The 57,671-nt window shown below is 67.3% G+C and carries 51 protein-coding genes and 2 pseudogenes (2 of these 53 only partly in view); 22 read left to right on the forward strand and 31 right to left on the reverse strand.

Going from position 1 to position 57,671, the window contains the following annotated elements; genetic code table 11:
- The 4 genes from ACHQ4I_RS18505 to ACHQ4I_RS18520 all read right to left on the reverse strand — a co-directional run.
- Positions 1–669, reverse strand: partial view of a dihydroorotase gene (locus tag ACHQ4I_RS18505; protein WP_420773029.1) — the 5' portion only. The gene continues 627 nt to the left of window position 1, outside the view; the window shows 669 of its 1,296 coding nt (coding positions 1–669); the start codon lies at positions 667–669; its stop codon lies beyond the left edge, outside the window.
- Complete coding sequence (locus ACHQ4I_RS18510) at positions 666–1,622, reverse strand: aspartate carbamoyltransferase catalytic subunit (protein ID WP_420773030.1); 957 nt, start codon at positions 1,620–1,622, stop codon at positions 666–668. The genes ACHQ4I_RS18505 and ACHQ4I_RS18510 overlap by 4 nt, the downstream gene beginning before the upstream one ends.
- Before the next feature lie 37 nt (positions 1,623–1,659).
- Positions 1,660–2,295: a bifunctional pyr operon transcriptional regulator/uracil phosphoribosyltransferase PyrR gene (gene pyrR / locus ACHQ4I_RS18515; protein ID WP_040692178.1), complete on the reverse strand. Its 636-nt coding sequence runs from the start codon at positions 2,293–2,295 to the stop codon at positions 1,660–1,662.
- Positions 2,296–2,480: 185 nt separating this feature from the next.
- Complete coding sequence (locus ACHQ4I_RS18520) at positions 2,481–3,341, reverse strand: SAM-dependent methyltransferase (RefSeq protein ID WP_420773031.1); 861 nt, start codon at positions 3,339–3,341, stop codon at positions 2,481–2,483.
- Between the two features lie 102 nt (positions 3,342–3,443).
- On the opposite strand from ACHQ4I_RS18520, the gene ACHQ4I_RS18525 reads away from it, so the two are divergent.
- Entirely contained in the window at positions 3,444–3,998 is a 555-nt protein-coding gene (locus ACHQ4I_RS18525; RefSeq protein ID WP_420773032.1) for a TetR/AcrR family transcriptional regulator, read from the forward strand.
- Between the two features lie 56 nt (positions 3,999–4,054).
- Positions 4,055–4,681, forward strand: a complete 627-nt coding sequence (locus ACHQ4I_RS18530) for an alpha-ketoglutarate-dependent dioxygenase AlkB (RefSeq protein WP_420773033.1) — start codon at positions 4,055–4,057, stop codon at positions 4,679–4,681.
- Positions 4,682–4,746: 65 nt separating this feature from the next.
- Here the strand turns inward: ACHQ4I_RS18530 and ACHQ4I_RS18535 are convergent, their stop codons facing one another.
- The gene (locus tag ACHQ4I_RS18535) at positions 4,747–5,607 is read right to left on the reverse strand and encodes a hypothetical protein (protein ID WP_420773096.1); all 861 of its coding nucleotides are present in this window, start codon (positions 5,605–5,607) and stop codon (positions 4,747–4,749) included.
- A 133-nt stretch (positions 5,608–5,740) separates the two neighbouring features.
- Between ACHQ4I_RS18535 and ACHQ4I_RS18540 the strand changes: the two genes are divergently transcribed.
- Positions 5,741–6,448, forward strand: a complete 708-nt coding sequence (locus ACHQ4I_RS18540) for an HD domain-containing protein (protein WP_420773034.1) — start codon at positions 5,741–5,743, stop codon at positions 6,446–6,448.
- Positions 6,449–6,475: 27 nt separating this feature from the next.
- Here the strand turns inward: ACHQ4I_RS18540 and ACHQ4I_RS18545 are convergent, their stop codons facing one another.
- Entirely contained in the window at positions 6,476–7,048 is a 573-nt protein-coding gene (locus ACHQ4I_RS18545; RefSeq protein WP_420773035.1) for a TetR/AcrR family transcriptional regulator, read from the reverse strand.
- 84 nt (positions 7,049–7,132) lie between these two features.
- Between ACHQ4I_RS18545 and ACHQ4I_RS18550 the strand changes: the two genes are divergently transcribed.
- Positions 7,133–8,101 (forward strand): quinone oxidoreductase family protein, encoded by a 969-nt coding sequence (locus ACHQ4I_RS18550; protein WP_420773036.1) that lies wholly within the window; start codon positions 7,133–7,135, stop codon positions 8,099–8,101.
- A 117-nt stretch (positions 8,102–8,218) separates the two neighbouring features.
- Here ACHQ4I_RS18550 and ACHQ4I_RS18555 read toward each other — a convergent pair whose 3' ends face one another.
- The 3 genes from ACHQ4I_RS18555 to ACHQ4I_RS18565 all read right to left on the reverse strand — a co-directional run bounded on the left by ACHQ4I_RS18555 (position 8,219) and on the right by ACHQ4I_RS18565 (position 15,966).
- A complete protein-coding gene (locus ACHQ4I_RS18555) occupies positions 8,219–9,448 on the reverse strand; it encodes an FAD-dependent oxidoreductase (RefSeq protein WP_420773037.1) in 1,230 nt (409 codons plus the stop codon).
- 145 nt (positions 9,449–9,593) lie between these two features.
- Positions 9,594–10,151: a DUF4334 domain-containing protein gene (locus ACHQ4I_RS18560; RefSeq protein ID WP_420773038.1), complete on the reverse strand. Its 558-nt coding sequence runs from the start codon at positions 10,149–10,151 to the stop codon at positions 9,594–9,596.
- Positions 10,152–10,242: 91 nt separating this feature from the next.
- Entirely contained in the window at positions 10,243–15,966 is a 5,724-nt protein-coding gene (locus tag ACHQ4I_RS18565; RefSeq protein WP_420773039.1) for a WD40 domain-containing protein, read from the reverse strand.
- Positions 15,967–16,070: 104 nt separating this feature from the next.
- Here ACHQ4I_RS18565 and ACHQ4I_RS18570 point away from each other — a divergent pair, with 104 nt between their 5' ends.
- A complete protein-coding gene (locus tag ACHQ4I_RS18570; protein ID WP_420773040.1) occupies positions 16,071–17,327 on the forward strand; it encodes an ArsB/NhaD family transporter in 1,257 nt (418 codons plus the stop codon).
- A 5-nt stretch (positions 17,328–17,332) separates the two neighbouring features.
- Here ACHQ4I_RS18570 and ACHQ4I_RS18575 read toward each other — a convergent pair whose 3' ends face one another.
- The 3 genes from ACHQ4I_RS18575 to ACHQ4I_RS18585 are packed head-to-tail and all read right to left on the reverse strand — an operon-like array spanning position 17,333 to position 19,845.
- Entirely contained in the window at positions 17,333–18,250 is a 918-nt protein-coding gene (locus tag ACHQ4I_RS18575; RefSeq protein ID WP_420773041.1) for an inositol monophosphatase family protein, read from the reverse strand.
- Positions 18,232–18,948 (reverse strand): hypothetical protein, encoded by a 717-nt coding sequence (locus tag ACHQ4I_RS18580; protein ID WP_420773042.1) that lies wholly within the window; start codon positions 18,946–18,948, stop codon positions 18,232–18,234. Before ACHQ4I_RS18580 ends, ACHQ4I_RS18575 begins: the two co-directional genes overlap by 19 nt.
- Positions 18,949–19,845, reverse strand: a complete 897-nt coding sequence (locus tag ACHQ4I_RS18585) for a hypothetical protein (protein ID WP_420773043.1) — start codon at positions 19,843–19,845, stop codon at positions 18,949–18,951.
- Between the two features lie 200 nt (positions 19,846–20,045).
- Between ACHQ4I_RS18585 and ACHQ4I_RS18590 the strand changes: the two genes are divergently transcribed.
- Positions 20,046–20,210, forward strand: coding sequence for a hypothetical protein (locus ACHQ4I_RS18590; protein WP_420773044.1), 165 nt, complete (start codon positions 20,046–20,048; stop codon positions 20,208–20,210).
- A gap of 25 nt (positions 20,211–20,235) precedes the next feature.
- Here the strand turns inward: ACHQ4I_RS18590 and ACHQ4I_RS18595 are convergent, their stop codons facing one another.
- The 4 genes from ACHQ4I_RS18595 to ACHQ4I_RS18610 are packed head-to-tail and all read right to left on the reverse strand — an operon-like array spanning position 20,236 to position 22,784.
- Positions 20,236–20,502: a YciI family protein gene (locus ACHQ4I_RS18595; RefSeq protein WP_420773045.1), complete on the reverse strand. Its 267-nt coding sequence runs from the start codon at positions 20,500–20,502 to the stop codon at positions 20,236–20,238.
- Positions 20,499–21,008, reverse strand: coding sequence for a transcription antitermination factor NusB (nusB, locus tag ACHQ4I_RS18600; RefSeq protein WP_420773046.1), 510 nt, complete (start codon positions 21,006–21,008; stop codon positions 20,499–20,501). The genes ACHQ4I_RS18595 and nusB overlap by 4 nt, the downstream gene beginning before the upstream one ends.
- A 34-nt stretch (positions 21,009–21,042) precedes the next feature.
- Positions 21,043–21,606, reverse strand: coding sequence for an elongation factor P (gene efp, locus ACHQ4I_RS18605; RefSeq protein WP_062993495.1), 564 nt, complete (start codon positions 21,604–21,606; stop codon positions 21,043–21,045).
- 50 nt (positions 21,607–21,656) lie between these two features.
- On the reverse strand, positions 21,657–22,784 hold the full coding sequence (locus ACHQ4I_RS18610) for a M24 family metallopeptidase (RefSeq protein WP_420773047.1): 1,128 nt from the start codon (positions 22,782–22,784) through the stop codon (positions 21,657–21,659).
- Positions 22,785–22,994: 210 nt separating this feature from the next.
- Between ACHQ4I_RS18610 and ACHQ4I_RS18615 the strand changes: the two genes are divergently transcribed.
- The 4 genes and pseudogenes from ACHQ4I_RS18615 (at position 22,995) to aroB (ending at position 26,779) form a co-directional block, all read left to right on the forward strand.
- Complete coding sequence (locus ACHQ4I_RS18615) at positions 22,995–23,450, forward strand: prepilin peptidase (RefSeq protein ID WP_420773048.1); 456 nt, start codon at positions 22,995–22,997, stop codon at positions 23,448–23,450.
- A gap of 92 nt (positions 23,451–23,542) precedes the next feature.
- A complete protein-coding gene (gene aroC, locus ACHQ4I_RS18620; RefSeq protein ID WP_420773097.1) occupies positions 23,543–24,739 on the forward strand; it encodes a chorismate synthase in 1,197 nt (398 codons plus the stop codon).
- Positions 24,736–25,254: pseudogene (locus ACHQ4I_RS18625) on the forward strand (shikimate kinase); the annotation flags it as partial. The gene aroC and the pseudogene ACHQ4I_RS18625, both read left to right, overlap by 4 nt.
- Before the next feature lie 391 nt (positions 25,255–25,645).
- Entirely contained in the window at positions 25,646–26,779 is a 1,134-nt protein-coding gene (gene aroB / locus ACHQ4I_RS18630; protein WP_420773049.1) for a 3-dehydroquinate synthase, read from the forward strand.
- Between the two features lie 113 nt (positions 26,780–26,892).
- Here the strand turns inward: aroB and ACHQ4I_RS18635 are convergent, their stop codons facing one another.
- The 6 genes from ACHQ4I_RS18635 to ACHQ4I_RS18660 form a co-directional block, all read right to left on the reverse strand.
- Positions 26,893–27,375: a B-4DMT family transporter gene (locus ACHQ4I_RS18635; RefSeq protein ID WP_420773050.1), complete on the reverse strand. Its 483-nt coding sequence runs from the start codon at positions 27,373–27,375 to the stop codon at positions 26,893–26,895.
- A gap of 46 nt (positions 27,376–27,421) precedes the next feature.
- A complete protein-coding gene (locus ACHQ4I_RS18640; RefSeq protein WP_420773051.1) occupies positions 27,422–28,288 on the reverse strand; it encodes a shikimate dehydrogenase in 867 nt (288 codons plus the stop codon).
- Positions 28,278–29,864: an endolytic transglycosylase MltG gene (gene mltG / locus ACHQ4I_RS18645; RefSeq protein ID WP_420773052.1), complete on the reverse strand. Its 1,587-nt coding sequence runs from the start codon at positions 29,862–29,864 to the stop codon at positions 28,278–28,280. Before mltG ends, ACHQ4I_RS18640 begins: the two co-directional genes overlap by 11 nt.
- On the reverse strand, positions 29,861–30,424 hold the full coding sequence (ruvX, locus tag ACHQ4I_RS18650; protein ID WP_420773053.1) for a Holliday junction resolvase RuvX: 564 nt from the start codon (positions 30,422–30,424) through the stop codon (positions 29,861–29,863). The genes mltG and ruvX overlap by 4 nt, the downstream gene beginning before the upstream one ends.
- The gene (gene alaS, locus ACHQ4I_RS18655) at positions 30,424–33,090 is read right to left on the reverse strand and encodes an alanine--tRNA ligase (protein ID WP_420773054.1); all 2,667 of its coding nucleotides are present in this window, start codon (positions 33,088–33,090) and stop codon (positions 30,424–30,426) included. Before alaS ends, ruvX begins: the two co-directional genes overlap by 1 nt.
- 166 nt (positions 33,091–33,256) lie before the next feature.
- Positions 33,257–34,603 (reverse strand): replication-associated recombination protein A, encoded by a 1,347-nt coding sequence (locus ACHQ4I_RS18660; protein WP_420773055.1) that lies wholly within the window; start codon positions 34,601–34,603, stop codon positions 33,257–33,259.
- Positions 34,604–34,775: 172 nt separating this feature from the next.
- On the opposite strand from ACHQ4I_RS18660, the gene ACHQ4I_RS18665 reads away from it, so the two are divergent.
- From ACHQ4I_RS18665 to ACHQ4I_RS18675, 3 genes are all read left to right on the forward strand, one after another.
- A complete protein-coding gene (locus ACHQ4I_RS18665) occupies positions 34,776–36,422 on the forward strand; it encodes an alkaline phosphatase D family protein (RefSeq protein ID WP_420773056.1) in 1,647 nt (548 codons plus the stop codon).
- A gap of 149 nt (positions 36,423–36,571) precedes the next feature.
- A complete protein-coding gene (locus ACHQ4I_RS18670) occupies positions 36,572–36,919 on the forward strand; it encodes a YciI family protein (RefSeq protein ID WP_420773057.1) in 348 nt (115 codons plus the stop codon).
- Between the two features lie 4 nt (positions 36,920–36,923).
- Complete coding sequence (locus ACHQ4I_RS18675) at positions 36,924–38,201, forward strand: RNA polymerase sigma factor (RefSeq protein ID WP_420773058.1); 1,278 nt, start codon at positions 36,924–36,926, stop codon at positions 38,199–38,201.
- A 24-nt stretch (positions 38,202–38,225) separates the two neighbouring features.
- Here ACHQ4I_RS18675 and ACHQ4I_RS18680 read toward each other — a convergent pair whose 3' ends face one another.
- Positions 38,226–39,395: a phosphotransferase family protein gene (locus ACHQ4I_RS18680; RefSeq protein WP_420773059.1), complete on the reverse strand. Its 1,170-nt coding sequence runs from the start codon at positions 39,393–39,395 to the stop codon at positions 38,226–38,228.
- 730 nt (positions 39,396–40,125) lie between these two features.
- Here ACHQ4I_RS18680 and ACHQ4I_RS18685 point away from each other — a divergent pair.
- On the forward strand, positions 40,126–40,887 hold the full coding sequence (locus tag ACHQ4I_RS18685; RefSeq protein WP_420773060.1) for a hypothetical protein: 762 nt from the start codon (positions 40,126–40,128) through the stop codon (positions 40,885–40,887).
- A 141-nt stretch (positions 40,888–41,028) separates the two neighbouring features.
- Here ACHQ4I_RS18685 and ACHQ4I_RS18690 read toward each other — a convergent pair.
- Positions 41,029–41,253 (reverse strand): annotated as a pseudogene (locus ACHQ4I_RS18690) (DUF389 domain-containing protein); the annotation flags it as partial.
- A 12-nt stretch (positions 41,254–41,265) separates the two neighbouring features.
- Positions 41,266–43,062 (reverse strand): aspartate--tRNA ligase, encoded by a 1,797-nt coding sequence (gene aspS, locus ACHQ4I_RS18695; RefSeq protein ID WP_420773061.1) that lies wholly within the window; start codon positions 43,060–43,062, stop codon positions 41,266–41,268.
- Between the two features lie 161 nt (positions 43,063–43,223).
- Here aspS and ypfJ point away from each other — a divergent pair, with 161 nt between their 5' ends.
- Positions 43,224–44,147, forward strand: coding sequence for a KPN_02809 family neutral zinc metallopeptidase (ypfJ, locus tag ACHQ4I_RS18700; protein WP_420773062.1), 924 nt, complete (start codon positions 43,224–43,226; stop codon positions 44,145–44,147).
- Positions 44,148–44,269: 122 nt separating this feature from the next.
- Positions 44,270–44,812 (forward strand): hypothetical protein, encoded by a 543-nt coding sequence (locus tag ACHQ4I_RS18705; protein WP_420773063.1) that lies wholly within the window; start codon positions 44,270–44,272, stop codon positions 44,810–44,812.
- Between the two features lie 180 nt (positions 44,813–44,992).
- Here the strand turns inward: ACHQ4I_RS18705 and ACHQ4I_RS18710 are convergent, their stop codons facing one another.
- Together ACHQ4I_RS18710 and ACHQ4I_RS18715 are read right to left on the reverse strand one after the other, a co-directional pair.
- Entirely contained in the window at positions 44,993–46,603 is a 1,611-nt protein-coding gene (locus tag ACHQ4I_RS18710; protein ID WP_420773064.1) for a hypothetical protein, read from the reverse strand.
- Complete coding sequence (locus ACHQ4I_RS18715) at positions 46,600–46,929, reverse strand: type VII secretion target (protein WP_420773065.1); 330 nt, start codon at positions 46,927–46,929, stop codon at positions 46,600–46,602. Before ACHQ4I_RS18715 ends, ACHQ4I_RS18710 begins: the two co-directional genes overlap by 4 nt.
- Positions 46,930–47,174: 245 nt before the next feature.
- Between ACHQ4I_RS18715 and ACHQ4I_RS18720 the strand changes: the two genes are divergently transcribed.
- The 4 genes from ACHQ4I_RS18720 (at position 47,175) to ACHQ4I_RS18735 (ending at position 52,315) form a co-directional block, all read left to right on the forward strand.
- Positions 47,175–48,179, forward strand: coding sequence for an NAD-dependent epimerase/dehydratase family protein (locus ACHQ4I_RS18720; protein WP_420773066.1), 1,005 nt, complete (start codon positions 47,175–47,177; stop codon positions 48,177–48,179).
- A 31-nt stretch (positions 48,180–48,210) separates the two neighbouring features.
- On the forward strand, positions 48,211–49,227 hold the full coding sequence (locus tag ACHQ4I_RS18725; RefSeq protein WP_420773067.1) for an Rv2578c family radical SAM protein: 1,017 nt from the start codon (positions 48,211–48,213) through the stop codon (positions 49,225–49,227).
- An 83-nt stretch (positions 49,228–49,310) separates the two neighbouring features.
- Complete coding sequence (locus ACHQ4I_RS18730) at positions 49,311–51,236, forward strand: 2-oxoacid:acceptor oxidoreductase subunit alpha (RefSeq protein WP_420773068.1); 1,926 nt, start codon at positions 49,311–49,313, stop codon at positions 51,234–51,236.
- Positions 51,236–52,315, forward strand: coding sequence for a 2-oxoacid:ferredoxin oxidoreductase subunit beta (locus ACHQ4I_RS18735; RefSeq protein ID WP_420773069.1), 1,080 nt, complete (start codon positions 51,236–51,238; stop codon positions 52,313–52,315). Before ACHQ4I_RS18730 ends, ACHQ4I_RS18735 begins: the two co-directional genes overlap by 1 nt.
- Before the next feature lie 6 nt (positions 52,316–52,321).
- Here ACHQ4I_RS18735 and ACHQ4I_RS18740 read toward each other — a convergent pair whose 3' ends face one another.
- Positions 52,322–52,768, reverse strand: a complete 447-nt coding sequence (locus tag ACHQ4I_RS18740) for a MarR family winged helix-turn-helix transcriptional regulator (RefSeq protein WP_420773070.1) — start codon at positions 52,766–52,768, stop codon at positions 52,322–52,324.
- Positions 52,769–52,826: 58 nt separating this feature from the next.
- Here ACHQ4I_RS18740 and ACHQ4I_RS18745 point away from each other — a divergent pair, with 58 nt between their 5' ends.
- A complete protein-coding gene (locus ACHQ4I_RS18745) occupies positions 52,827–53,222 on the forward strand; it encodes a hypothetical protein (RefSeq protein WP_420773071.1) in 396 nt (131 codons plus the stop codon).
- Positions 53,223–53,450: 228 nt separating this feature from the next.
- Here ACHQ4I_RS18745 and ACHQ4I_RS18750 read toward each other — a convergent pair whose 3' ends face one another.
- The 3 genes from ACHQ4I_RS18750 to hisS all read right to left on the reverse strand — a co-directional run bounded on the left by ACHQ4I_RS18750 (position 53,451) and on the right by hisS (position 56,842).
- Positions 53,451–54,458, reverse strand: coding sequence for a malate dehydrogenase (locus ACHQ4I_RS18750; protein ID WP_420773072.1), 1,008 nt, complete (start codon positions 54,456–54,458; stop codon positions 53,451–53,453).
- Positions 54,459–54,865: 407 nt separating this feature from the next.
- On the reverse strand, positions 54,866–55,507 hold the full coding sequence (locus tag ACHQ4I_RS18755; protein ID WP_420773073.1) for a hypothetical protein: 642 nt from the start codon (positions 55,505–55,507) through the stop codon (positions 54,866–54,868).
- 57 nt (positions 55,508–55,564) lie between these two features.
- On the reverse strand, positions 55,565–56,842 hold the full coding sequence (hisS, locus tag ACHQ4I_RS18760; RefSeq protein WP_420773098.1) for a histidine--tRNA ligase: 1,278 nt from the start codon (positions 56,840–56,842) through the stop codon (positions 55,565–55,567).
- A gap of 135 nt (positions 56,843–56,977) precedes the next feature.
- Between hisS and ACHQ4I_RS18765 the strand changes: the two genes are divergently transcribed.
- Positions 56,978–57,671: the 5' portion of a peptidylprolyl isomerase gene (locus tag ACHQ4I_RS18765; RefSeq protein WP_420773074.1), read on the forward strand. Its footprint extends 122 nt past the window's final position; the window shows 694 of its 816 coding nt (coding positions 1–694); it begins with the start codon at positions 56,978–56,980; its stop codon lies beyond the right edge, outside the window.

Raw genomic sequence — 57,671 nt, forward strand, 5'->3', positions numbered from 1 at the left:
ACCGGCATCGCGGGCCAGCAGTGCGTCACGGGCGACGATCGACTCCTCCGCGGCGCGCGGCCAACCGGCCAGGCCGAGGCGCGCGGCGGTCGGACCCTCGTGTGCGACAGCGCCTTTGGTCAGGCGCGGCTCCTCGGCATGCTGGGCGATCAAGACGCCGAGCGAGTTGGAGTACTCGAGTGCGCGGCGCATGAGCAGCGGGTCGTAGACGCAGTGGCCGTCGTCGGAGAACATCCGCACCGCGCCGATTCCGGCGGCCATGGTGCCCATTTCGGCGAGTTGCTTGCCCTCGAGACCGACGGTGACCGCGCCCACCGGGAACACGTCGACCAGACCGACCTCTTGGCCGCGCCGCCACACGTGGTCGGTGACGACCACCGAATCGGCGACCGGATTGGTATTGGCCATGGCGAAGACTGCCGTGTAGCCGCCGAGTGCCGCTGCGGCGGAACCGGTTTCGATGGTCTCGGTGTCCTCGCGGCCGGGTTCGCGCAGGTGCGTGTGCAGGTCGACGAATCCCGGCAGCAGGATCTGGCCCTGCGCGTCGATGATCTCGGCGTCGATAATGCCCAGATCCGTTCCGATGGCGGCGATTACGCCGTCGCGCACGAGTACGTCGACCGGCTCGCCCTCGCCGTACGGCCGAACACCCTTGAGCAGCAGACTCATGCCACTGCCTCCTGGGTACCGACCAGCAGCCGGAACAGCACGGCCATCCGCATATGCACTCCGTTCGTCACCTGTTGCAGGATCGCCGCCTGCGAGGAATCCGCGACGGGCGAGGCGATTTCCATGCCGCGCAGCATCGGGCCCGGATGCAGGACGACCGCGTTCTCGTCCAGCAGGGCGAGCCTGCGCTCGGAAAGCCCATAGCTGACCGAATATTCGCGGGCCGACGGGAAGAAGCCGCCGTTCATCCGCTCCTGCTGCACCCGCAGCATGAGAACCGCGTCGGCGCCGGGCAATTCGGCGTCGAGCGAATGCGAGATCCGGGCGGGCCACAGGTCCGCGCCGACCGGTAGCAGCGTGCGCGGCGCGACCAGCACCACCTCGGCGCCGAGGGTGTCGAGCAGGAAGACATTCGAGCGCGCGACCCGGCTGTGCAGGATATCGCCGACGATGACGATCCGCTTGCCCTCGATATCGCCGAGGCGCTGACGCAGAGTCAGTGCGTCCAGCAGCGCCTGCGTGGGGTGCTGGTGGGTGCCGTCACCGGCGTTGATGATGGCCGGGCCCGGACGCCCCTCCGAAGCCGCCCAGGCGTCCATCCAACGCGCGATCTGGTGCGCCGCACCCGAGGCCGGGTGCCGGACGATGAGCGCGTCGGCTCCCGCCGCGTGCAGCGTCAGCGCGGTGTCGCGCAGTGATTCGCCCTTGGCGACCGAGGAGCTGCTCGCGCTGACATTGATCACATCGGCGCTCATCCATTTGCCCGCGACCTCGAACGAGACCCGGGTGCGGGTCGAATTCTCGTAGAAGACCGTCATCACGGTGCGGCCGCGCAGCGTCGGCAGCTTCTTCACCTCGCGGCCGAGCAGCGCCTGTTCGAAGCGTTCGGCCTCGTCGAGCAATTCGGTCGCGGTGCCACGATCCAGGTCGGTCACCGTCAAGAGGTGCCTCACGACGCCACCTCCATGACACTCGCTCCGGCGAGCCGGTTCACTGCGCTTCCTCCTGATGCAAGTAGACGCCGTCGCGGCCGTCGTGTTCGGTGAGCAGTACGGAGATGTCCTCGCTGCGGGAGGTCGGCACGTTCTTGCCGACGAAATCCGCGCGGATCGGGAGTTCGCGGTGGCCGCGGTCGATGAGCACCGCGAGTTGGACGGCGCGTGGCCGGCCGAGGTCGCGTAGGCCGTCGAGGGCCGAACGGACGGTGCGGCCGGAGAAGAGCACGTCATCGACGAGCACGACGAGTGCGTCCTCGATACCGCCTTCGGGTACCGAGGTGCGCTCCAGCGGGCGGTGCGGGCGGCTGCGCAGATCGTCGCGGTAGAGGGTGATGTCGAGGGAGCCGAGTGCCGGGCGGACGCCGGAGAATTCCTCGATCTTGTCGGTCAGTCGCGCGGCCAGGGTGGTGCCGCGGGTGGGAATGCCGATCAGCACCACGCGCGGTGCGTCCGGCTCGCCCGCATCCAGGGCGGTTTTCTCGATGATCTGATGCGCGATGCGCGCGATGGTCCGGCCGACGTCGGAAGGAGACAATAGCTCGCGTCCCGCGCTCACCCACTCTGGAGTGTGTCGCTGCGACGTTTCGGCAGCGCCGGACTTGGCGGCCCGTTCCTCGGGCACGGCCATGCCGACCTCCTTCCCCGCCTCACCGGACGGTCCGTTAAAGGATGTCTTACGGCAAGCAGCCTAGCAGCGCCGTTTGCACCGCTTTAACCAGGCATATCCCGCTGTGAGCGGGACCACCCGAACCCTGTGAGCGGGGCCACCCACGCGGATTCGGATGTTGCGGGCATACCGGGAGGTTTGTGTAGTTACGGTTCGCGCACCGCGACAACGACCCCGATATCCGGATCGTTCAATGCGGCGGGCCGGTCGAAGGCGGCGACCAGATCGTCCCAGCTGCGGAATTCGGTGCGCCAGCCGTGTTCGTCCAGCCAGGTTCTGGCATCGACACCGAGGCCGGTGCGCGGACGGTCCGCACCAGCGTCGCCACGGACCAGGCGTGCGAGTTCGCTGTACGGTCGGGCATTTTCGTCCACGGCGAACCGGCTGACACCGAAACGGCTTCCGGGAGCGGATAATTCGGTCAGCGTGGTGACCACGTGCAACGCGTATTCGTGGGTCAGGTAGCCGAGGACGCCCTCATCCACCCAGTGCGTCGGCAGGTCCGACCGAAACCCGCTCTCGCCGAGCAGCTTTGCCCAGTCCTCGCGCAAATCGATGGGCAACACCGCGCGTTCGCAGCGCGGTATTGCCTGCGCGGCGGCCAAGACCGGCTCCTTGAATGCGAAGAGTTCCGGCAGATCGATCTCGAACACTCGAACGTCGGCGGGCAGCGACATGCGAAATGCCCTGGTGTCCAAGCCCGCACCGATCAGCACGATCTGCCGTATCCCCTGTTCGACCGCCGCTGCGACCCGGTCATCGACAAGCCGGACGCCGACCGTTCGTCCTTCGAAGAACATGTCCGCGACCTCTTCGAGCCGCGCCCAGCGTTCGGCTCCCCCGTCGACATCGCGATAAGCGCGGCGCGCGGCGTCCACGAACAGCTGTGCGAACGGATCGTCGTACAGGCGGTCGGTGCGCGCGGATTCCCTGGCTCGGATCACCGCCACCCCGATCGCGGTCAATGCGACGCCTGCCATCGGCGCCTTCGGATGCGTTTCGGTCATTGCCGTCTCCCACTAATTAGCTTGTCGCCCGGCTAGTAATCCGAGCTCAGCGAAGACGCTAGGCTTCCACTAGCCGGTCGTCAAGCAAAATGGAAGGACGCCATGGACGGACGTCGCAGCGATACGCGTGAGCGGATTCGTTCGGTCGCAATGGAGTTGTTCTCAGAACGCGGCTACGAAAAGACCTCCCTGCGCGAGATAGCCGACCGCCTCGGCGTCACCAAGGCCGCGCTCTACTACCACTTCCGCACAAAGGAAGACATCGTCGTCAGCCTCTCCGATGACCTGCGTCGCGGCATCGACGACATCGTGACCTGGGCCGAGAGCACAGCACCCGGCCCGGAGCGAGCCGATGAAATCCTCACCCGCTATGGCGCGCTGCTACACGGCATCGGCCGCGGCATGGTGCGCTTCTGGCACGAAAATCAACCCGCCTTCCGACAGTTGGATTTCGGTTCCAGCATGCGCTATCAATTCCGCGTTCTCGCCGACCTCATGGCCGGTCCCGACCACCCGCCCCTCGCCGTCTTCCGCGCCCGCGAAGCCCTGCTCGCCATCAGCTGGAGCACCGCCATGATGGGCGATCTCCCGCTGACCGACGACGAGTGCTACGCCGCCGCGGTCGACATCGCCAAGGACATACTCACCAAGAACTGAAGTTCATGACCGTTTCTCGCTAGCACATACGTTCGATTGAGCGTAGATTCGGCGGCATGTCGACACCGCTGCAGGGATCGCTGCTCGACGGATTCGGAGAGATCGAGGTCGGAGGACTTCGGGGCATTCGACGGACGACATTGACTGCTGGGGCTTGGGTGGATGTGTTGCCCGGGTGGGTTTCGGGCGCGGACGCGCTGTTCGAGCGCCTGGTCGATGAGGTGCCGTGGCAGGCGGAGCGGCGGCCGATGTACGACCGGGTGGTGGATGTGCCGCGGCTGCTGTGTTTCTACGAGGAGGGTGCGGAGCTACCGGAGCCCTCCCTGGAGCAGGCGCGAGAGGCATTGACCGCACACTATCGCGAGGAACTCGGCGAGCCGTTCCGCACGGCCGGGTTGTGCTACTACCGCGACGGGCGCGACAGCGTGGCATGGCATGGCGACACCTTCGGCCGCGGCGCGACCGACGACACCATGGTGGCCATCGTTTCGATCGGTGCGCCGCGGGCGCTACTCCTGCGACCGCGCGGGGGCGGGGCGAGCATTCGGTATCAGGTCGGCCACGGGGATCTGCTGGTGATGGGCGGGTCGTGCCAGCGCACCTGGGAACATGCGGTACCGAAGACGCGCAAACCCACCGGGCCTCGGATCAGCATTCAATTCCGGCCGCGCGGCGTCCGCTGAGTGACGTCGCCGATCCACCGTCTGGATAGGGCAGCGCGGCGATGGTTGTGCTGCCCTGCACATGATCAGTTCGGCGCGATCGGCTCCGAGATGGCCCGGCGTTCCTCGGGCGTCGGGAAACGACGCCGACGAACGGTCGCGGCGTGCGACCAGATCGCCCGCTGAACATCCTCGGTCGGCGCGTGATCACCCAGCCGAGCCAGCACTTCGGCACGGGCCTGACGTGCGACGTTCACCTTCCGGCGATACTGCCGGAAGATCTGCACCTCACCGTTTCTGGCTTCGTCCAGATACTCGTAGTCCATGCCGTAGTAGGCATAGGCGCCCAATGTCGCGAGCAAGGTCCCCCAGGAACGCAACTGGTCCGCCGCGCCGAAGATCGTTACCAGGCCGCCGATGCGATCGACACGTTCCCATCCGGTCGGGAGATCGACGAAATGCCAGTCCCGCTCCCCCGGCCCCTTCGCCCGCCATTCCCGCAGCTCGGCCACCGCGGCGTCGAGGCCGAAGGTCTGCCAGCGCACGGTCCCTTGCGAACCATCGCGCAACGGCAGCCGCCTGCGCAGGCCGACGGCGGCGGCGCGGGTGAACACGGTCAGATCCGAGGGCACCAGCACGATGGGATCCGACGGCGCGGCGTCGAACGGATTCGGATCCAGATGCGCTGGATCGATCACCACCAGCGTGCCCGGTCGCCGCTGATAGGCCAGACCCCACAGCAGCCGAGCCAGCACCCGCGCGCCGCGCCAATCGGAGAGCACATGCCAGGTGTCGTGAAAACGGTTGGTGGCGAAGCGGAAATCGCTACCGGGGCGCAGGCTCAGCACCGTATACACCCGACCGTCGAGCACCATGGTGCGTCGATGCAGCTTCAGCATCGAATCGGTGGCCGAACCGGGACGCGGCCGTTTGTTGTGCGCGGCCACGTTCACCTCCAGTTCCGCCTCGCGTGCGTTCCAGGAGACCACGGCCGCCACCGCGCGGCAACGGATTATTTCGGGCAGCCGAACAGTGGTCCAGAGCACAGCGGTGCGCCGCCGCCCCCGATAGATTGGCCATATGAGCAAGCCTGGGGCGGGGGTTTTGGCCGTGATGCCGCTACATACGATCAGCGAGGTCTACGGCGAAAGCGGACTGCGCGAACGACTCCTTCTCGAAATAGCCGAATTATCCGATGCCGACCGTCTCACCGAGGCCCTGGATCTGGCCACCGAACTGCATCGCGACGATCGTTACGGCCGCGAACCTTATCTGAGTCACGTACTGCGCGTCGCGATTCGGATCATCAGCCATTACGAGGTGCGTGATCCGGATGTCGTCGCGGCCGGGCTGCTGCATGATTCCGTCGAGGATCACCCGGCCGAACTGGCCGGCGCCCGCCCGGGCTCGCCGACCGATGCCGCACTAGCCGAACTCTCCGCCCGATTCGGGACCCGAGTCGCCGAACTCGTCGCCGCCGTCACCAATCCCGAACCGGATCCGTCCGCCGATCGGCAAACGCAATACCGCGAACACGTGGCGGCCAACCTCGATCGCACGCCGTGGGCTCGCATCGTGAAACTGTCCGACTTCACCGACAACGGTGTCGGCATTCTCTACGCCGACGGTACGGCGATGCGCAAACTCGCCATCAAATACCGTCCGCTCACCGATATCTATCGCGAACTCGTCACCCGCCCCGACACTCCGCTGGCCGAGCACGTCAAACGCCATATCCTGCACCAACTCGACAGCGCCGACGAACGTTTCGACGCCATCCTCGGCTGACCAATTCCAGCGCCCGACAAGCGGTCGCTACCCTCGCAGCACCGATTCGACCAGGTCACGAACGGCCGCGAGCAGGCGTTCGGTCTCACCCGCGCGCGCCAGCCGCGGCACCTGTTCGCCGCCCAACGCGCCGAGCAGCAGCCTGCCCACCACCTCGGCATCCAGATCGGGGCGGGCCTCGCGCAGCAGCGCGGTGATGTGCGCGTCCCAGAATTCGTGGATCTCGGCGGCCCGGGGATGCGGCGGGCCCTGCAAATAGGCGACCGTCACCTCGATGTTGTCGGTCATCAATCGCACGAATGCGTCGAAAAAGGCCACCAGCCGCTCCCCCGCCGGCGCTCCCGGACCCAGTGGCGGCGGTCCGCTGCGGACGGCATCCATCAACGCGAACGTGCCCTCGGCGATCATCGCGTGCAGCAATCCGGCGCGATTGCCGAAGCGGTGGAAGATCGTGCCCTTGCCGACTCCGGCGGCGGCAGCGACCCGATCCATGGTGAGCGCGTCGGCGCCGTGTTCGGCGAGCAGTGCGGCGGTCGCGGCCAGGATCGCCTGCCGGTTCCGCGCGGCATCCGCCCGTTCCCTCGGGCGTTCGTCGGTCATTCCACCACCTTCATTGACAACTTGACCGCCGGTCCATATTGTTCGAGAGGCATCTGGACCGGCAGTCAAGTTATGGAGTTATCGATGAAGGCAATCGTAGTGACGGGCGTCGGCGGACCCGAGGTCCTGGTCTCTCGGGACGTCCCGGCACCGCACCCCGGCCCCGGCGAACTGGTGATCCGCACCGAGGCGATCCCGGTGCTGTTTCCGGAGACCAAACTGCGCTCGGGCGAGTTCCCGATGCCCGTCGAGCCACCGGTGGTCTTCGGCTTCCAGGCGGCCGGCGTGGTCACCGAGGTCGGGGCGGAGGTCGATGCGACATTCATCGGCCAGCGAGTCGCCGTGGACACCGTAGGGTTCGGCTCTTACGCCGAATTCGTCTCCGCACCAGCATCTTCCGCGGCCCTGATTCCGAATGGTCTATCTTCGGACGACGCGGTCGCCATCCTGATGAACGGCTCGGTGGCACTGCCCCTACTCGAGACGGCGGTGCTCACCGGTACCGAAACAGTGCTGATCGAAGCCGCCGCAACGGGAGTCGGCAGCGCACTCACCCAACTCGCCAAGGAATTCGGCGCGGCACGCGTCATCGCGACCGCGGGCGGCCCCGAAAAATCCGCGCGGGCACTGGAATTGGGCGCGGACGAGGTCATCGATCACAATGCCCCGGACTGGCCGACCCGGCTGCGCGAAATTCTCGGCACCACAACGCTGGACGTCGTCTTCGATTCGATCGGTGGCACCAGCGCCCGCGCCCTACTCGACACCATGACCCCACTGAGCGGCCGAATGCTCAGCTACGGCTGGCTTTCCGGCGCTCCCGCCCAGATCTCGGCAATGGATCTGATCACCCGAGGCCTCACCCTCACCGGCTGCGCAGGACCGACGTGGCTCGCCAAGGTAGCGAAAGCCCGCCCCACAACCCTGACCCGCGCCGCCACCGGAACCCTCACTCCCCTTATCGATTCCGTACTACCACTCGACGAGGCCGCCAAGGCACACCAGCTCATCGAGGACCGCTCCCCGATCGGCAAAATCGTCCTCCGCCCCTGAGTCCAGGCAGTCGAGTTCAGGCCCGAGTGCGTGAAATCGCTTGTGGCCATTGGTGTTTCCCGCGAATCGCTGGAATTCACAGCATGCTTTGACTGTGCGCATCGGTTCGGTACGTGGTCAGGGGCGGCGGGCGAAGGCGGGGGCGTGTTCGGGGAGGACACCTCGGGCGAACAGGAATGGGACGACAGCGCGCAGTACGGGGATTCGGCGCAGGATACGCACTGGCAATGGGGTTCTGGTCGCGCTGCCGATATCGATTCGGCCGGATAGGGCGGGGCGGAATACGGCGGCGTGCAGGATCCGTTGCAGGCCCTGGGTGACGGCGGTGGGGATGCTGCGGCGACGCTGGACCTTGGCGAGGTCGCGGGTTGTCACTGTGCCCGAAGTCAGGGGTGTGGCAAGGATTCTCGCGGTGGCGACGGCGTCCTGGACAGCGAGGTTGATGCCCACGCCCCCGGCCGGGGACATCGCGTGGGCGGCGTCGCCGATGCAGAGCAGTCCGTCGGTGTACCACTTGGTCAGGCGATCCAGCTTGACGTGGAGCAGTTTCACCTCGTCCCAGTCCTGGAGCGCATCCGTGCGATCGCGCAGCCACGGCGCGGCATCGGCCATGCTGCCCACGATCTCGGTGACCGGACCGCCGCGGGCCGCCGCGTCACTGCCCTTCGCGATGAGGGTGGCGACCTGCCAGTAGTCGCCGCGGTCGACCATGACCGCGGCGCGGTTGGCAGTGAGCAGCCCGATCAGTCCGGCCGGGTCGATATCGGTGCGCGGCAGGCGGAACCACCACACATCCATCGGGGTCTGCCAACTGCGCGAGCCGAGCCCGACCTCCGCGCGCAACAGCGAGTCGCGGCCATCGCAGGCCACCGTCAGGTCGGCACGGATCTCACCGGTGTCGCCGTCACTGGTCCGGTAGATAACACCGGCGACCCGGCTGCCCTCCCGAATCACCCCTATCGCTTCGGTATTCATGCGCAACCGGAAGGTCGGCTCGCGATCGGCCGCCCCCGCCAGCAGATCCAGCAGATCCCACTGCGGCACCATCGCGATGTATTTGTGGGTGCCGGGTAGATGTTCCATGGTGAACAGCGTCTGCACCGAGCCGCGGATCGGGAATTGGATCGTATCCACTTTGCGCGCGGGAAGTTTCGCGAACTCCTCGCCCAGCCCCAGCTCGTCCAGGAGGTCGAGGGTAGTGGGATGCACTGTGTCGCCACGGAAGTCGCGGAGGAAGTCCTTGTGCTTCTCCAGTACGGTCACATCGATACCGGCGCGGGCGAGCAGGAGTCCGAGCACCATTCCGGCCGGTCCGCCACCGACCACCAGACACGTCGTGCGCTCCATCGCCCGGCCTCCTCCGTGCTTTCGCGCCGGACGGACATTCCGCGGGCGCGGATGTAGCGGTTTCCCTGGCTCAGCTCAATGGTATGCCCGCGCAGACGAGCGCAGCCCGGAATCGCCACCGCGCCAACCAAACGCCGCCAGCCCGTCAGCGGCGCAGAATGAAGAAATACGGCTCGTGCATCCCCCGCATATCCATCACCCCGAGCAGCGTGTCCGCGTCCACACGGCGGAAGTGGTCGATGATCGGCAGGTGGTCGTAGGCCATCGCGACACTCACCACACCCCGGTATTCGATATCGCGCAAACGAGCAGCGGGCTTGCGAGTTCGGATCGCCGGACAGACCACCGGCAGCAGCGTCCGGGCGGCCTGGACGCCCGCGAGCGGCACCTTACCGGCGAGACCGAGCGGTACCCGGCGCGGATCGACGGCGAAGACATTTCCCGACGCGTCGGCGAACAGCAGCGGATGCACCGATTCCGGATCGTCGAACTGTTTGCCGTACCAGCCCGAGGCGACGAGCACTCCGGCGAACGGATGTCCGGTATCGAGTTCCGCACCCCGCCAACGCCCGACCGTGACCTCTGCGACCCTGGCCGCGGGCAACCGATCGAATAGGTCCCACGCCTGCTCCGCCGTACACCCGCCGCCGAGCAATTCCGCCAGCTCGGCCGCTCCTGACTCCGCATGCCCTGCCACGGTCATCGCAGACCTCCGCACCGACGGCAACATTGCAAGAAGAACCATATCAGTCTCTCAAATTGGACGTCGGTCCTACCTGTACCGCAATTCCGGATCAGAAGGGTGCATCGGCCGCGAGCTTCCCGACCCCCGGCAGGTAGGGGTCGAGTTCCCCGGATTCGAACCGCGCCATGCCGATGACATGCCAGAACTGCCCAGCGGTATTGCCCTCGAACTTATAGCGGCCGTCCGGCGCGAGCGCCGCCCATCCTTCGGACAGACCGAGCAGAATCGCCCGAATCGACGGCGCGGTAGCCGGATCATCCTCCGGGCGCGACCACAGGATGATGTTGCCGTCGTCGCCGCCACTGGCCAAGACCTGGCCCGACGGGTCGAAGCTCAGCGACCAGACCCGGCGCTTATGCCCTTCGAGCGTATGCAGATGACGTCCGGAGGCCATATCCCACAGTCGAACAACCAGATCGTCGCCCCCCGTGGCCAGTGTGCCGGTATGAGGGTCGACGGCGGCAGTCCAGAGCCGGCCCGTGTGCCTGGTCAGCGTGTGCAGAGCGTCGCCGGATTCGACATCCCAGATGCGGACGGTGGTGTCCCAGGAGACGCTGGCGACCCGGCCGTCGTGGAAGGCGACCGCGTACACCCGGTCCCGATGCCCGCGCAGTGCCCGCAGGAATCGGCCGGAGCGCACATCCCACAGCCGCACGACCGAATCGTCACAGCCGGTGGCCATCAGCGTGCCGTCGGCACTGAAGGCGATGGAACGCACCCGCCCGCGATGTTCGGCGCAGACGGCGTGCAGCGCACCGGTGGTGCGCACCCAGATGATCACGGTGTCGTCGTCGTTTGCGGTGGCCACGAAGTCGCCGGTGGGGTCGAAGGCGATGGCCCAGATCGGCGCGGATTCGACATTGATGTGCCGCTCGTACAGGTCGGTATCGAGGTTGAACAGGCTGAGCCGCCCATCGTTGCCGACCATGCCGACCTGTTGCGGTCGCACCGCGCTGAATACCGCCGATTCGAAGGTGAGCAGACGATCCTCGCTGCCGATCAGCCTGCGGACCAGCCGCCCGGTCACCGGATCCCAGAGCCGCACCATTCCGTCGTTGCCGACTCCGGCGAGCAGTGTGCCGTCGGCATTGAAGGTGACGGTGCGGACCTGGCGACCGTGGCCGGTGAGAGTGTGTTTGCAGGTGCCGGTGACCGGATCCCAGAGCCGGGTGGTGAATTGGTCGTCGGTAACGGCCAATTGGGCCCCGTCCGGGCGGAAGGCGAAGGGCCAGATGGAGCCGGTGTGCGCGGTGAGCCGGTGTCGCAGTTCCCCGGTCGCGCTGGCGCGTAGGCAGACCAGTCCCGCGCTGTCGCCCGAGGCGAGCACTTCGCCGGATGGATCGAAGGCCAGCCAGTAGATGGCCGCGCTGTGTTCGGCGAGCGCCTGTCGTTCCGCGCCGGTGTCGGCATCCCACAGCCGCAATCCGCCATCGGTATCCCCGCTGGCAACGATCGGCAGGCTCGGATGGAAGGCCACGGTGTACACCCGCCCGGTGTGGCCGGGCAGCTCGCGAATCTTGGTGCAGCTCACCGGATCCCACAAGGTGAGCGTGCCGTCGACGCCGCCGACCGCGAGCAGCTCACCGGTCGGGTTGAACGCGACCCGGAACACCGAGCCGGACGCGCCGGTGAAGGCACCGCTCTCCCTACCGGTTTCGATATCCCACAGCCGAACCGTGCCGCTCCGATAGGAGGCCGCGACCAGTGGTCCGTGAATCGCCAAGCTGTAGATCAGTTCTCGGCCGCCGTCGGCGGGGCTGCATTCGTGGCGTAGTTCGCCGCTGGGCAGCGTCCAGAGGCGCAGCACCCCGTCGGCGTCGCCGGTGGCCAGCAGGTCACCGGCCGGGCTCAGCACCACGGGCCACGGCCAGTTCTTGTGCCCCTGCAGGATTCGGCGCAGTTCGCCGCTGGCGGCGTCCCAGATGGCGACGGTGCCGTCGCCGGATCCGGTGATCAGCACCGAATCGGTGTAGGCCACCGCGAAGGCTCTGGCCCGATGTGTCTGCAGTGTGCGCAGCGGTCTTCCGGTCTCGCTATCGCAGATGAGCACGCCACCGTCATCGCTGCCGATGGCGAGGGTGCCACCGTCGGGGTTGTAGGCGACCGGCTGTGGCAGCCTGCCGTGCCTGGCGTGGAAGCCGTGCCGGACGCCGATGGCCGCCGGGGCGAATTCGGTCTGCGCCGCGACCCCGGGCACCCAGGCCGCGCCGCGCAGATCGGTGCCGGCCGGGGTGCCGGTGACATCGATCAGTGCCGCGCGGGTCCAGCGACTGCCACTCGCCCGCGATCCGGTCAGGTCGGAGTGCACCAGTCGCGCGCGGGTCAGATCGGCCGCGCTCAGGTCCGTGCCGACCAGGCTGGCCTCGTCGAGCCGGGCGCCGACCAGCCGCGCGCCGTGCAACACGGCGCGGTCCAGGTTGGTGCCGACCAGCCGGGCGCCGGTGAGATCGGCTCCGGTGAGATCGACTTCGCGCAGATCCCGATACGACAGATCCTCCCCCGCCAGGCTCGCGCCGCGCAGGTCAGCGGTCGGCGCGGTGCGCAGCCGGGTCGTCACCCGAATGGCGTTGGTGCGCGAGACATCGTCGGCGGTCTGGTCCGCGAGCACACCTTCGGCCCAGGTGCGCAGCGCCCGGTTGTCGGCGAGATCGCAGAGGAAGTCGATCGAGAGCTGCGACAGTGGCGCCTGGGCGAGTTGCGCGGGCGCGAGGGTCCCGACCTCGAACTGTTCGGCAATGTGGTTGGCCACCAACCATTCCATTACCGAGGAATGGATGAAGCCGAACAGGTTGTCCTCGGTGCGCACCAGCAGGCTGCCCGAGCCGATGGCGTGTGCCGACTGCTGCACCGACATCCGGCTCGACCCGGTCAGCTCGGCCAAACCCGCTGCCACCTCGGTCAATTCGGACAGCCGCAGGTATGGTTCGCCGGTCTCCCAGATGCGCAGTGCGAATGCTGTTACGCCCAGCCACAATTCGTGCAGGCGCAGCCCTGGCAGTGCGCCGGCGACGCCCGCGGTACGGTCCGCCTCATAGGTCAACCAGGACTCGAGGATCTCCCGGTACAGCCCGGCCGGACCGACCGCCTGTTTGGCGCCCGCCGCGGCCCGCAGCCGCCGTTCGTCCAGATCGGCGATGAAGCCGAGCATTCTGGGGTTCTGCGCGAGCCCGAGCAGGTCTTCGATGCCGGTGATCAATCCCATCCTGGCGTCCGCGCGACGGATATCGCCGCCGTAGCGGTTGGTCAGGAAGGCGTGGATCTGCGCGGGCGCGAAGTCCTCGATGCTGACGATCCGCCGATCCTGCAGCAGCCCAACTCTTTCGCCGAGCGCGGTGAGCACCTGGGCGCGGGATTCGAAATGCTGGGTCCGGCTCGCCACGATGATCTTGGCCTTGCCGACGGCGGCTTGCAGCAGGGTCTCGAGATGGTCGGCGGCGAAGTCGTAGCTGATCCGGGTGACCAGCTCGTCGAAACCGTCGAAAAGCAGCACCACGCGGCCCTCGCGCAGCATGTAGTGCAGCGCCTTGAGATCGATTCGGTCCTCACCGTGGTTGGCCAGATGTGCGGCGACGAGCCCGTCCACCGAATGGGTTTTGTCCAGTGCGCGCAGGTCGATGAGGATCGGGATCAGCGCGGGCATGGTTTCGGTGATGCGGCGGGCCAATTCGCGCAGCGCGAAGGTTTTGCCGCGGCCGAAATCGCCGAGTATGAGGATGAATCGGCCGTGGTCGGCGGCGATCACCTTCATCAGTTCGCCGACCAGATCGTCACGGATCAGCTGGTCGCCGTGTTCGAGGATCCGGAAGCGTTGCGGCACATACAAATCCGGCGGATAGGTGCGATCCGAACGCAACCGCCCGGCCTGCTGGGTGAGATAGTCGTCCAGATCGAGCAGACCCTGGAATTCGGTGAAGCTGCGCACCCGCAGGCCGTTGCTGGCCGCCTCCTCGCGCAGTGAACGCGGCGGCGCCGCACCGCGATACACGAGTTCGGAGCCGTAGTCCGGGTCGTGGCCGAGGAAGTCCTCCACCACCTGCCGCGTCATATCGCCGACGTGCACCCCGATCCGCCACTGGGCGATGACCTCGTCGTATTCCCTGGTGATCAGCAGATGCGGCGGCTCGACTTCGACGCGGCGGATTTTCGCACCGGGATAACGGGTTTCGCACACCTCGGCGACACGCTCCAGCAACCGCCCGTGCGGGTCGACGGCCGGGGTATCGGCGGGCGGTTCGGGGAGTTCGGGCTCGTCCGGACCGGGGAGTTCGGGTTGTTTGGCCGTCGGCAGCGCGGCCGCGGTTTTCAGCCAGTCGAGCTCGAGTTGCGCGGTCGTTTCGCCCCGTCCGGAGAATCGCGCCAGGCCGGCGGCGGTGAGCTGGATGATCTCGTCCCGGCCGGGCGCGGCCGCGGGCAGCACGGGTAGCGTGCCGTCGAGCCGATCCAGATGCGGCCCACCGGGTCCCGGACCGTGCACCAGCAGATTCAACCGGCTGCCGAGCAGCCGCGACAAGGTGTCAGCGTCGCGCAGCAGGTCCGCATCGTGCGCGGGCGTGCCCGCACCCGGCAGCGGATCGTGCCGGACCACGCCCAGGCGCAGCCATCCGTTCTCCTCGAACGGGCGCAGCCGCTCGGCGAACCACGCCGCCTGGGGTTCCCCGATCCGGCCGTAATCGTCCTCGGGCAGATGGGTCGCGGCCATGGTCGAGTTCAATCCGGCCACCACGACCCGCAATTCGGGAATGGGGAACAGTGTCCACGGCTGTCCGACATCGAAGACGAGGTGGTCCAGGCCCTGATACAGCGCGGCGAACATGCGCGCGTACTGCTCGAGCTTCGGGAAGTACGGCGGCTGTGGCTTGCGGTCGCGGGCCTCACAGCCCAGGAAATACGCGTGGCAGGCGGGTTTGGACACATCGTGGTTGCCGGGCACCAGGATCAGCCGATCCGGACCGAGACCCAGCAGGGTGCGCAGTCCGCTCAGGAAGGTCAGCGCCTCGTCGACCTCACGCGGACGGCCGGATTCGGTCATATCACCGGACACCACGATCAAATCCGGTTTGGCCACGCCCTGATTCACCAGATGGGTGACATTGGCGTGAATGCGCGCCTGCAATTCGGCCGCAGTGCTCGGCTCGTCGGCGCCGAGCAGTCCGCGGCCGAACCGCGGCCCCGCCACATGCAGCACCGAAACCCCCGTGCGCTGCTCGTCGCGCTGCGCGGCGCCCGGAAACGCCGGAGCCGCCACCGGCGTGCGGCGCCGCAGCACGGATTCGGCACTGTCCGACATGGTTTCGGCGGCGAACCGGTCCGGCGCCGGACCCGGCCCATCGTGCGGAAAGCCGGGTTCCGATGGCGGCTTCGCCCGCCCCGCGAGCAGATGCCCGACCCGCTCCAGCAGGATTCGGCGCGCCTCCTCGGCGGTCGGCACCCGCACCAGGTCGAGATAGGTGATGGTGGCGAGCAGGCCCTCCAGCGCGCATTCGGCGATGCGCACCGGCATCAGCTTGCCCGGATCAGTTCGGTAGGCCGCCTGCCACTCCATGGTTCCGTAGTAGGAACCGAGATAGTTCTCCGACAGCACGACCAGCACCACCGCCGACTCGCGCACGCCGCGATCCATGAAATCGATGAAGTTCGTGCCCGGTACGAAATCCCAGGCCTGGATGAGGGTGCTGTAGCCAGCGGTCTCCAACTGCCAGGCCAGCCAGGTGGCCCATCGCTCATCGGCCGGTGAATAACTGATGAAGAAGTCCCGCCGCCCGCCCGAAGTCACAGCATCAGTATGCCCCGAGGGTCGGCTGTGCCAAACGAAAGAAGATCATCGCGACGCGAGGCGAATGAACAAGGGCCCCAGCCGATATGCTGCATGATGGGCTTGTGTCCGAACAGGTCGATTCCGCTGCGGGAACCCCGCCGTCGAGTGCCCTGATCTCCGCTCCGCCACCGAAATGGGGGCTGAGCACGCTGGATTGGGTCCGGCTCGGACTGTTCGCGGCCGGGCTGCTGTGTGTGGCGACCGGATTGCTGCCGCGCGCCGAGGCCGCCGACAATATGCGCCGGATCGGGCCGCTGCTGCTTTTCCTGTGCAGTGTGATCATTCTCGCGGAGCTGACGCGACAGGCGAAGGTCTTCGACGTGATCGCGCACCGACTGGCCATTCTGGGCCGGGGCTACTATCCGGCGCTGTTCCTGCTCTGCGTGCTTTTCGCGTCGACGACAACCATTCTGCTCAATCTCGATACCACCGCCGTCTTGCTCACCCCGGTCATGCTCGCGCTGGCGATACCGGCCCGCATTCCACCGCTGCCATTGGCCATGACCACGCTCTGGCTGGCCAATACGGCGAGTCTGCTGTTGCCGGTCTCCAACCTCACCAACCTGCTTGCCGCCGACCGGGTTGCATTGGGTGCCACCGATTTCGCGGCGCGCATGTGGGCGCCACAGCTGGTATCGATCACGGCGACGATGGTGTGCCTCTGGGTCTGGTACTGGCGGCGCGGCCGTCGCGAAACCGACCGGTACGTACCACCTGAGCCGATCCGCCCCGAGAACGTCAGGGAGCGCACGCTGCTGTATACGACGGCGGGCGCATGTCTGCTGTTCATCCTCGCGATCCCATTCGTGGGTGATCGGATCGGCATTGCCGCCACCCTCGCCGCCGCCATCGCGGTGGCCGCCTTCGCGATCTTGGACCGTGCCTCGCTGCGCTGGTCGCTGATCCCGTGGCAACTCCTGGTTTTCGTGGTCGGACTCTTCCTGCTGGTACCGACGCTGAGCCGATTCGGTCTCGCCGATGTGATGCACGCGCTGATCGGCGACGACTCCGGCGCGGTCGGCGCCTTCCGCGCGGCCGGGGCGGGGGCGGGACTGTCCAATGTCGCCAATAATCTTCCGGCCTATACCGCGGGCGAGGCGGTCATTCCCGAGCACCGGAATCAGTTGCTGGCCCTGCTGATCGGCACCAATATCGGGCCGATCGTAACGCCGTGGGCCTCGCTGGCCACGCTGCTGTGCCTCGAGTTCTGCCGCACGCACGGGGTGCGGGTGCCGATGCTGCGGTTCGTCCTGACTGGGCTGGGGCTGGCGGTGGTCGCAACGACCGGAGCGGTCGCGGCGCTACTCGCCACCGCGTAGTCCGGTCAGTCCGGCAGCCCCGTGACAGTGACTTCCGCAGCCGATTTCACGAGCAGGGTCAGGTCCGGGAGCACTTCGGCGCTCGCGGCGATGAAGTTCACCTCACCGGTGGGCAGATCGAGGCGCTCGTCGAGCGGTGCGCCGTCGAAATCCGTTAGGTGCAGTCCGGATTCGCGAGCGAGCAGGGTTCCGGCGGGGAGATCGACGAGACCGGCTCGATAGCCGACGAAGCCGTCGATATCGCCACGCGCGAGCATGACCCAGCACAGCAGCGGGGACCAGAGTTGGATCAAACGGCGCGAACCGGATTCGAGGGACAAACGCAGGGCCCGTGCGGCCGGATCACCGCGGCCCACCGGATAGCCCTGTAACCACGCCAGGGTCGGGGCGGATTCGCTGGGCCGGTGCGGCGGGCGGCGCAAGGGGCCGTCGGGCCCGGTCGCGCCGTCGCCGCGCACGGCCGACCAGGTGCGATCGGTCACCGGCTCGTGGACGACGCCGAGCACCGGGATTCCGTTGTGGCACAGTGCGATACCGACGGTGCAGACCGGCAGTCCGATGGCGATATTGTTGGTGCCGTCGAGCGGGTCGACGACCCAGCACCAGGAATCGTCCACCCCGTCGAGACCGGATTCCTCGGCGAGGATCCAGTGGCCGGGGAACGCCCGACGAATATGGCTGACGATGAGATGTTCGGCGCGCAGATCCAGATCGGTGACCAGGTCACCGGCCGCGTCCTTGATCCGCACGGTCAGCGAACCGGCCAGACCGGCACGGATCGCGCGCCCCGCCTCGATCGCCGCGTCGATCGCAACCGATCGCGCGAGCGCGAGTATCGCGTCCGGCGGCTCAGCCCGCAACACCTCAATTCCGGCCCGATTCGCTTGGGGAACAGTCGGATTCATCACGTCGCTGGCTCGCATCGGTCCTCCAACTGTTTCGGCAGGGTACTCAGGTGATCCAGCACGGTCTCGGCGGCCTGCCGGGTTTCGGTTGTGGTGCACGCGATTCGGTGCACCCAGTGGTCGACGGTGGCGAGGCCGCCCAGCGATCGGTCCGGTCGGCCGTGTCGCGCCTCGCCCAGCACCACGGTGGCCGCCTCGCCCTGCACCTCGGATACGTGAAATACCCCGTGCGGCAAGGTGTAGGCCTCGCCCGAGTGGAAGTTCTCGGTCGATCGGGTTCGGCAGGTGACCAGTTGCGCGGTCGCGCGCACCACGTCACCGTCGGCGGCACTGTGGATTTCGAAGATCCGGTGCGTCGGCCGCTCCGAAGCGCCTGCCACGTCGAGGATTTGATTGCCGACGCGCCCGTACAGCACCGAGCTCAGCAGATCCCAGCTGTGTGCGTGCATCGGCGAGGTCGTCGGGTCGGCGCGCATACCCGCGGTCCAGACGTGCAGGCAAATGCCGCGACCGCCGCCGCGCCATGCGGGAAAACACAGGAACCCCAATGGATGCCGGACCGGGGTGACCTCGACCCGACCGGCCAGCACACCGGTCATGAGGTCGTGGGCCCAGCGACGCACGGTACCGCTCGCGACCGCGCGCCGCTCGCTCGAGGTGACCCGACCCGCCGCGTCGGAGCCGATGAGCGTTAGGAGACGGTCGTAATCGTTCATTCAGTACGGATTCCTCGGCTGTAGCGCGCGCCGCACGATATCGGCGACGTCGCGATCGGTGTAGGAGGCCGGTAGCGCGAGACCGAGCGCATCGAACAGCCCACGGGTCTGATCGACGGAGGGCTCGTCGGCCAGCGGCGACTCCTCGCTGCGGCTGAGCGGCACCTGCCTGGCCTGCTTGAAACTGGCCACCAGTTCCCGGTTGAAATCACGGTAGTAGGGCTTGTCCCGTTCGAACATCAGGGCCGGGGTGTTCGGATTGTCCTGGGTGACAATCACGCAACTCGACGACAGATCCCAGCGGAATGTCGTCATCACCGTCGAAAGGCCCACGTCGATGGTCAGGAAGGTGAAGCGCTGCCGGTACCAGCAGGCGGCGAGCACGGTCGCGAAGGACTCCTTGCGGGTGCGTTCGGTGGTCCACAGCTCGCCGGTGCGATCGGCCTCCGGCACCAGTGACGAGCGGAATTGCGCGTAGGTCTTGCACAGCTGCTCGTTGGTCGGGTCGAGAACCTCCACCTGGATCCGCAGCGGACGCTGTTCGCGGCGGGCGTTTTCCACGCATTCGCGCAGTGTGACGGCCCGCAGATAGGTTCCGGTGCCGCCTTTGAACAGCCATTGTTCGGTGCCGCGCCGCGCGAGCGTATGCGCGTGCCCGATCTCCGGACCGTAGAGCAGCTGTACCGAATTCGAATCCCGAATGGCCTTGGCCGACAGGTGCCGATCACGCAGCAGCGTGGTGGCCAGCAAGCCGAGCACCAGCAGGATGACCGCGTTGATCAGATCCGAATCGAAGAACCCGATGTCGATCAGCGAGATCACACCGAAGATGACCGCGAGAACCAAGGCGACGAGTCCGTCGATATTGTTCCGCAGCCAGATCAGCACCCGTGCCATACGTTTTCGGCCTCCCCTGGGGTTTCCACCCAGGATAGGTGCACCGGTGTCGACGCAGCGAGCGAACCGTCAAGTCCCACTGGCGAACCGGTGCGTCGCCACGGCGGACACGCGCGCGGAGATCGTGTTCACCATGAGTGATCCAAGCCATATCCCGGATCCTTGACCTCGAGTGCGGTTGAGGAACCAGGATCGGACTCGTGCCCGGGATTCGGGATGCGGGCGCACCACCGTCGGTGCGCACCGCAGGACTCGGCACCCCGAATCCGCGAGCCGGTCAGAGCCGACGGGCTGGCGGTTCGCTCCCGCTGGGCCAGTACACCTACCAGCGGGAGCGCGGGAGCCGCGCCTCGCCCACCGCGTAGCGATGCGGCTGTGCGAGGGTGCGATTCAGGCGGAGACCGCGATCTCCCATTCGTACACGGTGAGTTCCGACGAATCGGTGGTGTGCACCGGGTCGGTGAACGCGATCTCGCGCGCGGCCTCGAGACTTTCGGCCTGTATCACGTAGGCACCGCCGGTGCCGTCGGTGAAACGTCCGCTCTCCACCAATTGCCCACGCTCGAGCAGCTCGTTCAGGAATTGCCGGTGCGGTTCGATGGCGGCCGGGTCGAACGACGGCTTGCGCATCGCCATGACCAGGTACTTATTGGTCACGCTTCCGGCTCCGGGCGCGGCGCCCTGGTGGCCGCGGCGGCGGCGCGCACCTGCGGGGCAACCAGCACGACCTGGCCGAGCACACCGTTGACGAATCCGGGCGAATCGTCGGTGGACAGCTCCTTGGCCAACTCCACCGCCTCATCGACCGCGACGACCGGCGGAACATCGTTGGCGTGGAACAACTCCCACACCGCGATCCGCAGGATGGCCCGGTCCACGGCGGGCAGCCGGGACAGCTCCCAGTCCTTGAGGTAGGACTCGATGGTGCCGTCCACCCGATCCAGATCGTCGGCGACGCCCTCGACCAGGGTGCGGGTGTAGGCGTGCACCGGGGCGACCGCCTGATCCTGGGTGGCCAGCTCGGCCCGCTCGATGATCAGGTCGGCAGCGTCCACATCGCGGGCCTCCGCCTCGAACAGCAGATCGACCGCCCGGCGACGGGCCTTGTGGCGCGCGCCGAGCTTCTTGAACGTGGACTTCTTATCTAGGGGCTGTTCCGCCACAGCAGTCATTATTCCTGTTCGCCTGGGCCGGCGATCAGGCGTTCACGCGGCCGAGGTAGCTGCCGTCGCGCGAGTCGATGCGCAGCTTGTCGCCGGTGTTGATGAACAGCGGCACCTGCACCTCGGCGCCGGTCTCCAGGGTGGCGGGCTTGGTGCCGCCGGTGGAGCGGTCGCCCTGCAGGCCGATATCGGTGTGCTGCACCTCGAGCTCGACGGTGACCGGAAGCTCGACGTAGAGCGGCGCGCCCTCATGGGTGGCGACCTGCACGACCATGTTCTCCAGCAGGAACCGGGCGCCCGGACCGATGGTGTCCTCGGAGATGGAGATCTGGTCGAAGGTCTCGCCGTCCATGAAGACGTAATCCGAGCCGTCGTGGTACAGGTAGGTCATATCGCGACGGTCGACGGTGGCGGTCTCCACCTTCACGCCCGCGTTGAAGGTCTTGTCGACAACCTTGCCGGACAGCACGTTCTTCAGCTTGGTCCGCACGAAGGCAGGGCCCTTACCCGGCTTGACGTGCTGGAATTCGACGATCTGCTGGAGCTGACCGTCGATCTTCAGCACGAGGCCGTTCTTGAAGTCGCTGGTGTCCGCCACTGTTCTCGGATCTCCTAGTTCTGGCTGAATACGATCTCGGGTAACCGGCGTCAGTCGACGACGGTCAGGTCTTTGCTGGTGTTGGTGAGCAGATCCGGGCCCCCCTCGCGCACCACGAGCGTGTCCTCGATCCGGACGCCGCCGCGGCCGGGGAAGTACACACCTGGTTCGACGGTCACCGCCACGCCAGAAAGAAGTGTACCGGTTCCGGTTTTGGCGATTCCCGGCGCTTCATGGATCTGCAGTCCCACGCCGTGCCCGAGGCCGTGCACGAACAGCTTCCCGTGCCCGGCCGCCTCGATCACCGCACGCGCCGCCGCATCGACGTCGGTGACCTGCACACCTGGCCGCAGTGCCTCGCGCCCGGCCCGCTGCGCCGCCTCGACCAGCGCGTACACCTCGCGATGCCAGTCCGAGGCAGTGCCGAGTACGAAAGTGCGGGTCATATCGGAGTGGTATCCGCCGATCACGGCCCCGAAGTCGATCTTGACGAAATCACCGGTGGCGAGGACCGACCCCGTAGGCCGGTGATGCGGTATGGCGGAATTCGCCCCCGTCGCCACGATGGTTTCGAAGGCGATCGCGTCGGCGCCGTGTTCGAACATCGCCCACTCGAGATCCCTGGCGACCTGACGTTCGGTGCGGCCGGGGCGTAGGCCCCCGCGTTCCAGCAGGGTCGCCAACCCGGCGTCACCCGCGGCGCAAGCGGCGCGCAACTGCTCGATCTCGTAAGCGTCCTTGACCATGCGCAGCTGTTCGACCAGACCGGGCGTGGCGACGAACTCCAAACCGGTCTTCTGCTCGATGAACCCGCGATGCTGGTCGACCGTGACCACGTGACTCTCATAGCCGACCCGCCCGAGCTGCCACTCTCCCGCGAGCTCCACGATGCGCCGGGCCGTGGCCCTGGCTATTTCGGCCCGCAGGTCCGGCACCTGCTCGGCGACCTGGCTCAGATAACGGCCGTCGGTCCCGATTACCGTGCGCTCCTCGGCATTACGCGTATCCCAGGAGGTCACCAGCAGGCTGGCATTGGACCCGGTGAAACCGGTCAAGTACCTGATGTTCACCAGATCGGTGACCAACAGCGCGTCGACCTCGTTTTCCACCAGCAGACTCCGCAGCGCGCCACGGCGCGCCGCGTAGTCGGGCGCACGGCCCGCGTGATCAGCAGACATGTGTCAAAACTACCGCCGACACGCCGTCGAACCCGCAAAACTCCGGCATTAACCGGGCCACACCCGTCGTATTGGGCACAATGTCCAGTTGCCGAGGCATTCCCGCGGGAAAAACGCGAGCGAGTCGATCGATGTTCACATATCGATCGGCTATCCCCAATCCGAAAATCGAGGCTGCTTGCGCCACCGTGGCGGACGAGGCTGGAAGCCATGTCCCCCATCGCCTTTGCCCCGCTGGTGGCCTGGTGCGCGGCCCTCACCGCAGTCGATCTTCGGCATCGCCGACTACCCAATGCGCTCACCATGTCCGGTGCGGTGATCATCTTCGGATATGCGCTGTTCACAACACAATTCACAGCCGCGGCAGCCGGTGCGGTCCTACTCGCGACGCCCTACCTACTGATGCACTTGATCACACCCGCCGCGCTCGGGGCAGGTGATGTGAAGCTCGCGATCGGACTCGGCGCGGTCGCCGCACTCGGCGGTGCGCAGGTGTGGGTTCGGGCGGCACTGGCGGCCCCGGTCCTGACCGCGGCATTCGGACTCGCCGTGCTGGCCCGGTGGCGGATTCGGTCCGGCGATGATCGAGCCGGACCGAGGGCACTGCCCCACGGGCCTGCCATGTGCCTCGCGACAGTGCTGAGCCTGGCGGCGGCGCACGGCTAGCCGATGCCCATGCCGCGAGCGACGCGACCGTGCCCGTCATCACGCCGGGCCGCGTGCCGGAGCACCCGCGCCGACATGGGAAGATGGACGACGTGCTGCGCTGGATAACTGCCGGAGAATCCCATGGTCCCGCTCTCGTCACCATCCTCGAGGGGATGGTGGCCGGTGTCGAGGTGACATCCGACGAGATCTCCGCACAGTTGGCGCGCCGTCGTCTCGGGTACGGGCGCGGCGCCCGGATGAAGTTCGAGGCCGACAAGGTCACCGTGGTCGGCGGGGTGCGCCACGGGCGCACCATGGGCGGACCGGTGGCCATCGAGATCGCGAACTCCGAATGGCCGAAGTGGACGACGGTCATGTCCGCGGATCCGGTCGACGAGAGCGAACTCGCCGATATGGCCCGCAACGCGCCGCTGACCCGGCCCCGGCCCGGCCACGCCGACTACTCCGGCATGCTCAAGTACAACTTCGACGACGCCCGCAATGTGTTGGAGCGGGCCAGCGCTCGCGAGACCGCCGCGCGCGTCGCGGCAGGCACCGTCGCCAGGAACTTCCTGCGGCAGGCATTCGGTGTGGAGGTCGTCTCGCACGTCGTCTCGATCGGCACCGCCGCCAACACCACCGGCATCGTGCCGACCCCCGCCGACCTGGCCGCGATCGATGAAAGTCCGGTGCGCGCGTTAGACAAGGACGCCGAGGCCGCGATGATCGCCGAGATCGAGGCCGCCAAGAAGGACGGTGACACCCTCGGCGGCGTGGTCGAGGTGGTCGTGGATGGGCTGCCCGTCGGACTGGGTTCCTTCATCAGCGGTCCGGACCGGCTCGACTCGCGACTCGCGGGCGCGCTCATGGGCATTCAGGCGATCAAGGGCGTCGAGGTCGGCGACGGCTTCGAAACCGCGCGGCGCCGGGGCAGCCAGGCGCACGACGAGATGAAGCCGGGACCGGACGGCGTGCTGCGCTCGACCAACCGCGCGGGCGGTCTCGAAGGCGGCATGACCAATGGCGAACCGCTGCGCGTACGTGCCGCGATGAAGCCCATCTCGACGGTGCCGCGCGCGCTGTCCACGGTCGATATGGCCACCGGCGAGGAGGCCGTCGCCATCCACCAGCGTTCCGACGTCTGTGCCGTGCCGGCCGCGGGTGTGGTCGCCGAGTCCATGGTCGCGCTGGTCGTCGCGCAGGCCGCACTGGAGAAGTTCGGCGGCGATTCGCTGGTCGAGACCCTCGACAACATCACCAGCTACGTCAAGCGCGTCAGCACCCGACCACACGTGCCGCCGCAATGATCGTGCAGTCCGATCCGCGCGCACCGCGCGTGGTGCTGGTCGGACCGCCCGGAGCGGGGAAATCGACGATCGGCCGCAAGCTCGCCAGGGAACTCGGTGTCGAGCTTTACGACACCGATGCCGGGATCGAGCGCGAGACCGGGCGCACCATCCCGGAGATCTTCAGCGAGGACGGCGAGCCCGAATTCCGCCGGATCGAGGAGCGGGTGGTGCGCCGCGCCATCCTCGCCGAACGCGGTGTGGTGTCGCTCGGGGGCGGTGCCGTGCTGTCCAAGGACACCAGGGCACTGCTGCGCAATCGCACCGTCGTGTATCTGGAAATCAGTGTGGCCGAAGGACTTCGGCGCACCGGCGCGAGCACGCAGCGGCCGCTGCTCAACGGTGCGGATCCGGGTGCGAAGTATCGCGAGCTGATGCGCAAGCGCCGGCCGCTGTACCGGGAGGTCGCTACGGTCCGGGTGCGCACCGACGGGCGCAGTCCGGGCCGGGTGGTGCGGATGATCATGGCGAAGCTGGGCATGGAATCGGTACTGCCGCAAGACGCGGAGCCCGATTCGACCGGAATCGCGCCGGATACTGCCGCAGCCTCGCCGACCCAAACACCGAAGACCCCGGGCAGCAACAGGTCACGAGCCCGGCGCGCCGCCAGGGCTCGCGCCGCCGCCCGCCGCCGGGCCGCCGCTCAGGCCGATAACGCCGAACCCGCGACCACGGAACGAACCAAGGTCACCACCGCGACGGCCGATCGAACCAAGCCCACCGGCAAAATCTCCAACGGCCCCGCCGGCTCCGAAGGATCCGGTGACACGCCGACCGCTGGCAGCCGGTCCCGGCGCACCAGGGCCCGCCGCGCCCGCGCGCGAGCGCTCAACCAAACAGCACGCACAGAATCGGAGCCGAGTACCCGTGAGTGAAAGCCCAGCTGAGCCGAGTCGCATCGAAGTCCGCACCGCCGACCCGTATCCGGTCATCATCGGCCGCGGCCTGCTCACCGAACTCGTCGACTCGGTCGCCGGCGCGACCACCGGCGTGCGCACCGTCGCGATCTTCCATCAGCCGCCGCTGGCCGAGACCGCCGAGGTGGTGCGGAAGGCGCTGGCCGACAAGGGTATCGATGCGCATCGCGTCGAGATCCCGGACGCCGAGGCGGGTAAGGATCTGGCCGTCGCGGGCTTCTGCTGGGAGGTGCTCGGGCGGATCGGCCTGACCCGCAACGATGTCGTGGTGAGTCTCGGTGGCGGTGCGGCGACCGATCTGGCCGGATTCGTCGCCGCCACCTGGATGCGCGGGGTGCGGATCGTGCATGTGCCGACCACACTGCTGGCCATGGTCGACGCGGCCGTCGGCGGTAAGACCGGTATCAACACCGAGGCGGGCAAGAATCTCGTCGGCAGCTTCCACGAACCGGCCGCGGTGCTGGTGGACCTGGCGACGCTGGAAACCGTGCCGCGCAACGAGATCGTCGCGGGCATGGCCGAGATCATCAAGGCCGGTTTCATCGCCGACCCGGTGATCCTGGAGTTGGTGGAGCGCGATCCGGAGGCCGCGCTCGATCCGACCGGCGATGTGCTGCCCGAGCTGGTCCGCCGCGCGATCCAAGTGAAGGCCGATGTCGTCGCCGCCGACCTCAAGGAAGCCAGCCTGCGCGAGATCCTCAACTACGGCCACACCCTCGGCCACGCCATCGAACGCCGCGAGCGCTACCGCTGGCGCCACGGCGCCGCCGTCTCGGTCGGCCTGGTCTTCGCCGCCGAACTCGGCCGCCTCGCTGGTCGCCTCGACGACGCGACCGCCGACCGCCACCGCACCATCCTCGCCAGCATCGGCCTGCCGACCAGCTACGACGCCGGCGCCCTCCCCCAACTCCTCGACGTCATGCAGACCGATAAGAAGACCCGATCCGGCGTCCTACGCTTCGTCGTGCTCGACGGCCTCGCCAAGCCCGGCCGCCTCGAGGGCCCCGACCCCACCCTCCTCGCCGCCGCCTACTCCGCCATCGCCCGCGAAGACAGCCCGAGCAGCGGCGCCATCCTCCTCTAGCCCGAGCCGCGACCACATCCAGACGGCAAACTGCGGCTGCCCTGGAAAGAGCGAAGGCGACCTTCCGGCCATATCAGCCGATGAAGGTCGCCTCCAGTCGAATTCGCGATGGGTTACGCGGGCGTCGCGGCCGACTGCGGGGCCTGCGGTGCGGACGGATTCGCGGACTTGTTGATTCGGCGGTCGGCGATGATGCGGCCGATGCCGACGCCGATGAGGCCGGGGATGAAGACCAGCAGGACGATGAAGGAGGCGCCCGCGGTCAGCTCGAAGAGCAGGCCGTTATCGCCGAGATCGAATTTGGGCAGCCAGTCGAGCAGCCAGGAGACCGCGCCGCTGCCGAGGCCAGCGGCGGCCGCGGTCTTCAGCCACTGGATGGTCAGGTCGGAACCGTGCTCCGGATCCGGATGGACTTCGCGGTCCTTGCGTCCATCCAGCACGCCCCAGAACACGATCGCCACGAGCAGGACGACCAGGCACAGCGGCCGCATCCAGCTGCCCTGGGTCGGCCAGTACACCATCGCGAATCCCAGCACGGCACGCAGGAAAACGACCAGCGCACCGAGCGCTATGGCCCGCAACACCCAACCATTCATGGTCAACACCATAGCCTCGAGTCGGCCGGATCCAAATGAGAACCGGTTACAGATTTATCGCCGTGGCCATTTCCACGCGCGGCGCCGGGCGTCCGGTGAACTGCTCGACCTGCCCGTAGGCCTGGTTCAGCAGCATCTCCAGCCCGCTCACCACGGTGTGCCCCGCCCGCGCGACCGCGACGGCCAACGGGGTCGGCCACGGATTGTAGATCGCGTCGAGCACCACCGGAGCCGCGGCCACCGCCTCGGCGACAACCGCGGCGGCTTCCGCCGGAATCGTGCTCACCACCGCGCCCGCGTTCGCGCACACCGCGCGCAAAGCGTGGGGATCGAAGGGGATAACGACGGCGGTCATGCCGAGGCGTTCCGCGAGTTCTACTGCGCCGCGGGCTCGTTCGGCATCCCTGGCGACAATGGTCACCGTCTTCGCGCCGAGTTCGGATAACGCGAGCAGCGCCGGACGCGCGGTACCACCCGCGCCGAGCACCACAGCCTCCGCGAGTTCGCCGACGCCAACACCGCGCAACGCGCCGAACACCCCGTCCACATCGGTGCAATCAGCACGCCAGCCGTGGGCTCGTTCCTCGGTCGAAACCGCAGACGAATCGCCCGAACCAGCTTCGATCCGAACCAGCGTATTCGCCGACCCGACCAGCACCGCCCGCTCGGTCCGCTCGCTCGCGTACGCCAGCGCGGCCTCTTTACCCGGCATCGTCACCGACAGCCCGACCCATTCGGGACCGAGCCCGTCGACCACGCCGGGCAGTTCCTCGGCCGAACATTCGATGCGCTCGTAGGTCCAGTCGAGCCCGAGCGCACGGTATGCGGCCAGGTGCAACTGCGGCGAGCGCGAATGCGCGATCGGCTTCCCGAGCACCGCCGCCTTACGCGGCCCGGTCCCTTTACCGGCCACTGTCGAGAATCCCGCTCTGCCTGGCCTTTTCGATATTGCGCAGATGTTCGTTGTAGCTCTCGGTAAACAATGTGGTCCCCTGCTTGTCGATGGTCACGAAGTACAACCAGGTCCCCGCCTCCGGATTCTCCACCGCGCGCAACGCATTCAGTGACGGCGCGGAGATCGGCGTGGCGGGCAGCCCGGGCATGGCGTAGGTGTTCCACGGGGTTCGCGTGGCCCGGTCGGTATCGGTGGTGGCGACCTCGGTGCGGTCCAGCGCGTAGTTCACCGTCGAGTCGAACTGCAGCGGCTGGTTGGCGGCGAGCCGGTTCACGATAACCCGCGCCACCTTGCCCATATCCTGTGGCAGCGCTTCGCGTTCCACCAGCGATGCGGCGATCAGGGTCTGGTACGGATTCAGTCTGGTTTCGGCGCCCGACTGCAGCAGTCCCGTCGACTCATAGCTGCGCGCACTCGCGCTCACCAGTTGCCGCAGGATCTGCTCGGGCGTCCCACTCGGATCGAAGTCCCAAGTACCCGCTGCGATCAGGCCCTCGAGCTGCCTGCTGCGGTCGGGCACGTCGCGCACCCGCTGCTCGGCCCAGCTCGGCACGCCGAGGACGGTCAGATCCGCGCCCGATCCGGCGGCGTCGAGCTGGTCATAGGTGACACACTTCTGGGTCGTGCCGGTGCCGACGCAACTGGCGGCGGCGATCTTGCGATAGATGCCGTCCTTGCGCGAGCCGGTATTCACGTCCTGCTGGTCGTGCAGTTGCCGTCCCTCGGAGACGACCAGATTGCCGACCCGCGAATCCTTGCCGAGCAGCGCCGTCACCGCCTGTGCGGCCGGGCTGTGACTCGGGATCGAGTAGTACCCGGGCTGCACCGAATTCATATTCGAATTGCGCACGGCCGCTTGGAAGAAGGCCTCGCTGCTCGCGACGACGCCTTTCTTCTGCATTTCGTCCGCGATCTGGTTCGAGGTGTCACCCGGATGCACCTGCACCACCACCAGCGGTCCGACCGGACCCGCGAAATCCTCGGGCCCGCCGAACATCTTCACCAGCTTCATCCCCGCGAAGACCGCCGCGCCGACGAACAGCGCCACGAACATCGCACCGATGAGCCATAGATTCCGGCGGCGCTTCTTCCGCTCGGCGGCCTTGCGTGAGGCCGCCCGGGAGCGTCGGCCACGCGACGGCGCGCTGCGTTGCCGCTCCGAGCGAGACTCCGAGCGCCGCTCCTCGTCGCGACTCCCGCCGCGTTCGGATCGGGTCCGCCCGGACCGGGAAGGGCCGGCACCGCCCCGGCCGCCACCCACCCCGTCGCCGCGCGAGCGCCGGGGTTGTGCCCCCTCGGAACGCTGGGCGCTCGCACCGCGCCCCCGCCGCTGTTCCCCGTGCTCGACCCGCTGCGGTGCGGCGCGACGCGGAGGCGCGGCCGCCATCGGCTCGTCCGGATCCTCGTCGGTATAGCGCGGGATGACGTTGGTGTCGTCGTCGTAGTCTTCCCAAGCCTGGTCGTTTCGCCGGTAACGCCGATCAGCCTCGCGCTGTCGGTAGCGTTCCTCGGCTCGCGCCCATCGATCCGTCATGCATCGTCTCCGGACTCAGACTCCGCTTCGGCCGACCTCAAAACCGCACTCCGTTCGTCCAACCATCCTTGCAGGATCGACACGGCCGCCGCCTGATCGATTACCTGCCGCTGGCCACGCGCGCGAACTCCACTGTCCCGCAATGCACGTGCAGCTGACACCGTAGTCAAACGTTCGTCGGAAAGTCGGATAGGCACGGGTGCTATGACTGCACGCAAACGCTCCGCGAATGCGATTGCCAGACCGGCCGCGGTGCCCTTTTCCCCGCGCAAGGTCCGGGGCAGGCCGACGATGACCTCGACGGCCTCGTACTCCCGCACAATTTCGGCAATTCTGGAAATATCGCTTGTCGGACCGGATGCGCGCTTATTCGGCTTCGTGCGCGGCACCGTCTCCACGGGCGTGGCGAGCACGCCGTCCGGATCGCTGGAGGCGACCCCGATCCGGACGCTGCCGACATCGACGCCGATCCGCCTGCCGCGACCGGGATCGGTCACAGGTGAGGGACGGTCGGCGCCGCGCGGCAAATCCGACGAATTATGACTCTCGGAGTCCCCCATCACCCGGCCAGTTCGGCCACCCGGGCACGGACGGCGGACAGGCCGACTTCGATACCCGCGGGATCCGAACCGGCGCCCTGCGCCATCTCCGGCTTGCCGCCACCGCGACCGGAAATGCTCGGGCCGAAGCTGGCGACCAGATCACCGGCCTTGAAGCCGAGGTCTTGTGCGCTCTTGTTGACCGTCACGACAAACGGCACCTTGCCATCGGCGTTGCCGAGCAGCACCACCACCGCGGGGTTACTGCCGAAGCGGCCGCGGATATCGGTGGCCAGCGTGCGCAGGTCACCCGCGGTGACGCCCTCGGGCGCGGCGGCGGCCACCAGCAGCACGCTGCCGACCCGCTCGGCCTCGTCCACGAATTTGCTGGCCGAGGCGAGCACCGCGGCGATCTTGGTGCGCTCCAGCTCCTTCTCGGCCGCCTTCAGCCGCTCCACGAGCTGCTCGACGCGCGCGGGCACCTCTTCCGAGGGCACCTTCAGCGAGGATGCGACACCGGCCAGCAGCGCACGCTCCTTGGCCAGGTACTGGTAGGAATCCAGGCCGACGAAGGCCTCGACCCGGCGTTTGCCGGAGCCGATGGCCGACTCGCCGAGCACGGTGATCGGGCCGATCTGCGAGGAATGCTGTACGTGCGTACCACCGCACAGCTCCATCGAGAACGGTCCGCCGATCTCCACGACGCGCACCTCGTCGCCGTAGTTCTCGCCGAACAGCGCCAGCGCGCCCATCTGCTTGGCCTTGGGCAGATCGGTGACAAAGGTGTTCACCGGGAAGTCCGCACCGACCGCGTCATTGGAGACAGCCTCGATATCGGCCTTCTGCTGTTCGGAGAGCTGGCCCTGCCAGTTGAAGTCGAAACGCAGATAGCCGGGCTTGTTCAGTGAACCGGCCTGCACGGCGTTCGGGCCGAGCACCTGCCGCAGCGCGGCATGCACCATATGCGTCCCCGAGTGGCCTTGGGTGGCGCCGCGCCGCCAAGCCGGATCGGCCTGCGCGAGTACGACATCGCCCTCGGTGATCTGCCCCTGTTCGACCGTGGTCTTGTGCACCCACAGCTTCTTGGCGATCTTCTGCACATCGTTGACGCGCAGCTTGAGACCCTGCGCGGTGATGGTGCCGCGATCGGCGATCTGACCGCCGGACTCCGCGTACAGCGGGCTGCGGTCCAGGATCACCTCGACATCCTGACCGGCCGTCGCGGTGGGAACGCGCACACCGTCGGCGATCAGAGCCAGCACGTGGGCCTCGGAGGTCAGCTCGTCGAAGCCGGTGAATTCCGTTGCGCCGCGGTCGACCAGTTCCTTGTAGATGGTCAGGTCGGCATGGCCGTGCTTGCGCGCCTGCGCATCCTCCTTGGCCATCTTCCGCTGCTCGGCCATGAGCGAGCGGAAGCCCTCCTCGTCGACCGACAGCCCCGCCTCGGAGGCCATCTCCAGGGTCAGCTCGATCGGGAAGCCGTAGGTGTCGTGCAGTTTGAAGGCGTCCGAACCCGGAATCGTCTTGCCGCCCTTGGCCGCGACCTCGTCGACCGCGTCGGCGAACAACCGGGAGCCGGTGTTCAGGGTCTTGAGGAACGCCGTCTCCTCACCGACCGCGACGTTCTCGATCCGGGCGAAGTCGGTGGCCAGTTCCGGATACGACGGCGACATCAACTCGCTGACGACCTTCATGAACTCGCCGATCACCGGCTTCTCCGCCCCGAGCAGCCGGGCCGAGCGCACGATCCGGCGCAGCAGACGGCGCAGCACGTAGCCGCGGCCCTCATTGCCCGGGTTGACGCCGTCGGCGATCAGCATGGCCGAGGTGCGGGCATGGTCGGCGATGACGCGGAAGCGGCGGTCGTCCTCGTGTTCGACGCCGTAGGACCGGCCGGTCAGCTCCTCGGCCTTATCGATGATCGGGCGCAGCAGGTCGGTCTCGTAGACGTTGTCGACACCCTGCAGCAGCAGCGCGATGCGCTCGACGCCCATGCCGGTGTCGATGTTCTTCTTGGGCAGCGATCCGATCGGCGGGTGGCCCAGCTTGGGGCTCTGCTCACCGCGGATGTCCTGCATGAAGACGAGGTTCCAGATCTCCAGGTAGCGGTCCTCGTCGGCGACCGGACCACCGTCCTTGCCGTATTCGGGGCCGCGGTCATAGTAGATCTCCGAACACGGTCCACCCGGGCCGGGCACGCCCATATCCCAGTAGTTGTCCTTGCCGTCGCGGAACTGGATCCGCTCCTTCGGGATGCCCGCGACCCGGTGCCAGATCTCGGCGGCCTCCGGATCGGATTCGTAGGCGGTGACCCAGATCCGCTCGGGATCGAAGCCGTAGCCGCCGTCCTCCTGCGAGTTGGTGATCAACTCCCAGGCCAGGGTGATGGCACCCTCCTTGAAGTAGTCACCGAAGGAGAAATTGCCCGCCATCTGGAAGAAGGTGTTGTGCCGCGTGGTGACGCCGACCTCTTCGATATCGCCGGTGCGGACGCATTTCTGCACACTGGTCGCGCGCGGGAAGGGGGGCGCCTCCTGGCCCAAGAAGTACGGCTTGAACTGAACCATGCCCGCGTTGACGAACAGCAGGGTCGGGTCGGCCAGGATCAGCGAGGCACTGGGCACCTCGGTGTGTCCGGCACGGACAAAATGGTCCAGGAATCGCCGTCGGATCTCGTGGGTCTGCACAGATATCCAGCCTACCGGTGTCCCGCATCCGTTTTTCCAGCGACCGGGGTGGTACCGAGCAATGCCGATGTCCTCAGCGGACCCGGGACTTCAGGGTCCCGGGGTCCACCGTGATACCGAGCGGCTCATCGCCAGGGCGAAGTGACCAGGTCCGGCCTCTGCGCGGTTACCGTCCGCGGACGATGCGGCGCAACTTCTCGACGCGGCGTTGGATATCGCGTTCGACGCCGTGGTCGGTCGGGGTGTAGTAGTCGCGGCCGACGATTTCGTCGGGTGGATACTGTTGGGCCAGGACGCCGTCCGGGTCGTCGTGCGGGTATTTGTAGCCCTGGGCGTTGCCCAGGGCGGCGGCGCCCGCGTAGTGGCCGTCGCGCAGATGCGCGGGTACCACGCCTGCCTTGCCCGCCGAGATGTCGGCGAGGGCGGCGCCGAGGGCGGCGGGGACCGCACCGGATTTCGGGGCGGTGGCCAGATGAATTGTCGCGTGGGTCAGGGTGAGTTGGGCCTCGGGCATGCCGATGAGCTGGACGACATGCGCGGCCGCCACCGCGGTTTGCAGCGCCATCGGATCGGCCATGCCGATATCCTCGCTCGCCGATATCACCAGGCGGCGGGCGATGAAGCGGGGATCCTCCCCCGCGCTGAGCATTCGCGCCAAATAGTGCAGGGCCGCATCGACATCCGAGCCGCGAATGGATTTGATGAACGCGCTCACCACGTCGTAATGCTGATCGCCCGCGCGGTCGTAGCGGACCGCGGCCTTGTCCACACTGGCCTCGACGAGATCCACATCGACGGTGCCGTCCAAGGAGGATTCCGCGGAGGCCTCCAAGGCGGTCAACGCCCGGCGCGCGTCACCGCCCGCGATCCGCACGATGTGATCCAGCGCGGCATCGGTCACCGTGTACGCCCCGCCGTAGCCACGCGGATCCGCCAGTGCGCGGTCGAGCACGGTCCGGATATCGGCCTCGGTGAGCGACTGCAGTTGCAAAACCAGTGAGCGTGACAGCAGCGGCGATACCACCGAGAACGACGGATTCTCGGTCGTCGCGCCGACCAGCAGCACGATCCGGTTCTCCACCGCGGCGAGCAGCGCGTCCTGCTGGGTCTTGGAGAAGCGGTGCACCTCATCGATGAACAGCACGGTCTGTTCACCGACGCTCAGGCGGCGGCGGGCCACATCGATGACCGCGCGCACCTCCTTCACACCCGCGGACAAGGCCGACAGTGCCTCGAAGCGGCGGCCGGTGGCCTGCGAGATCAGCGAGGCCAGCGTCGTCTTGCCGGTTCCCGGCGGTCCGTACAACAACACCGACGCCGCGCCCGAACCCTCGATCAACCGCCGCAGCGGCGATCCGGGCCCGAGCAGATGCTGTTGCCCGACCACTTCGTCCAACGTCGCGGGCCGCATACGCACCGCCAGCGGCGCACCGGCATCGCGGCGCACGACACTGTCGATGGAGTGCCCCGTCGGCGGCTCGTCACCGGGCACGTCGAATAAGCCTTCGCTCACGCCGAGCACGTTACCGAGAGGGACCGACACCTCCCGCGCTGCGTGCGTGGGAGGCGGTGCGCCACCATCGCCGCGAGCGAACCCGCAGAGACCGACCGGTACGGGAACGGTCACGATTTGCCTGCCGCCCGCCGATCAGCTGTGATCGTCACTCGTGGCCCAAAACGTCGTCGTGCCAGATTCTGCGCCCCTCGGGCCATTCGCTCGACGCACCCTGCTCAAAGGTGGGGCCGCGGCGACCGCCACCGCACTCCTGACCACCGCGCCGACGCGGGCGGACGGACCGGTGTTCCGCCACGGCGTCGCTTCCGGTGATCCGCTGCCCACTGACGTGATCATCTGGACGCGCGTCACCGTCTCCGACGATGCGACGCCCGGTTCCGGCGTCGGTGAATCGGCGGCGGTGCACTGGGAGGTCGCCGCCGACGAGCGGTTCAGCTCCGTTGCCGCATCCGGAATCGCCACGGCCACAGCGGAATCCGATCACACGGTCAAAATCGACGTCACCGGTCTGCAGCCCGGCAGCGGATACTTCTACCGCTTCACCGCATTCGGCGTGCACTCCCCCGTCGGCCGCACCCGCACCGCACCGGCCACCTCGGCGCAGGTCGACCGCCTGCGCCTCGGCGTGGTGTCGTGCGCGAACTGGGAGGCGGGTTACTTCGGCGCCTACCGGCACCTCGCCAACCGCACCGACCTCGACGCGATCGTGCACCTCGGCGACTACATCTACGAATACGGCCGCGGCAAATACGGCGGGCGGGGCGGCGCGGTTCGTCCGCACGAACCGGCCAACGAGATCGTCACGCTCGCCGACTATCGAATTCGGCACGCGCAGTACAAAACCGATCCGGACCTGCTCACGTTGCACGCGCGCGTGCCGTTCATCTGCACCTGGGACGACCACGAATTCGCCGATAACGCCTGGTCCGGCGGCGCCAACAACCACGATCCGGCCACCCAGGGCGACTGGCAGCCCCGCCGCGCCGCCTCCGCCCGCGCATATCTCGAATGGATGCCGGTCCGCGCGACCAACTCGGGCGCCGACGTCCAGATCTACCGGCGACTGCGTTTCGGCACCCTGGCCGAACTGTCCATGCTCGACCTGCGCAGCTACCGCGATCAGGAAGTCAAGCCGGTCGCGGGCTGGCGCGAGGTCGACAACCCGGCGCGCACCATCACCGGCAAGGCCCAAATGGATTGGCTCACCGCCGGTTTGGCCTCCGCTCCGGTGCAGTGGAAGCTCGTCGGCAATTCGGTGATGATCGCGCCGCTGGTGTTCCCGCCGCTGGAACCGGCCACCACCCAGGCCATCACCACGATGATGGGCGTGCCCCAATCCGGCATTCCGGCCAACGGCGACCAGTGGGACGGCTACACCGCCGACCGCCGCACGCTGTTCCAGTCGATCATCGACCAGCAAGTCGGCGATATCGTCTTCCTCACCGGCGATATCCACTCGTCCTGGGCCGCCGACCTGCCCGTCGATCCGGCGAACTATCCGGCCGGACCGTCCGTCGGCGCGGAATTCGTCGTCCCGTCTGTCACCTCGTCCAGCCTCGGCGAACTGCTGAAGGCGCCCCCGCGCACGGCCGCGGTCCCGGTCGAGGAAGCCGTCAAGGGCGTCAACCGCCACCTGCGGTACATCGAGATGGAATCGCACGGCTACGGCGTTCTGGAGGTCACTGCGGACCAGACCCAAATGGACTGGTTCTACGTCAGCGATGTCTCCGACCCGAATTCCGGTGTCCGCCATGGGGCTTCGTTCGCCGTGCGGTCCGGTGGCCGGGTCGAGCCACGCCCGGGGCCGGTGGCCTGACAAGGACGGGTCCGGGCGTGCACTTTCGCTCCGAATCCGGCAGTAGCAGAATTTTCTCGCGACAGGTTGTCGATTTCCGTCGAGCTCGCTCGTCGGAACGAATACGACGGCCCGATGGGCGGGTCGCCGGAACCCGAAGGAGCGAGATCATGAGCCAGTACTTGGTGCTGATTTACGAGGACGAAAGCGCGTACGCCTCCGCATCGGAGCAGGTCATGGGCGAGGTCTACCAGGCGCACGTGGCATTCGGGGAGATCGCGGGCGACGCGGTCAAGGGCGGCAACGCCCTGCAGCCCACCTCCACCGCCACCTCGATCCGCCAGAACGACAATGGCGATTTCACCGTGACCGACGCGCCATTCGCCGAGGCCAAGGAGGCCCTCGGCGGCTACTACCTGATCGAGGCCGCGGATCTGGACGCCGCGATCGCACTGGCCAAGCAGGTGCCCGCCCGGTTCGGCGGCGTCGAGGTGCGGCCGATCATGACCTTCGACTGATCCGATGTCGATCGACACCGATGCGGCCGACCATGCCGCCGCGGCCGTCGAGCAGGCGCACCGTCGCGAATGGGCCTTCGTGCTCGCCGCGACGGTGCGGCTCGTCCGCGACTTCGACCTCGCCGAGGAATGCGTGCAGGACGCCTACGCGCGAGCGCTCACCGAGTGGGCGCAGCACGGCGTGCCCGCCAAGCCCGGCGCCTGGCTCACCACCGTGGCCCGACGGCGCGGCCTCGATCTACTGCGCCGCGACTCGACCATGCGGCGCACCCTGCCCGAGCTGGTCACCGACCAGACCGACGACGACACCGCCGATCTCGCACTCGCCGAACTGGATTCGGCATCGGTCATCCCCGATGACCGGCTGCGGCTGATCAGCACCTGCTGCCACCCCGCACTCGCCCGCGAAGCGCAAGTGGCACTGACCCTGCGCCTCGTCTGTGGCGTAACCACCGCCGAGGTCGCCCGCGCCTTCCTGACCAGCGAATCGACCATAGCGGCCCGAATCACCCGCGCCAAGAAGAAGATCGCGGTGGCGCGCATCCCCTACCGGGTGCCGTCGGTGCGCGAACTCCCCGAACGGCTCGACACCATATGCGCGGTCATCCACCTGCTGTTCACCACCGGCCACACTGCCCCATCGGGCGATACGCTGGTCCGTCACGATCTCGTCGAACGAGCACTCCAGGTTGGGCGAATGATGCACGCACTGGTCCCCGACGACCCGTCCGTCACCGGCCTACTCGCCCTGATCCTGCTCACCGACGCTCGCCGCGCCGCCCGGCTGGACGACGACGGCCGACTGTGCACTCTTGAACACCAAGACCGCTCCCGCTGGGACCGGGAAGCCATCGCCGAGGGCATCGCGTTGGTGAAAAGCGCTCTCCCACATACCGATCGATACACCCTGCAAGCCGCCATCGCCGCCGTCCACGATGAAGCCCCCTCCTGGGAACAGACCGACTGGCGCGAAATCACCGGCCTCTACACCCTGCTGCTGCGCACCTGGCCGGCACCGGTAGCGCGCCTGAATTACGCAGTGGCCGTAGGCCTTTCCGGCAACCCGGCCCGCGGACTCGCCCTACTCGACGCCCTCGCGAGCGAACCAGCACTGGCCACCTATGGCTACCTGGAAGCCTCGCGCGCCGCCTTCCTCACCGAACTCGGCCGCACCACCGAAGCCATCCAGGCCTACGAATCAGCCCTCCTGCTGACCGAAAACACCATAGAACGAGCCCACCTGGAATCCCGCCTCTTCGAACTCATTCGACACCCGGGGTAGGCAGGTCCACCCCAATGCGAAACCCTATTCCGCCCAACGCTCTTCGAGCATCGCCGACACATCCTCGGCGAAATCACCGACCGCGTCATCACCGGTGCAGCGTGCATCCTCCGCCAGTGCTGCCCAACGGTTGATGAGGGCTTCCGAGCGGGGGACGGAGAGGCCGTGTTCGCGGGCGGAGGCTATGCGGGTGTGGTCGGCGGGCAGGAACCAGTAGGTGGTCAGCCAGACCCAGATGAGGCGGGCCTCCAGAATGCGTTCGGCGAGGACGCCGTCGTCGGCCAGGGCGGGCCAGACACCGACGACCTCCGAGCGCCACGCCTCGACCATTTGCTTGGCGCGTTCGCGGGACAGTTCGAAGTCACAGAGGCAGCCGGGGAAGGACACCAGCGCGTAGGCGATGTCCAGGGTGGCGTCGCGGAAACCACCCCATTCGTAGTCGAGGAAGCGCGCGCCCTCCTCGTTGAGGATCACGTTATCGGGGCACAGGTCGGAGGGGCTGAACGCGCGGAAGCGTCCGGCGGAGAAGAGCCGATTGCCTCGGACGATGCGCTCGGCGATCTCGCCGGGTACCTCGATGCCCAGTTCACGCTGCAGCATGCCGGGCACCTCGGAGATGGCGGCCTCGGCCTGCTGGGCGATGCCGTCGACCCGATGCACCACTTCCACCCGGCGCAGCAGCGCGACGAAATCCGCTTCCCGCCCGACGGTCGCCGCATGCATCCGGCCCAGCGCCTGCGCGAACGCCATCAACCCGTTGCGCGTCGCGGTTTCCGCACCGGATTGCAGCACCTGCGTCATCCGGGAGTTATCACCGAGATCGCTCAGGACGAGCAGCCGATCCGGCAGGCTGTGCGCGATCAGGTACGCACCGGGCCGCTGTTCGCGGCTGAGCGCGGTGGTGAACTGATACGACACGGCCTCGCGCAGAAACGCGGAATCGATGCTGGCGACGCCGGGCGCTAGACCACCCGTCCTGCGGTCCTCCGCGGACCCGCGAACCTGCTTGACGATGAGCGTCCGGGGCAGGGAGAAGGCGTTCTCTGAAACACGCACGCGTAGGACCGTCGTCCTACCACTACCGCTGAGTTCCATCGGATCGCTCAGCTTTACCGGAGCACCCATGCGCTTTGTGAGCAACTGTTGTGCTGCGGACACGACTTCGGCGGCGCGTTCGGCCAATAGTGCGGTCATCGCTAATCAAGCTACTCGCACCGGGTCACTTCTAGCGAGCGGTTACACAACCTTTCCGCGTCGTTCGGCGTGTCTGCGTCAAGGTTGCGGAACAGGCGCTGCTTGCTTGACACCATTGCGGCTGTCCGGTTTTCTCATCGTCAACTGCCGTGCGCCACACCGCAAACCAGTTGCGTCGAAAGGTCTTCAGATAATGACCGACACACCGTCGCCCAAGCCGAACGAACCAACTGGTTCGCCCGAGCGGAGTGGTGACGCGCCCGAGGACACTGCTGGCGAGCAGTTCGCCGCGCAGCCGGGACAGCACGAGAGTCCAGCCCCGCAACCGACGGAACCGAGCACCGGACACGGCAGGCACGAGATGGCCGGGCCCGCCGGATACCCACAGTTCGAGGGTCCCGGCGCGGCGCAATACGGCAGTGAACCGCTGGAGCCACCACCGCCCGTCAGCGCGCCCGCAGAATCGGGACAGCCGAGTTACGGTCCGCCGGGAACCGGTCCGGCGCCGATGCCCGGGTCGACGCAGCCTGGTGTGGGAACGACTGGCGCAGCAGCTCCTGACCTGGTAAAGCCCGGTACCGTGCCACCCGGCGCTGCTCAGCCTGGCGCCGTACCGCCCGGCGCAATGCCTCCAGGCGCGACGCCTCCCGGCGCAATGCCTCCCGGCGCGACGCCTCCCGGGGCGATGCCTCCTGGGGCGACGCCTCCCGGGGCAATGCCTCCCGGGGCGATGCAGCCCGGCACCGTACCGCCGGGCGCGACGCAACCCATGCCGCCCGGCACCATGCCCCCGCAGGGCACCATGCCTCCCCCCGGCACAATGCCCCCCGGCACCCCGACCTACGGCTACCAATCTGCCCCGGGCGCCCCGACCACCCTCGACGTCGGCAACGCGCTGAGCTACGGCTGGGAGAAGTTCCGCGCGAATATCGGCCCCTGGCTGGCGGTCACCGCGGTCGGCTTGATCATCTATCTCGCCTTCGTGCTCATCGTCCAGGTCGTACAACCGAATTCGCTGTTGAGCCTGTTGCTGATCTTCTTGCTTGTGATGGTCGCGATCTGGCTGCTGCAGGCGGCCATGATCCGCGGTGCCCTTTACGAAACAGACGGCAACAAGCCGACTTTCGCGTCCTACTTCCAATTCGTGAACGCGGGCAATGTCCTATTGACAGCTCTGCTCGCGTTCGCACTGACTTGGATCGGCGCGGCGCTGTGCTTCGTGCCCGGCCTGATCGCCGGGTTCCTGTGCATGTTCGCACTGCATTTCGTCGTCGATCAGGAACAGGGCCCGTTCGCCGCGATCAAGTCCAGCGCGACGCTGGTCATCACCAATCTCGGGCAGGCGCTGCTACTGGCGCTCGCGGTGCTGGTGATCACCTTCGTCGCCACGCTGCTGTGCGGCTTCGGTCTGCTGATCGCCGGGCCGGTGTGCACGATCGCGGTGACCTACGCCTACCGGGCACTCACCGGCGGTACCGTGTCCGTCACCTAGTTGCGGCAGCGCTGGGCGCACCCTGCTCCCAGCGCTCCGAAACCTCGGCCCCGCAACAGAATTCGCGGTCACCCTCGATGACAGCGACCGCATCCACCACCACTTCTGGAGCCGTGTGATGGGCCCGCCCTCGCTGCTAGCGCGCGGTCGCAGCGCCAGCATGAGCACACCGGCCGTGACGATGCCGGCCAGGTTCACCGCGAGCTGACCCGCCGACATGAATGCGATATGCCACTGCCCCAAGGTCGCCGCGACCACCGCGAATCCGGCCGCGGGCACGGTCGTCACCGAGATGAACACCCCGACCAGCGCGGCCGATTTCGCGGTCACCACCGCCAGCATGCTCGCCGCACCGGCCAGCAGCGCCCGCTATACCGCCTACTCTGCGGAGCCCTTCACTTCGCCGTCCTTCTTCTTTTCCGGCTTGACGTCCAGCCCCGCTTCCTTGCGCTGCTGCGCGGTGATCGGCGCGGGTGCGTCGGTCAGCGGATCGACACCGCCGCCCGTCTTCGGGAAGGCGATGACCTCGCGGATCGAATCCATCCCGGCCAGCAGCGCGGTGATCCGGTCCCAGCCGAATGCGATACCGCCGTGCGGCGGCGCGCCGTAGGAGAACGCGTCGAGCAGGAAGCCGAACTTCTCCTGCGCCTCCTCGTGTCCGATGCCCATCACCTTGAAGACGCGCTCCTGCACATCGCGGCGATGGATACGGATGCTGCCGCCGCCGATCTCGTTGCCGTTGCAGACGATGTCGTAGGCGTAGGCCAGGGCCGAACCCGGATCGGTGTCGAAGGTGTCCAGCGATTCCGGCTTGGGCGAGGTGAACGCGTGGTGCACCGCCGTCCACGCCGAATAACCAAGTGCCACATCACCACTCGCGGTCGCCTCGGCGGCGGGCTCGAACAACGGCGCGTCCACGATCCACACGAACGCCCAGGCGTTCTCATCGATCAGACCGCATTTGCGCGCGATCTCGCCGCGCGCCGCACCGAGCAGCGCGCGTTGCGCCTTGGCCGGACCCGCGGCGAAGAACACACAGTCACCGGGCTCCGCGCCGACATGTTTGGCCAGGCCCTCGCGCTCGGATTCGCTGAGGTTCTTGGCGACCGGACCGCCGAGCGTGCCGTCCTCCTGCACCAGCACATACGCCAAACCCTTGGCGCCGCGCTGCTTGGCCCAGTCCTGCCAGGCGTCGAGCTGACGCCGCGGCTGGCTCGCACCGCCCGGCATCACGACCGCACCCACGTACTCCGCCTGGAACACCCGGAACGGAGTGTCCTTGAAGTACTCGGCGCATTCGGTGATCTCGACGCCGAAACGCAGGTCCGGCTTATCGCTGCCGAAGCGACGCATCGCCTCGGCGTAGGTCATATGCGGAATCGGGAAGGGGATCTCGTAGCCGACCAGCTTCCACAGCTCCTCGAGGATCTCCTCGGCGACCAGGATCACGTCCTCCTGGCGCACGAAGCTCATCTCGAGGTCGAGCTGGGTGAATTCGGGCTGGCGGTCGGCGCGGAAGTCCTCGTCGCGGTAGCAGCGCGCGATCTGGTAGTACCGCTCGACTCCGGCGACCATCAGCAGCTGCTTGAACAGCTGCGGGCTCTGCGGCAGCGCGTAGAAGTTACCCGGCTGCAGGCGTGCCGGCACCAGGAAGTCGCGGGCGCCCTCGGGTGTCGATCGGGTCATGGTCGGGGTCTCGACCTCGACGAATTCGTGGTGCGCCAGCACCTTGCGGGCGGCGGCGTTGACCTTCGACCGCAGCCGGATGGCCTTACCCGGGGCTTCGCGGCGCAGGTCGAGGTAGCGGTACTTGAGGCGGGCCTCGTCACCGGGCTGCTCGTCGAGCTGGAACGGCAGCGGCGCGGCCTCGTTGAGGACCTCGAGCTTGGTGACGTTGACCTCGATCGAGCCGGTCGGCAGCTCCGGGTTCTCATTGCCGTCGGGACGCTGCTCGACCACACCGGTGACCAGCACGCAATATTCCGCGCGCAGCCTATGCGCCTGTTCGGCGGGTTCACCCTCGCGGAACACCGCCTGCGCCACACCCGACGCATCGCGCAGATCGATGAAGATCACGCCACCGTGGTCACGACGCCGGGCCACCCAGCCGGTGAGGGTGACGGTCTGACCGGCATGCTCGCTTCGCAGCGAACCAGCCAAGTGGGTGCGCAGCACAGGATTCCTTTCGACGAATGTGACACCGGAAGGGCGACCCGGTGCGGTTGCCATCGTAGTGAGACACATATCCCGAGTGGAAACCGATATCGCCGCCAGGCGTGCGAAGCTGTATCGGCGGGGTATGACCGAGGCGTTTGGACCACGAGAAAGCGAAGCAGATGACCTTCAACGAAGGCCTCCAGATCGACCCGGATCGGGCTTCTTCCGGCGGTGGCCCGGGGATGGGCGGCAAGATCGCGCTCGGCGGTGGCGCGGGTGGTCTGATCCTGCTGGTGCTGGGCCTATTGCTCGGCGGAGATCCCGGGTCGCTGCTCGGACAGTTGAACGGCACCGATAAAAGCAATGTGCAGCCCGGCACCGCGGGCACCCCCGCACACTGCAAGACCGGCGCGGATGCCAATAAGTACGTCGATTGCCGGGTGGTGCTCACCGCGCAGAGCCTCGACGCGGTCTGGTCGACGGAACTGCCGCAGCAGACCGGCAAGAAGTATTCGAAGCCGAAACTGGTGCTGTTCTCCGGCGCCGTCTCGACCGGCTGCGGCAATGCGACCAGCGCGGTCGGCCCGTTCTATTGTCCCGCCGACCGCACCGCCTACTTCGACACCAGCTTCTTCCAGGAACTGGTCGACCGATTCGGGTCCAGCGGCGGTCCGCTCGCCCAGGAGTATGTGGTGGCGCACGAGATCGGACACCACATCCAGAACCTGCTCGGCGATATCGGCCGGGCACAAAAGGATCCGCGCGGAGCCGAATCCGGCGCGGTGCGCACCGAACTCCAGGCCGACTGCTACGCGGGCATCTGGGCCCACTTCGCGGATAAGCAGCCCGCCCCCGGCACCAACCAGCCCTTCCTGAAACCCCTGTCCGACAACGACATCCGCGATGCCCTATCCGCCGCCTCCGCGGTCGGCGACGACCGAATCCAGCGTGCCGCCCAGGGCCGCGTCAATCCGGAGGCCTGGACCCACGGTTCCTCGGACCAGCGGCAGAAATGGTTCCTGACCGGCTATAAGACCGGCCAGGTCCAGGCGTGCGACACCTACTCGGCCTCGGATCTGAGCAATCCGCCGGGCCTGCGCTGATAAGAATTGAGCGACACCACAGCGCGCGGGCGCCGATCGGCCCCGCGCGCTGCGATGATCGAGGGCGCTCGGTTCGATCAGCGAGAGCAGTTCGCCTGTGGCACACCGTAGATGGGGATTTCATGCGAAGGACGAAGTCGGCACTGCTGATTCTGGTCGTGGCATTCGCCGGTAGCTGGGGCACCGCCTCGGCCCAACCGGCCGCCGACGCACCACCGCCCGCCCCGGTCCAGGCACCCTTGCCCGCCACCGCACTACTGACGCTGACGACCATCCCGGGCGGCTGGTCCGAGCGGGTCGACCTGCGCCCACTTCTGCAGATCTACGCCGACGGCCACGCGGTGAAACAACCCGACGCCGCCGCGACCACCCGCGCCGCCGATGCCCTACCGCAACGGCTCACCGGCACCGTCCCCACCGACGTCCTGAATGCCGCACTGGCGGAAACCAGATCGCTTGCCGCACTCGACCTCGGCATGCCCACCGATAACGACCAGGGCTCTCAGATCATCGACCTCATGCCCGCACCGCCCGATCAGGACGTCCACGCGCTCATGTACGCCCCCGAGGGGTCCGATGGCCTGAGCACCGAGCAACAAGCCAACCGCAAACGCTTCACCGACCTCTACCGCAAACTCCTCGACGCGTTCGTCCAGGACCGCTGAATCCCCTGCGCCCCTCGCCCCCGGGCGAGGGGCGCACTCCCTCTAGGGATCCATACTCTCTGCCGGGCACCAGGACGGGTGTGGATCCCCAGATCCGGCCTCCGAAGCACCGATGGAACGACAGCGCCCCCGGCCGGAAACCGGACGGAGGCACTATCAGAACTGTTGTGGCAGTGGGGGTTAGAACTGGTCCTGTTCGTAATCCGAGCTGACCAGTTCGTCGGGGTGGGTCGCGCCGATGACGTCGGGGGTGGACTCACCGAGGGGGCCGGTGAGGTCGTCGTTGCCGGTGCGGCTCTGGTACGGCTCGACGTTGCGCGAGTGTTCGTCGTCGTTGGCGCCGCGTTGGCCGGCGGCGCCGGGGCTGCCGCCCATGAAGGAGCTGCCAGTGCTCGACGCGCCGGTCGACGTACCCGTGCCCAAGGAGGTGCCGGACAGGCCCGAGACCCGACTGATAGGCGAGACCGTGCTGCCCGGCGTGCCGGTCACCTTCTGCGTCGACGGCGAACCCGTGCTGGTACCCCCCGAGCCGGAGCGGCCCGATATGCCGGTGATGCCGGGGGATCCCGAGGTGGTGTGTCCGGTGTTCGTCGATGCCGTCGTGGTCGACGTGCTCGGTGAACCGGAGGTGGTCGAACCGTCCAACAGGCTGGAGGCGTTGGTCGTGGCGTTCTCCGCGACCGACTGCGCCTGTTCCAGGATCGGCTCCCCGATGTTCTGCATGACCGCCTGCGCGACCTCCTGTGGGGCGGGCAGACCGCTGGTCCCGAGCAGCTGGTTCACCAGACCGGTCAGCTCGGCCGTCTTCCCGGCCAGGTCACCGCGGGTGGCATTGGCGACGGCGACGGCCGACCCCAGATGTTCGGTCGCCGTCGCGATCAGCGCGGCCTGGCCGGGCGGGGTCAGCGCCACCGGCACGAGTGCGGTTGCCTGCGTGGCGAATTCGCTCGCGATCCCGAGCAACTGCGCATTGCCCTGCTGCACCACCGCGGCGGCCCGCTGGGTGAGTTCGGAGATGTCGATACCGCGCTGACTGGTGTCCTGCCCCTGGGTCTGCGCCGTCTTGCTCGCGGCCTGCGCCTCGTGCGACGACTGCCCCTGCCACAGCTGCTCGACGGTTTGCAGACCACCCTTGCCGATGCTCACGGCGGCCTCGATGACCTTCGAGGACTGGCTGAGAATCGCGGTCGGGTCGAAGGCGCCGATGACACCGGTGCCGAAGCTGCTCAGCAGCTCGAGAATCGGCTGGAACAAGGTGTCGATGCCCGGAATACCGGGAATCGACAGGCCCTGCATCAGCGCCGCGACCGGATCGGTCGGAATGTCGGTCGCCGCCGCGCTCGCCGCCGCACCCTGGGTGCTCGCCCCGCCGAGCGCGCTGCTCACCGCACTCTGCGCCTGCTGCGCCGCGCTCTGCGCCGCTTGGACCACCGGCGCCGCCGCATTGCTGATCGCGGTATGCGCATCGGTGAGTGCCTGCGACACATCGGCCGGCACCGCGCCGGAGAGAATGGCGCTGGCATCCGGCGTCGAATTGCCGTTCAGCCCAGGCATTCCCGCGGGCACGGTGCCCAGCTGCGGCGATTCCTCGGTGATCTTGCGCGCGAGCACGAATTCGGGCGCCTCGATCGGCGGCATATCCGCGGGCAGCTGCGGCAGCGACAGATCGCTCAACCCTTGCGTCGCATTCTGTAGCGCGTCGACGGCGGTGTTCTGCGTCGCGATCACCGCCTCTTCGATTGCCACGCTCTGGAGATCGGGTGCGATCACTCCGGAATCCATCGGCTTCATACCGCGCCTCCGACCTGGTTCGCGATCGTGTTCAACACGCCTGCGTTGCTAGAGTCGGTGGTGTCGAACGCAGCGGCCGCGGTGAACGCGGACTTCGACAGCTTGTCGTACTTGGCCGAGAGATCGTTGATGTCCTTGGCCTGTAGGACCTGCGCCGCGGCGAACGCCAGCAGATAGTCGGCGCCGATCAAACCGAATACCGGCGTGAGTGCGGCGACGTTCTGCACGGCGTCGAAATTGCCCGCTCCCGCGATCTCGCTGGCGACCCCGGCGTTCGTGGTAGCGAAGGCTCGGACCGCATCGGTCTCCACCGATAGATCAGCCATCGAGTTGCACCCCCCATATCCTCTTGAACTGCAGTTCAGTACTCATAGCGTCGATCAATGTCCACTCCCTGCCCGCACCGGCAGCTCAGCTGCGATCAGGCCCCTGCGCAACCGCGAGTTGTCAAGCGCCGCTGCGGTTGCGCTCAATATAGCGGACCCCACAGGCAACTTTCGAGCCCAACGCGGTCACCGGAAAGGAACTAGAACATGTTGCAAATTAGAACAAGTTCTATATTCTCGATCCCATGAAGGTCGCAGTGACCGGCGCAGCCGGGTACCTTGGCACGAATCTGCTCAGCCTGCTGGTCGAAAGAGGACACGAGGTCACAGCAATCGATCGCATCGTTCCGGAGCAGCGGACGGACCCGAACGTCACCTGGGTCACCGGCAACGTGCTCGACCCCGAATCGATGCGTACCGTGCTCGCGGGCGCGGAGATCGTCTACCACCTCGTAGCCGTGATCACGCTGGCAGAGCAGCACGACCTCGCCTGGAAGGTCAACACCGAGGGCGTGCGCGTCGTCGCCGAGGCCGCACTCGACCTGGGCGTGCGCCGGATGGTGCACGCGAGCTCCATCCACGCCTTCAACCAGTACACCTGTGGCGGCCGCATCGATGAGACCTCGGTGCGCTCGACCGATCCGAGCCTGCCCGTCTACGACCGCTCCAAGTGGGCGGGTGAGGTCGAGTTGCGCAAGGTGATCGAGAAGGGGCTGGACGCGGTCATCTGCAATCCCACCGGCGTCTTCGGTCCGCTCGACTACAGCACCCCGCTGTCCAGGATCAACCGCACGCTCAAGGACGCGGCCCGCGGCCGGGTGCCCGCGATGATCGGCGGCGGCTTCGATCTGGTCGACGTGCGCGATGTCGCCAAGGGCCTGATCCTCGCCGGTGAGCGGGGCCGGACCGGCGAGAACTACCTGCTCGGCGGTTCGATGATCTCCATGCTCGACCTCTGTCGCACGGCGGCGGCCTGCGGCGGCAAGAAGGGGCCGAAATTCTCGATCTCCCCGAAGGTCGTCAACGGCCTCATCCCGGTACTCGAGCCGATCGGCAAACTCTTCAAGACCGATATCGTCTCCAAGGCCGCGCTCGGCGCGCTGGTATCCGCTCCGGTCGTCGACCACGGCAAGGCCGAACGCGAGATCGGCTATCAGCCACGGCCCATCGATGAGACCGTGCGCGATCTGGTGACCTTCTTCACCGATGCGAAGCAACTCACCGCCTCCGACACCCGACAGATCGCTTGACACTGTTTAGAACACATGTTCGACTGATGGGGTGCGGTGGCAAAGCCAAACCCTGGATGCCGACGACGGCGCCCTGCCCGGCCTCGGCCGGGCGGGTTTCGTGCGCACCGTGCAGACCCCCGAATTCGAGGGCATCACGTTCCACGAGGTGCTGTGCAAGAGCGCGCTGAACAAGATGCCGGAGGCGTCGAACCTCCCGTTCCATTGGACGATCAATCCGATGCGCGGCTGTTCGCACGCCTGCCGCTACTGTTTCGCGCGTCCCACCCACGAGTATCTGGATCTGGACGCGGGCCGGGATTTCGATTCGCAGATCGTGGTGAAGACCAATATCGCCGCGGTACTGCGCAAGGAACTCGGCCGCCGTTCCTGGCATCGGGAACCCGTCGCACTCGGCACCAATACCGATCCGTATCAACGGGCCGAGGGCCGATATCGGTTGATGCCCGGCATCATTCGCGCGCTGACCGATTCCGGCACGCCGTTCTCCATTCTCACCAAGGGCACTCTGCTGCGCCGCGACCTGCCGTTGCTCACCGCGGCGGCCCGCCAGGTCCGGGTGAGCATCGCGGTCTCCATCGCGATCCTGGACACCGATCTGCACCGCAGCCTGGAGTCGGGTACTCCGTCGCCGAAGGCGCGGCTGGAGATGGTGCGGGCGCTCGCCGATGCCGGGTTCGAGGTGAATGTCATGGTCGCACCGGTGATTCCGTATCTCACCGACAGCCGCGCTCATCTCGACGCACTGTTCGGCGCGATCGCCGAGGCCGGGGCGGTTTCGGTGGTCGCGTTCCCCATGCATCTACGCGGCGCCACCCGCGGCTGGTTCCTGAGCTGGCTGGCCGAGACGCATCCCGCGCTGGTACGCCGCTACCGGCAGTTATATGGCCGGGGCGCCTATGTGACGCCGGAGTACGGGGCCTGGCTACGCGAGCGGGTGCAGCCACTGCTCCAGCAGCACGGCCTCACCCGCGAGCACACCCCAGAACCCGAGACCCAGCCCGCGACACCGCTTCCGAACGACACGCAGCTGGCTCTCTTCGCGTAAAGCATTTCACAAGCAATTCCCGCACACGGCGGAGTAGGTTGGCCAATGGCACCTCCCATCGGACGAGGAAGTGAAGCAGGCATATGGTTTCGGACCAAAATGATGTCGGCACAGCTAAATTGGAAAAGGTCGTAATTCGGTTCGCCGGTGACTCCGGGGACGGAATGCAGCTCACCGGTGACCGCTTCACGCACGAGGCGGCCGCATTCGGTAACGACCTCGCCACCCAGCCCAACTTTCCGGCCGAAATCCGGGCGCCCCAGGGCACGCTACCCGGCGTCTCGTCCTTCCAGATCCAGATCGCCGATTACGACATCCTGACCGCCGGTGACCAGCCCGATGTGCTGGTGGCGATGAACCCGGCAGCGCTGAAGTCGAATCTGGAGGATCTGCCGCGTGGCGCCACCCTCATCGTGAACACCGACGAATTCACCAAACGCAATCTCGGCAAGGTCGGCTACGCCACGGATCCGCTCGACGACGACACGCTGAGCGATTTCGTGGTCCATCGCGTCCCGATGACCTCACTGACCCTCGGTGCGACCGAACCGACCGGCGTCGGTAAGAAGGACGGCCAGCGCGCCAAGAATATGTTCGCGCTCGGCCTGCTGTCCTGGATGTACGGGCGCCCGATCGGCGGCACCGAGCGCTTCCTGCGCGAGAAGTTCGCCGCGAAGCCCGATATCGCCGAGGCGAATCTGCTCGCCTTCCGCGCGGGCTGGAATTACGGCGAGACCACCGAAAGCTTCGCCACCACCTTCGAGGTGTCCCCCGCCAAGCTGCCGCCGGGCACCTACCGCCAGATCACCGGCAATACCGCACTCGCCTACGGCCTCGTCACCGCGGGGCAATTGTCCGGTTTGCCGGTCTTTCTCGGCACCTACCCGATCACACCCGCGTCGGACATCCTGCACGAGCTGAGCAAACACAAGAACTTCGGCGTCACCACCTTCCAGGCCGAGGACGAGATCGCGGGCATCGGCGCGGCGCTGGGCGCCTCGCTCGGCGGCGCGTTGGGGGTCACCAGCACCTCCGGTCCCGGGCTCGCGCTCAAGAGCGAGACCATCGGGCTCGCGGTGATGACGGAACTGCCGCTGCTGATCGTCGACGTGCAACGCGGCGGTCCGTCCACCGGACTGCCGACCAAGACCGAACAGGCCGATCTGCTGCAGGCGCTCTACGGGCGCAATGGCGAATCGCCGGTCGCCGTGCTCGCGCCACGCTCACCCGCCGATTGCTTCGCCACCGCGGTGGAGGCGGCCCGCATCGCACTCACCTATCGCACCCCCGTGCTGTTGCTCTCCGACGGCTCCATCGCCAATGGCTCTGAGCCGTGGTCGATTCCGCAGGTCACCGATCTGGAGCCGATCGATCCGCGTTTCGAGCCCGACGCCGAGGAGGGCACGCCCTTCCAGCCCTACGCCCGCGATGCGGAAACCCTCGCCAGGCCGCTCGCGGTCCCCGGCACCGCGGGCCGCGCGCATCGGATCGGCGGACTCGAGAAGGCCGACGGCAGCGGCAATATCTCCTACGAACCCGCCAACCACGAGCTGATGGTTCGTCTGCGGCAGGCCAAGATCGATGGCATCGCCGTGCCCGAACTCGAGATCGACGATCCGGATGGGCGTGCCGAGTTGCTGCTGATCGGCTGGGGCAGTTCCTTCGGACCGATCGGCGAGGCCTGCCGCCGCGCGCGCCGCCGCGGCGTTCCCGTCGCCCAGGCGCATCTGCGATATCTGAATCCACTGCCCGCCAACCTCGGTGAGGTGCTGCGGCGCTATCGCACGGTGGTGGCGCCGGAGATGAACGGCGGTCAGCTGGCCATGCTGTTGCGGGCGAAGTACCTGGTGGATGTGCAGCCGTGGACGAAGATCGCGGGCACGGCCTTCTCGGCGCAGGAACTCGTCGGGGTGATCGATGCGGCGCTAGACGGGTCGATCGAGGAGATGGAACACGATAAGGCCTTCGCGGCGCGAGCGCGGGCCACGTACTCGACTGGGGGCAACTGATGACGATCGTCGAAACCTCGCTCGTCGGAACCGATCTGGGCCTCACCGGGCTCTCGGGGGTCCCCGCCGCCGACGGTCCGCAGAAGGTCAAGGACTTCACCTCCGATCAGGAGGTGCGCTGGTGCCCCGGCTGCGGTGACTACGTGATCCTGGCGACCGTGCGCGGCTTCCTCGCCGAACTCGGATTGCGCAGGGAGAACCTGATGTTCGTCTCCGGGATCGGCTGCTCGAGCCGGTTCCCGTACTACCTCGAGGCCTACGGCATCCACTCCATCCACGGCCGTGCGCCCGCCATCGCGACCGGGCTGGCGGTGACCAGGCCCGATCTGTCGGTGTGGGTGGTGACCGGCGACGGTGACGCGCTGTCGATCGGCGGCAACCACCTGATCCACGCCCTGCGCCGCAATGTGAATATGACGATCCTGCTGTTCAACAACCGGATCTACGGACTCACCAAGGGCCAATACTCCCCCACCTCCGAACAGGGCAAGATCACCAAGTCGACGCCGATGGGTTCGGTCGACCACCCGTTCAACACCCTGTCGGTTGCGCTGGGCGCCGAGGCCAGTTTCGCCGCCCGCGCACTGGATTCCGATCGCGCGGGGCTCACGGAGGTGCTGCGCGCCGCCGCCGAGCACCGCGGCACCTCATTCGTGGAGATCCTGCAGGACTGCCCGATCTTCAACGACGGCTCCTTCGACGTGCTGCGCAAGGGCGACGCCGAATCCCGCCTCATCCCGCTGCACCACGGCCAGCCGATCCGCTTCGGCGCCGATGGCGAATTCGCCGTGGTCCGGGACGGTTTCGGGCTCGCGGTGGCGCGCGCCGACGAGGTCCGGGAGTCCGAGATCATCGTGCACGACGCCTACGCCGAGGGCCCGGAGTACGCCTACGCCCTGTCCCGCCTCTCCGACCAGGATCTCGGGCACGTGGTGACCGGCATCTTCCGCAATGTCTCCCGGCCTACTTATGACGACGCGGTCCGCGCCCAGACCACCATGGCGCGGGAACGCAAACCGGTACAAGAGGATTCGCTGCAAGCACTGCTCAACGGCCCGGAAACCTGGACCATCGGTTAGCGGCGACTAGTTCGGCAGTCCCAGCCGCTCGGCAAGCGCGCCGAGGATGCTGTGCAGTGCGGCGCGCTCGGCGGCGGTGAGATCCGCGGTCGTCTCGGTGTCGATCGCATGGGCCGCTTCGAGGCATTGACCCAGTAGTGCGCGGCCGTGGGAGGTCAGGCTCAGGATCTGACGGCGGCGATCCTGCGGGTCGCGCAGCCGATCGATCGCACCCAGGGACTCCAGGTGGTCGGCCAGTGTGACGACCAGGCTCGGCGCGACTCGCAATATCTGCGCCATCTCCATCTGCGACGCGGGACCGTTGGCCGCCAAGACATTCAGCATCCCGGCGTGCTTCGGCTTGAGTCCGAGACTTGCCACGCGGGCACTGAACCGGTCGGTCAGGAACGCGCCGAGCAGCCCGAGCCGGAAGGTGACGGTCTCCGGCAGTTTTTCCGCCTTGACGTTCTTCATGGACCGCATAATACTGACCCCAAACCATTCATAGCCTGAACGATTCTGAGAGTGAAAGATGCAGACCGAGAAGCTCGCCAAAACCGCGATCATCATCAACGCCATCGGCGCGGGTGTCGCCATGGCATTCAGCGCCGCAGCCCTTGTCGACCCCACCCTCGTGATAACCGGCACCGCGGACTCCCCCGGCGTCGATCTGTACGCACAGGCCTACGCCGCCCGCGCCATCCCGCTGGGCGCCGCCCTACTGTTCAGCCTGACCAGCCGCCGCAAGCCTGGCCTGCTCCCGCTGCTGACCGTCTCCGGAGCGGTACAGCTCGGCGACGTCGCCATCGGCGCCAGCCAGGGGATTCCGGGCATGATGGTCGGCGGCACCGTGCTCGCGCTCATCCATCTCGCCACCGCGGGCCAATTGGCCTTCAGCAGGAGTCGCGACGCCGCAGCGGCAGCCTGAGAGGGCGATCTACTCGTTCACGACGAAACGCGTGCTCAACTCGCCCCGGGAGAAGAGCGGCTCGCCTCATCCAGCGACGAACGGCGCCATCGATCCCCCAGCGACGAAGGGCGTGGTCGTGCGCCTCTCGTGTCTGCCACCACAATTCGGGCCGAACCGGGGCCGCACGACCACGTGGGAACTTGGGTGACCCCGCCGTGGGGCATTGCCCCAATCGGGTGCCGACGATCAGGCGCGCTTGGCGAATCCGAGGTCGATGACCGCCTCGCGTTCCTGTTCGAGCTCGGCGACGCTGGCGTCGATGCGGGCGCGGGAGAAGTCGTCGACGTCCAGGCCCTGGACGATCGAGTATTCGCCGCCCGCGCAGGTGACGGGGAATGAGGTGATGAGGCCTTCGGGGATGCCGTAGGAGCCGTCGGAGGGGATGGCCATGGAGGTCCAGTCGGCGGCGCGGGTACCGAGGGACCAGTCGTGGATGTGGTCGATGGCGGCGCTGGCCGCGCTGGCGGCCGAGGAGGCGCCACGGGCCTGGATGATGGCGGTGCCGCGCTGCTGGACGGTGGGGATGAAGTACTCGCTCAGCCAGCTCTGGTCGACCATGTCGAGGGCAGGGCGGCCCGCGATGGTGGCGTGGGTGATGTCCGGGTACTGCGACGCGGAGTGGTTGCCCCAGATGGTGACGCGGGCGATATCGGCGGCGGGCGTGCCGGTTTTCTTGGCGAGTTGGGCGATGGCGCGGTTGTGGTCGAGGCGGGTCATCGCGGTGAAGCGTTCGGCGGGCACGTCGGGGGCATTGCTCATGGCGATGAAGGCGTTGGTATTGGCCGGATTTCCGACCACCAGCACCTTGACGTCGTCGGCGGCGCTGGCATTGATGGCCTGCCCCTGCTCGGTGAATATCGGGCCATTGGCGGCCAGTAGATCCGAGCGCTCCATCCCCGCGGTGCGCGGCCGCGCACCGACCAGCAGCGCGACATTCGCTCCCGCGAATCCGACCCACGGATCGTCACTGATATCGATCGACTCCAGCAGCGGGAAGGCGCCGTCCTCCAACTCCATCGCCACACCCTCCAGCGACGCGACCGCCGCCGGGATCTCGAGCAGCCGCAACCGCACCGGCGTCTCCGAACCGAGCATCGCTCCGGACGCGATCCGGAACAGCAGGCCGTAGGCGATCTGCCCCGCACCCCCGGTCACGGCAACGGTCACGGGCGCGGTCCGAGCAGCGGTGCTCACGACAAACTCCTTGCGATAGACGGACACTCGATCCCCACCCTAACGACTCTCACCGCCCGCGAACCCCCGTGGTGAGCTACGCGACAATCACCCCCACAAACCCATCCATCCCGCCCCAACAGGGCTCGCACGGCGACGAGACTCCGGCCTCCGCCCGATCCCACTGCGCCGGACACCGAGCCCCGATCAGCCACATCACACGATCACGGCGATGACGGAAGTCCGTGTCCGCCGGACGAGCCTCACGAGATCGGCGATCGGCCGCAGTCGAGGTATTCGCAGGGACCACTGGCGGTTCAGGCTCGCTCGAAGCGCGACGAGTTCGACGCATCGTGCAACTGTGCATCGCATGCATGTTCGCCCGGCATGCCGATTCGCATGTCGCGCAACTCAACCCGCGCGCGAACTCAACTCAACTCCGCGACTTCCTGATCGGTCAGCACGATCGGCGACACATAGTCCTTCGATCTGGCGAGCTGCACGGCGCGGTACAGGGGCCGTTCCTCCAGTCCGGCGTCGCGGGCCTCCGCGCGCAGTTGGTGGACGAGCATTGTCGAAACCGATACGGCCGCGGCGAGTTCGCTGGCGGCCAGGGCGTCGGCCAGTTTGCGGAGGCCGAGCAGGTGTAGTTCGCGGCCGCTGCCCGCGTCGGTGTACATCGCCAGCGGTACGACCTGTGATTCCGCGCCCGCGGTGACCCGCAGGACGATTCGGCTCAAACGGGCCGGGAAGACGAGGATTTCGACGCCGTTCGCGGCGGCGATATCGACCCGGCGTTCACCGAAGGTGCGCCGGGCGTGAATTGTGGTCCCGGCCAACCACATCCGACGCCGACGCAGGGCGATGGCGTAGGCGACGGTGGGCGCGCCGACGACCAGACCGATCGCGATCGCGATCGACCACGGCACCATGAGCGCCGCGAGCAGTGCCGCGCCGAAACCCACCCCCACTGCGGCGAGGGCGAGTCGCCGCAGCATGGGTGCATAGGTCTCGGGTGCGACGAGGTCGAGTCCGACCATCGGAACCGGTTGGGCTGCACCGGGATTCATGGGCTCTACGGGCACGGCTGCGCATTCGTACGGGTGCGGATGTCTCCCGGCACCGTACTATCCCGCCGGTCGCAGCGCGGCCGCGACGGCGGCCACCGTCTCGTCCAGTGGGATCTGGCGCTGCTCACCGGTGGCCATATCCTTCAGGCCGATGGTGTTCTCGGCCAGGTCACGATCACCGAGGACCAGGGTGAATTTCGCACCGGACTTATCGGCGGCCTTCAAGGACCCCTTGACGCCGCGACCGCCGTACGCCAGGTCGACCCGAATCCCCGCCGCCCGCAGCTGCGCCGCCAACACGACCAGGCGCTGCTTGGCCGCATCACCCAGCGACACACCGTAGACCTCGCACCGCGCCGGATCGCCCGCCGACTTGCCCTCGGCCTGCAATGCCAGAATGGTGCGGTCGACGCCGATCCCGAAACCGATACCGGATAGCGGTTGTCCACCGAGCTCGGCCATCAGCCCGTCGTAGCGACCGCCGCCGCCGATCCCCGACTGCGCCCCGAGTCCGTCGTGCACGAATTCGAAGGTCGTCTTCGTGTAGTAGTCCAGACCGCGCACCATGCGCGGATTGACCACATACGGAATGCCGAGCCCATCCAGATATCCCAGCACTTGCTCGAAGTGCGTCTTCGCCGACTCGGACAGGTGATCGATCATCAACGGCGCGTTCGCGGTCATCTCCCGCACCTCGGGCCGCTTATCGTCGAGCACGCGCAGCGGATTCAGCTCTGCCCGCCGCTTGGTCTCCTCGTCCAGCGGCAGGCCGAACAGGAACTCCTGCAACAGCTCTCGATACTGCGGACGGCAGGTCTCGTCACCGAGCGAGGTGATCTCCAATCGGAAACCGTCCAGCCCGAGCGAGCGATAGCCGGCGTCGGCGATCGCGATCACCTCGGCATCCAGTGCCGGATCATCGACACCGATGGCCTCGACGCCGACCTGCTGTAGCTGCCGGTACCGACCGGCCTGCGGCCGCTCGTACCGGAAGAACGGACCCGAGTACACGAGCTTCACCGGCAGCTGCCCCCGGTCGAGCCCGTTTTCGATGACCGCCCGCATGACACCGGCGGTGCCTTCCGGCCGCAGCGTGACGCTGCGGTCGCCGCGGTCGGCGAAGGTGTACATCTCCTTGGTCACCACATCGGTGGACTCACCGACACCCCGCGCGAACAGCGCGGTGTCCTCGAAGATCGGCAGCTCCACATGCCCGTACCCGGCCAGTCGGGCGGCGCGGATCAAGCCGTCGCGCACCGCGACGAACTCGGCCGAACCGGGTGGCACGTAATCCGGGACCCCCTTCGGGGCGGAGAAGCTGCTGGTCTTGGTCACGATGGTCAAGTTTCCACCACTACCGCCCATCAAGTCCAACCGGTTTGCCCTCGGGGTAATCCGCCTGCTGAGCAGTCTCAGGAATAGATGGCACAATCCTGTGCCGTACGTAACGGATACGGGAGGAACGTGGTAGTGCCGAGCAACGAACAGCGACGGGCAGCGGCGAAACGCAAGCTGGAGCGCCAGCTGGCCAACCGGGCCGACCGGGCGCGCAAGCGTAAGCGACTCATGATCGCCGGATCCGCGCTCGGCGTGGTCGCCGTGGCAGCGGCAGCCGTCGGCGTGTACTTCCTGACCAAGAGTGAAGAAAAGCCCGCCGCGATCAGCTGCGACTACCGCAACAGTCAGAAGCCCGCCGATAAGCAGGTGAACAAGCCGCGCACCAGCGGCATCCAGAACACCGGCGATAACGCCAAGCTCAGCGTCAGCATGGAGACCACCCAGGGTCCCATCGGCCTGACCCTGGACAACGCCAAGGCGCCGTGCACCGTGAACAGCTTCGCCAGCCTGGCCGGTCAGGGCTACTTCGACAACACCATCTGCCACCGCATGACCGCGGACGAGGGCCTGAAGGTGCTGCAGTGCGGCGACCCCACCGGCACCGGCACGGGCGGTCCGGGCTATCAGTTCGACAACGAGTACCCGACCAATCGGTACAACCCCGCCGACCCGGCGTTGCAGAAGCCGATGGACTACAAGCGCGGCACGCTCGCCATGGCCAACGCGGGACCCGATCCCATCGACGGCGGTGGCACCAATGGCAGTCAGTTCTTCATCGTCTACGGCGATTCGCAGCTGCCGCCGAACTACACCATCTTCGGCACGG

Source organism: Nocardia nepalensis, from assembly GCF_048910785.1.
GTDB lineage: Bacteria > Actinomycetota > Actinomycetes > Mycobacteriales > Mycobacteriaceae > Nocardia > Nocardia nepalensis.

Excerpts from the sequence above, each read along its gene's own strand:
- pyrR (WP_040692178.1), bottom strand. The coding sequence starts at position 2,295 with ATGGCCGTGCCCGAGGAACGGGCCGCCAAGTCCGGCGCTGCCGAAACG.
- ACHQ4I_RS18520 (WP_420773031.1), bottom strand. The coding sequence starts at position 3,341 with ATGACCGAAACGCATCCGAAGGCGCCGATGGCAGGCGTCGCATTGACC.
- ACHQ4I_RS18525 (WP_420773032.1), top strand. The coding sequence starts at position 3,444 with ATGGACGGACGTCGCAGCGATACGCGTGAGCGGATTCGTTCGGTCGCA.
- ACHQ4I_RS18530 (WP_420773033.1), top strand. The coding sequence starts at position 4,055 with ATGTCGACACCGCTGCAGGGATCGCTGCTCGACGGATTCGGAGAGATC.
- ACHQ4I_RS18540 (WP_420773034.1), top strand. The coding sequence starts at position 5,741 with ATGAGCAAGCCTGGGGCGGGGGTTTTGGCCGTGATGCCGCTACATACG.
- ACHQ4I_RS18545 (WP_420773035.1), bottom strand. The coding sequence starts at position 7,048 with ATGACCGACGAACGCCCGAGGGAACGGGCGGATGCCGCGCGGAACCGG.
- ACHQ4I_RS18550 (WP_420773036.1), top strand. The coding sequence starts at position 7,133 with ATGAAGGCAATCGTAGTGACGGGCGTCGGCGGACCCGAGGTCCTGGTC.
- ACHQ4I_RS18555 (WP_420773037.1), bottom strand. The coding sequence starts at position 9,448 with ATGGAGCGCACGACGTGTCTGGTGGTCGGTGGCGGACCGGCCGGAATG.
- ACHQ4I_RS18560 (WP_420773038.1), bottom strand. The coding sequence starts at position 10,151 with ATGACCGTGGCAGGGCATGCGGAGTCAGGAGCGGCCGAGCTGGCGGAA.
- ACHQ4I_RS18575 (WP_420773041.1), bottom strand. The coding sequence starts at position 18,250 with ATGCGAGCCAGCGACGTGATGAATCCGACTGTTCCCCAAGCGAATCGG.
- ACHQ4I_RS18580 (WP_420773042.1), bottom strand. The coding sequence starts at position 18,948 with ATGAACGATTACGACCGTCTCCTAACGCTCATCGGCTCCGACGCGGCG.
- ACHQ4I_RS18585 (WP_420773043.1), bottom strand. The coding sequence starts at position 19,845 with ATGGCACGGGTGCTGATCTGGCTGCGGAACAATATCGACGGACTCGTC.
- ACHQ4I_RS18610 (WP_420773047.1), bottom strand. The coding sequence starts at position 22,784 with ATGTCTGCTGATCACGCGGGCCGTGCGCCCGACTACGCGGCGCGCCGT.
- ACHQ4I_RS18615 (WP_420773048.1), top strand. The coding sequence starts at position 22,995 with ATGTCCCCCATCGCCTTTGCCCCGCTGGTGGCCTGGTGCGCGGCCCTC.
- ACHQ4I_RS18635 (WP_420773050.1), bottom strand. The coding sequence starts at position 27,375 with ATGAATGGTTGGGTGTTGCGGGCCATAGCGCTCGGTGCGCTGGTCGTT.
- mltG (WP_420773052.1), bottom strand. The coding sequence starts at position 29,864 with ATGACGGATCGATGGGCGCGAGCCGAGGAACGCTACCGACAGCGCGAG.
- ruvX (WP_420773053.1), bottom strand. The coding sequence starts at position 30,424 with ATGGGGGACTCCGAGAGTCATAATTCGTCGGATTTGCCGCGCGGCGCC.
- ACHQ4I_RS18670 (WP_420773057.1), top strand. The coding sequence starts at position 36,572 with ATGAGCCAGTACTTGGTGCTGATTTACGAGGACGAAAGCGCGTACGCC.
- ACHQ4I_RS18675 (WP_420773058.1), top strand. The coding sequence starts at position 36,924 with ATGTCGATCGACACCGATGCGGCCGACCATGCCGCCGCGGCCGTCGAG.
- ACHQ4I_RS18680 (WP_420773059.1), bottom strand. The coding sequence starts at position 39,395 with ATGACCGCACTATTGGCCGAACGCGCCGCCGAAGTCGTGTCCGCAGCA.
- ACHQ4I_RS18685 (WP_420773060.1), top strand. The coding sequence starts at position 40,126 with ATGCAGCCCGGCACCGTACCGCCGGGCGCGACGCAACCCATGCCGCCC.
- ypfJ (WP_420773062.1), top strand. The coding sequence starts at position 43,224 with ATGACCTTCAACGAAGGCCTCCAGATCGACCCGGATCGGGCTTCTTCC.
- ACHQ4I_RS18705 (WP_420773063.1), top strand. The coding sequence starts at position 44,270 with ATGCGAAGGACGAAGTCGGCACTGCTGATTCTGGTCGTGGCATTCGCC.
- ACHQ4I_RS18710 (WP_420773064.1), bottom strand. The coding sequence starts at position 46,603 with ATGAAGCCGATGGATTCCGGAGTGATCGCACCCGATCTCCAGAGCGTG.
- ACHQ4I_RS18715 (WP_420773065.1), bottom strand. The coding sequence starts at position 46,929 with ATGGCTGATCTATCGGTGGAGACCGATGCGGTCCGAGCCTTCGCTACC.
- ACHQ4I_RS18720 (WP_420773066.1), top strand. The coding sequence starts at position 47,175 with ATGAAGGTCGCAGTGACCGGCGCAGCCGGGTACCTTGGCACGAATCTG.
- ACHQ4I_RS18730 (WP_420773068.1), top strand. The coding sequence starts at position 49,311 with ATGGTTTCGGACCAAAATGATGTCGGCACAGCTAAATTGGAAAAGGTC.
- ACHQ4I_RS18735 (WP_420773069.1), top strand. The coding sequence starts at position 51,236 with ATGACGATCGTCGAAACCTCGCTCGTCGGAACCGATCTGGGCCTCACC.
- ACHQ4I_RS18740 (WP_420773070.1), bottom strand. The coding sequence starts at position 52,768 with ATGAAGAACGTCAAGGCGGAAAAACTGCCGGAGACCGTCACCTTCCGG.
- ACHQ4I_RS18745 (WP_420773071.1), top strand. The coding sequence starts at position 52,827 with ATGCAGACCGAGAAGCTCGCCAAAACCGCGATCATCATCAACGCCATC.
- ACHQ4I_RS18755 (WP_420773073.1), bottom strand. The coding sequence starts at position 55,507 with ATGAATCCCGGTGCAGCCCAACCGGTTCCGATGGTCGGACTCGACCTC.